This is a genomic window from Segetibacter sp., from assembly GCF_025963695.1.
In the GTDB taxonomy this organism is placed as follows: Bacteria; Bacteroidota; Bacteroidia; order Chitinophagales; family Chitinophagaceae; genus Segetibacter.
In genome coordinates this window covers 57672-115342 of record NZ_JAOQAH010000040.1, presented here as the reverse complement: position 1 = coordinate 115342, position 57671 = coordinate 57672, and the positions used below count along the sequence as shown (strand labels likewise).

Here is a 57671-nt window from a genome sequence, read left to right as displayed (position 1 = left end):
GTTCTTTTTTTTAATTAGCTCACTTCTTTTAGGTTCGCTAACTTTCTCAAAATTGTAGGGGCAGTGCTTACATCCGTTTCCGCAACAAAAGCCTCTTTTTAAGTGATACTTTTCGGTCATGACAAAAAAGCGCATTTCGTTGTAATAAAAATCTTCACCCTCAACCAGCTTCTGTTTCAATTAATAACTGTTTTAGTTGTTCGTCTAGTGCGGTAGGCAGATTTTTATCCATCAAAAATTTAAGGTAGTGTATGCGGTTGCTTTTAGCGATATCAAGCTTTTCGTAGTGTGTCTGAATTTTCAGGTCACCCCTTACTTCCGCTTCAGCATATACATCAACAATATCTTCTAACAACGTCAATCCTGATATGTTTACGACTTGCTTTGTGAAGTTGTATAAATCGGGGCTGTCTGTTTTAAGATTAATTACCCCGTTATTTGCCATGATGGATTGATACAAGCGTAAAAACCTTGGATGCGTCAACCGCTTCTTTGCTTTGCTTATACGTAACTGCGGGTCGGGAAAGGTTATCCATATTTCTGACACCTCACGTTCAGCGAAATAGTCTGTAATTTTTTCTATTTGCGTGCGTATGAAAGCTATATTATTTAATCCTTCGTTAAGTGCCGTTTTTGCACCTACCCACATCCGGTTGCCCTTAATGTCTAATCCGATAAAATTCTTTTCAGGATGCAATCTTCCAAGCCCTACAGCATATTCTCCTTTTCCGCAAGCAAGCTCTAATACAATAGGGTTAGTGTTATTAAAAAAGTTTTTCCATTGCCCTTTCATACCCGTTGGATACTCTAGAACATTTGAAAAACTTTTTATCTCTGAAAAACGCTGTAATTTTTTTTGGCCCATAGCGGGCAAAAGTAACAATTATAAGAATTGTATCGAACAAGGAAAAAGGTCTCGAAGTGTTATTTATTAGCCCATGCCTATACGACCAAGAAGCGCTCCGTAACCATTGTTAAATGCATCGATCTCTACGCCCAACGTTGTACCGAGTTCGTTAAATCTTGTGTCTTCAATGTGCCATTTACCGTCTTTCTTGCTTACAATAAGTTCTTTCGGAGCGGTAGACTTAGAATCTTCGTCATTATCAATGATCAATTCAGCTTTGTACTTTTCACGTTCCATTCGGTAAATGTTATACAGCGCGTACTCGTTGTCGTACAAAGCTTTTGCCTCAAAAAGTGGTCCCATGGTTCAATCGAAGTTGATATGAATAATTAATAAACTCAAAAAACTGTTTCAAAGATATACAACAGATGAACGTACTGCGTCGCAACAAAAGTTTAATGAAGAGATGAAGCTTGATACAAAATCTAATTGATATAAAAAGGCTGCTTTCATTTTATTGAAAACAGCCTTCCTTATTATCAATTATAATAGGTTATGCTACAGTTTCAGCTTTTTTAGTATCCCGCTTTCTTGATTCTTCGTCGAGAAATACCTTACGCATACGAATGTGCTTAGGAGTTACCTCAATACACTCATCCTGCTGTATGTACTCCATACATTCTTCCAAAGTCAACAAAGTTTTGGGAGCAATGCGCGAAGCATCGTCGCTACCGCTTGCACGGTGGTTGGTTAATTTTTTAGGCTCTGTTGCATTTACAACAAGATCTCCTGGCTTAATGTGCTCCGCAATAATTTGGCCTGTGTACACCTCTTCTCCTGGGTCAACAAAGAACTTACCACGATCCTGTAATTTGTCTATCGAGTATCCTGTAGTTTTTTCGGTATTCTTAGAAATCAAAACGCCATTGCTTCTTCCAGGAATAAACCCTTTCCACGGTTTGTATTCGCTAAAGCGGTGAGCCATAACGGCTTCACCTTGTGTGTTGGTAAGCATTTGAGAACGAAGTCCAATCAAACCTCTCGAAGGAATATCGAACTCAAGGTGTTGCATTTCGCCTTTGCTTTCCATGATAAGCATCTCGCCTTTACGTTGGGTAACAAGGTCAATTACTTTACCACTCAATTCTTGCGGTACGTCAACAACAAGTATCTCGTAAGGCTCGTGTTTTTTACCATCAATTGTTTTAACCAATACCTGTGGATTACCAACGGTGAGTTCGTAACCTTCACGACGCATCGTTTCAACCAATACGCCTAAGTGAAGAATACCACGACCAAACACATTGAAGCTATCAGCACTGTCTGTATCTTCTACTCTTAATGCAAGGTTCTTTTCGGTTTCTTTCATTAAACGGTCACGAAGGTGACGTGATGTAACGAACTTGCCATCTTTACCAAAGAAAGGAGAGTTGTTGATGCTAAACATCATACTCATGGTAGGTTCATCAACACTTACCACTGGTAAGCCTTCGGGATTTTCGATATCTGCAATGGTATCACCAATTGTAAAATCTTCGAGACCAACAACGGCACAAATATCACCGGCTAAAACTTCGGGAACTTTTCTCTTACCCAAAGATTCAAATATGTACAATTCTTTAACTTTTGATTTTTTAATGCCATTTGCTGTAACCAGGCTAAATGGCTGACCTTCTTTGATACCTCCGCGAATTACTTTTCCGATAGCAACACGGCCAAGGAAAGTTGAATAATCCAAAGAAGTAATTTGTAGCTGCAGATTTCCTTCCGGAATTTTTGGTTCAGGAACATATTTCAGTATGCCATCTAGCAACGGAGTAATGTCTTCGCACTGCTCGTTTTTGCTATTGAACCAACCGTTTTTTCCGGAACCATAAAAGGTAGGAAAATCGAGCTGTTCTTCAGTAGCATCAAGGTTAAAAAACAATTCAAAAACTGCATCATGAACTTCGTCAGGACGGCAATTAGGCTTATCAACTTTATTAATAATTACAATTGGCTTTAGGTTTAACTGAAGTGCCTTTTGTAATACAAACCGCGTTTGAGGCATTGGGCCTTCAAAAGCATCTACCAAAAGGCAAACACCGTCCGCCATTTTCAAAACCCTTTCTACTTCACCACCAAAGTCAGCGTGACCTGGAGTATCGATTACATTAATTTTTACGTCTTTGTAAACTACAGAAGCATTTTTACTGAAAATAGTAATTCCTCTTTCTCTTTCAAGATCATTACTATCCATAATTAATTCACCCGTTTCCTGGTTTGCACGGAAAACATTGGTTTGATGAAGAATTCTGTCAACCAATGTAGTTTTACCGTGGTCAACGTGCGCAATAATGGCGATGTTTCTGATATTCATAAAAACCCTAAAATCCCTAAAGGACCTTTTATATTAAAAATTAATAATTCCCCTTAAAAAAATTCCCCCTTATGGGAGGCAGGGGGTTTAAGAGCGCAAATGTATGGTTTTGCAACGGTTTTTCCTTCTGTTAAGGGTTACTATAATCTTAATAATACTTAAAAGTTATTGTAAATTTGAAATGGCATGGAAATTTCGGTAACTATAAAAAAACAGTTTATGAATCTCGACACGAAATACAATGACCTGGCTGGCGGCGAAGAAAACAAAGGCAAAAAAGCTGGAGTTGAAAGCACTTTTTCAAAAGATGCAAATGCCAATGTAGGTACAGGCCCGGCTCCGCATATTGCTGACGGGGGACAAGAGGGCGAAGCAAAACAAGCCAAAGAAAATACAGGTAATAAGACTGATATGGGAGGAGCTACCGGTGGTACCCCAGGATTACCAGATGCAAGTGAAGGAAACGATAACACAGGAGGCCACGACTAATCGCTTTGTTACCTCCTACCAATTTTTGTTTCAAAATAATTTCTGAAACATTAAGTTAAAAGCCAGGAAAAAAGATTTCCTGGCTTTTATGCGTTTATAATCACGAAACGCTTAGACTATTTTTTAAAAAACTGCGCTTTCAACATTTTCCCGTTGTTTGCTTTAAGTGTCAACCAATATTGCCCGGCCGACAACTTTTGAATATCTATTTGCTGCTCATTTAATTTTCCCCTCAAAAGCAACTGTCCTGAAAGAGAATTAATGGAAAAAGCGGTTCCCTTAAGTAACAAAGAAGTTATAACAGAAATAAACGATGTTGCAGGGTTAGGATAAACATGCATTGTAAATGCTGCGCCTGATGATAAAGTAATGATTTGAGAATAGCGTTTGTTGCCCGTTTTATCAACATCTATTATACGGTAAAAGTGCTTTCCAGCAGAAACATTCTCGTGCAAATAAGTATAGGAGCGTTCTATTGCAGACGTCCCATTCGCCTTTACCTCGGCGATTGATGAAAATTCTCGACCGTTTACACTATGTTCAATTTCAAAATGATCATTATCAATTTCTGTAACCGTTGACCATTTTAATAAAGCATTTTGCTTGCTGATAGTTGCGGAAAAATCTTTTAATGTAATAGGCAACGTGGTGGCCGTTGTGCGGGTATAAGAAAAGGCACCGGTGCCCGCACCACCCCAACTTGTAAAAGTTATCCCGATATAGGTATTGTCTGCTATTAAATGTAAAACCGCCGGTTTATTTACCATTGACGGCGGCTTTTGTCCATTGAAGCCTTCCCACGATTTATAATCCAGCGTATTGTAATTGTTAAGACTTCCGTACGCCCACTCAGTACCAGCGGGACTAACGCCGCGCTGATCATATCCGGTTTCGGCCACGATATTAAAAATCCCTTCGTTGGCACCTCTTGTTAGCCACACGTGATTAGTTATTTTATCCTGGCCGGCAGCACTCGAAGGGCTTACTCCGTTAGCCTTTGTAAAAGTTATCGTTGGCCCGTTCCAAACGCTTTGAGCATTCACTATTCCGTAAGAAGAAATCAGTAAAAAGAAAAAGTTAAGTTTGAGCATATAAAGTCTTTTTGGTTTCAACTTTACATACGAGTTTCAGGTTAGGAGGTTGCCTGCATAATTAAATTAGTAAGACCGGGAAAGTTATTTGGGAGGCCAACATTTGTTCAATCTTGTGCTGCGGTTGTGTCACTCACTTGTACTACATCTTTTTATGTCATCCTTTCCTCGTCGAGTTTTACAGTCTTTTAAAAAGATTTAATATCAAAGTAAGCAGCAAACTCAGCAAAATCATAGTAACTATAGGGAAATAGACCTTAAAATTTTGTTTTTCAATTCTAATGTCTCCGGGCAAGTGCCCAAACCACTTAAAAGCATTGGGAAATAAATAGATAATAAGACCTATAGCAATAATGGCGGCGCCAAAAAAAATAATATATTTTCCTGCCTGCTGGTTCATATGGTAAAGTTATACGTGAAGCAATATTGATGGAGGAAAGGAAAAGAAAATAATGACCTAAGACTTTAAAATATGGCGGCTTTACAAAATGGTTGTGTATTTAGAAAACGGTAGCACTTATAACGAGCCACAGAGCTAGCAAACAAAACGGCAAACAAAGTTGAATAAAGAATAAAGGTATAAGAGTGTGACACAACGATGTTGAAAAGAGTGAAATAGCAGGCTTCAAAAGTCTCCCTGCTTAAAAAGACACCACAGTTTTAACGCCTGATAATTTAAGGACTGATAATTTCTAAAAATCATTACTTTTCCTGTGAAAACGATTGAAATGCCAAGAAGTATTATTGCCGGTATAGGCATGCACGTGCCCGAGAATATTTATACTAACAATGACCTGACCAAATTGATGGATACCAGTGACGAATGGATACAGGAAAGAACCGGCATACGAGAACGGCGATACGCCGGCAGGCAGGCCGAAACTACCACCACCATGGGTATTGCGGCTGCTAAGATTGCTATCGAAAGAGCGGGCCTAACTCCACAAAATATTGACTTCATCATTTTTGCTACGTTGAGCCCCGATTATTATTTTCCGGGCTGTGGTGTATTGGTACAGCGCGAAATGAAAATGAAAGAAATTGGCGCATTAGATATTCGTAACCAATGTAGTGGATTTGTTTATGCAATTAGCGTGGGTGACCAGTTCATAAAATCAGGGATGTATAAAAACATACTGGTGATAGGTAGTGAAAAGCACTCTTTCGGGCTTGATTTTAGTACAAAAGGAAGAAATATAAGCGTGATTTTTGGCGACGGAGCAGGCGCGGTGGTTTTGCAGGCATCTGAAGATGACTTAAGGGGTATGTTAAGTACTCACCTGCACAGCGATGGTAATAGTGCAGAAGTGCTGGCCATGTATAACCCTGGTACTCACGGCAATCATTGGGAACATTTTGCTGACTTTGACAACGACGATATGGGCAAAGCTTTTATGACCCATGCAATGATAGATAAAGAACAGAACTTTCCTAAAATGGATGGCCAGGCGGTTTTTAAAAAAGCAATCGAAAAGTTTCCGGAAGTAATAATGGAGGCTTTAAATACCCACGGCTTGAGCCCCGCCGATATTGATATGCTTATCCCTCACCAGGCAAATTTAAGAATAAGCCAAATGCTACAAAAGATATTGAAATTGCCGTCGGAAAAGGTCTACAACAATATACAGCGGTACGGAAATACTACTGCAGCAAGTATACCTATTGCGCTGTGCGAAGCCTGGCAGGAGGGCAAAATAAAACAGGGAGATTTAGTATGCCTCGCTGCTTTTGGTAGCGGCTTTACCTGGGCCAGCGCGTTAATCAGATGGTAATGTTTATTGAAAAAAATTTCTTTCTCCCTAAAGACTTCAACTTCGCGTTTTTGTAAATCATAGCATGAACAAATTAATTACCCTATTCGCTTTTGTTACACTAATGACCATAAATGCGAAAGCAAATGATAGTTGTAAAATTCTTTTTAATAAGCAATTAATTTTTAATGGGGTTGCAGACCAGGAGACATCGGTTGCCTCAATTAAAGAAAGAGAGTTTCTGCAAAAGGATTGCATAACAATTTCATATAAAAGTGAGCATACTAATAAAGGATGGAACCGCACTTTTTATGTAAACAGCGCAGATGATAGAAATTTAAAAACTGTAACTGTAAATAAACAAAGCGGTTCCGTTTCTGTTAAAGCATCCATTTTAAATAAGGTGAAAGAGAAAAAGCAGCCTGTTTTTATTTATACTACCTCATTGCCAACTGATAAAGCGCTGGCCGCACGCATAAGGGTGAGAAGAATATTTATATGTAAGATTGAATGGAACTAAACAAATGAGTCCAATGCAACAAAAAATTGTTTATTTAATAAACCCTGTATCAGGCACCGGCAAGAAAGATGGTTTGGAAAAGTTGATACAGCAGAAAACCAAAGCCAGGTCTATTGACTTTGAAATACTACAAACAAATGCTGCCGGCGATTATGATTATTTGAAAGATAAGATTGCAAAAGATGCGATCACCGACGTTGTAATGGTTGGTGGCGATGGAACAGTCAACCGGGTAGTTGCTTCGCTGTATGAAACAGGAGTAAATTTTGGAATTATACCAATGGGAAGTGGCAACGGTCTTGCATTTGGCGCCGGTATTCCAAAAAATTTCGCTAAAGCGCTTGACGTTGTTTTTAAAGGTAATATCGGATATGTTGATGCCTTTACAATAAATGATCATTTTAGCTGCATGCTTAGTGGCCTTGGCTTTGATGCACAGGTAGCACATGATTTTGCAAACAAGGCATCGAGGGGTTTGTTAACATACACACAACAAAGCCTTGTTCAGTATTTTAAAGCTCACCCCTACCAGTTTCAAATAGTTAATGATAATTTTTCTTTTTTTACCGATGCCTTTTTCATAAGCATTGCTAATAGCAACCAATTTGGTAACCATTTTACCATTGCCCCAAAAGCTAACCTGGATGATGGACTACTTGACATTGTAATTGTGCAAAAAATGCACAAAGCAAGACTGCCGTTTGCAATATTGCAACAGATAAGAGGAAACAACAATCTTCAGCAGTTTGTTGAAGACATGTGTCAGAAGAACATCCTTTATTTTCAAGCATCTTCACTTACTATTCGCAACCTTAAGCTTGCCCCCTTTCATATAGATGGCGAGCCGGCTGAGACAAACGATGAATTTAAAATTGACCTGATCAGAAGATGCTTTAAGTTATATATGCCGGTGTCGAAGCAAGATTCGAAAGAGAAGAATCAAAGTTAATAAGTCAGTGGGCCTATACCTGTTGGAGCTGCTGATGCCGATACTTCTGCAATTGAAACGAAACAGGAATTTAGTTCTTTTGTGAACGACCGGCAGCAATTTTAATGAAGTAGTTGTGTTTTTTAATAAACCGTCTTCTTTTTACCTAACACGTAAACTACAGCAACCATTGCTAACAGTAGCAGCATGCCTGTAAGCTGGTGAATTTCTGCCAGCCACTCAAAAGTGCCAAACTTTCCCGCTACCATTTTAGGGCTGCTTAAAACAGTAAAAACGCCAAGGATAACCTGCACGACCACAAGAGATACGGCCGCATTTTTAGCTCTATTAAAAGCAGCAGAATTGGAAATAGACCTGGCAGTAAACCACCAAATAAGTATGAATATAGCAATCAGGTAAGCAAGTGTACGGTGTACAAAGTGTACACCTATTTTGTCATAAATAATATTTTGCGGAAAGACCTCGCTAGAAAAAATTCCTTTAGGAACCATCATTCCATTTATGTCTGGCCATGTTGGAGCCGCAGTTGCAGCTTTCAACCCGGCCATAAAAGCACCGAAAGTCAACTGAATGAAAATTAACGCTGTTATAGCAATAGCCCCATTTAGCAACTTTGCTTGCACTATTCGCTGGGCCGGATCGAGTAATAATTTCAATCCAAACACGAGGGCATAACTTATTAAAATCATTGCGGCCATAAAATGCACGGCCAATCTTATGTGACTTACATAAAGGTCGTTGTCGTTCAACCCGCTTTGTACCATTATCCAACCAATGGCTCCCTGCAATGCGCCTAGTAGAAACAAGATTACAAGCGGCAAGACCATCCATTGTTTAAAGTATTTTTTTGCTAAGAAGTAAATAAAAGGAATAAGAAAAACCACCCCTATTAATCTTGCCCATAAGCGGTGAAACCACTCCCAGAAGAAAATGAATTTAAAATTGGTAAGCGTAAAGTGTGTGTTGAGGAACTTATATTGAGCTATCTGTTGGTACTTATCGAAAACCACCTGCCATTCTGTTTCGCTCGTTGGTGGCATCGCTCCCATAATTGGCTTCCATTCGGTTATTGATAATCCCGAACCGGTTAGCCTCGTTATTCCGCCCAACAAAACCTGGATAATTAACATTGCTACTCCTAAAAAAATCCAGTTAGCTACAATTCTTGTTGACTTGTCTTGTTGCATATTTTGTCTTAGTGCTTCAACTAAAGTGGAGGCGCAAGAAGTGAAACATCACAGGAGAGTGATCCGTTCACCATTCACTTTTAAATGTTTCACTTTTGCGGGGCAAAATTAGTGGTAAAACCATGGTAATAACTTTTTGAAGAATCTTTGGCTATTTCTTTCGAATTTCAAAATTGAACACGCATTTTTGTAATAGAGATGTTACAGCCCTACTACCAGAAAAGATATGTTGAAGCCGGTTGCGATGAAGCTGGAAGAGGTTGCTACGCAGGTCCGGTTTTCGCTGCTGCCGTCATTCTCCCCAAAGATTTTCATCATCCTTTCTTAAATGACAGCAAGCAATTGTCTGAAGCGCAGCGAAATGAACTACGGCCGGTTATTGAAAAAGAAGCCCTTTGTTATAGTGTTGCTAAAGTTGATCATGACGAAATTGATCGCATCAATATTTTACGTGCGTCATTTAAAGCAATGCATCTTGCTTTAGATAATTTAAAAAAACGTCCTAAATATCTTTTAATTGACGGGAATAGGTTTACGCCCTACCAGGATGTAAAACACAAATGTATTATTAAAGGCGACGGACTTTACTCCTCTATAGCTGCTGCGAGTGTACTTGCAAAGACGTACCGTGACGAGTACATGAAAAACCTGCATCACGAATACCCTCTCTATAACTGGAACAATAACAAAGGCTACGGTACCGAAGAACATCGCTTAGCGATACAGGAATATGGCTTATGCAAATATCACCGCCTGAGTTTTAATATTAATCCAAGTCAACTTGCCATCCATTTTAAGGAAGAGAATATTATGATGTAATTCTTACTCGCATCAAATTATTATAGAAGTATAATTTTTACATCACCTCCTTTACCTGTCCCAACTTGTCCGCCTGAAACTGTACTTCCGTTTATGAAACAAGAGATTAAGAAATGATCGATTTTGGATGAAATGATTTGGAATAGCAACTTTTAAATGGCTGATTAAATAAAAAAATGTTGAAGAGTGCGACGCAACATATGCCTCTAGCAGTACTTTAGTTGGCTTAAAAAAAACGGTTCTTTAAAAAAAGGTTTTCCATGCAATAAAGTCTCATTCTTTATAAACAAGGGTAGCGCTTTCTGTAGCCGCACTCCTTCTATTTGGGGCCTGAATAGCGATGACCGGCATATGGGGGTATATTTAAAAACAGAAGGTGAAGGAAAAAAGATAGATGGAAGAAAAGAACAATGAAGCAATCAACCAATTAAGCAATCAACGCCGCGCTAACCCTCAACAGCCGACCGCCATTACCTAACTCCAAACTAAGAACTTGAAACTTTTCCCTACTTCACTTCCCTTTGGCGCACGTTCAGGCTATGTAGAAAGTAACGGAAATTAAAGAAGGAAAGAGAATAAAAAAGCGATGCATTCATTTTTTAAAATAAACACATCGCCTGGAAGAACCGAACCCCTTCAAGTTCTAACTAATAATAATCCGAAAAAACGTAGACATGCCAAATAATAAGATAAACGTGAGAAACAGTTTCGTTAGCAAGTTTTGGGTTTTTCTCGAATTACGTAAATCTTTACTTACCGTCATTTTTAAGTCTACCCTTGAAAAACGTAAAAATCTTACCGGGTCCCATCCTTTTTCTACTTTATAATACAGCACCATCTTAATAAAAAACGAGAATATCCCCAGCCCTAGCAATAGAAAGTTTAGCTGGGTAATATAACTGTTGATATTATTCATTTTTTCGGAATTTTTAATTAAACGATGGCATACGCTACTTTATTCTACTTATAGCAAAATTTTTAAATTAAGCAGTTAAAGATCATATGGAGTTAAAAACTCCACACAAGGCCACCGATTCTATAGAATTTTTGCTTACACACTTGTAACGTTTTTAACCAACGCCTTTATCATACTATTACAATTATTCAAACTACTGTCTTGCTATCTTTACACGTTATGGCGAAAATTATATCTGATCCAATAGAAGTTGCTGAGGTAGAAGAACAAATAGAAGTCTATGGTGCAAGGGTTCACAATCTGAAAAATATTGACATTTCGATTCCTAAAAATAAATTGGTTGTTATTACCGGTGTTAGTGGAAGCGGCAAATCGTCACTTGCCTTTGATACAATTTACAACGAAGGCCAACGCAGGTATATGGAAAGCTTTAGTGCTTATGCAAGGCAGTTCATAGGAGATATGGAAAGACCTGATGTTGACAAGATAACCGGTCTAAGTCCCGTTATCTCAATTGAACAAAAGACCACTAATAAAAATCCCAGATCAACAGTCGGAACTATTACAGAAGTATACGATTTCCTTAGATTATTGTTTGCCAGGATCGGTGAGGCTTATAGCTACAACACCGGTAAGAAAATGGTTAAATGGAGCGAAGAGGAAATCGTGGAGAACATTTTTTCAAAATTCAAGGATAAAAAAATAAGTCTCCTTGCGCCGCTGGTTCGCGGGCGAAAGGGACATTATCGAGAACTTTTTGAAGATGTTAGAAAGAAAGGTTTTCTGAAAGTGAGGATCGATGGAGAAGTGAAAGACTTAAAAGAAAAGATGCAGGTTGACAGGTACAAAATTCACGATATAGAATTAGTAATAGATCGATTACAGGCAACCGACGATATGAAAGTACGCCTCAGCCAAAGCGTGCAAAAAACACTTCAGGTGGGTAAAGACCTTATGTTTTTATTGATCAATGATAGTGATACGGTGGTTCAATACAGTAAGCAATTAATGTGTGAAGACACCGGGTTAAGTTACGAAGAACCGTCACCCAATGCCTTCTCATTTAACTCTCCATATGGCGCCTGTCCATCATGTAAAGGCCTTGGAAGTGTTTACCAGATCAACATGGATGCGGTAATTCCTGATAAGAATAAAAGTATTAAAGAAGGAGCAATCGCACCCCTGGGCGAAGAGCGGGAAGCTTTTATTTACAAGCAAATCGTTCAGCTAAGTAAAAAACATAAGTTCTCTGTTGACAAACCCGTTAAAGATCTTTCGCAAAATGCACTAAATATCATTCTTTATGGAAAAGAAGATGCAAACGGGGATGTAGAAATATCGGGGGATTACGAGGCACTTCCGGGCGACATGTATACCACGGAATATGAAGGAATAGTAAATATGCTTAAAAGATGGTTTTCATCAAGCAGCAGCGAGTCTCTGAGAGATTGGGTAGAGAAATTTATGGTTTTGAAAGAATGTCCAGCCTGCAACGGTGACAGGTTAAAGAAAGAAAGTTTATGGTTTAAAGTAAACGAAAAGAATATTGCTGATTTAAGCCGCCAGGACCTGGATAAATTGTTTGTGTGGTTTACTGAAATTGAAGAAAGGCTATCTAAAAAACAAAATACCATTGCAAAAGATATTTTAAAGGAAATAAGGGAAAGGCTCAGCTTCTTGTTAGATGTGGGTCTCACCTATCTTACTTTAAACAGGTCATCTAAATCATTAAGCGGTGGCGAAAGCCAACGCATCAGGCTTGCTACCCAAATAGGCTCGCAGCTACAAGGTATTACCTACATTTTAGACGAGCCAAGTATTGGTTTGCACCAGCGGGATAATCAGCAGTTGATAGTTGCTTTAAAAAATCTAAGAGACATTGGGAATAGTGTTTTGGTGGTAGAGCACGATAAAGACATTATGCTTGCATCAGACCACTTAATTGATATAGGCCCAAAAGCAGGCAAGCATGGAGGTCAGGTAGTGGCGCAAGGTCGCCCCAGCGAAGTTTTAGCGTCTGGTTCTCCCACCTCAGCTTATTTAAGCGGAGAAAAATCGATAGCCGTTCCCAAAGAAAGAAGAGCAGGCAACGGTAATGTACTTGAACTAAAAGGAGTAAAAGGCAACAACCTTAAAGGGGTTAATGTAAAGTTTCCCTTGGGCAAGTTCATTTGCGTTACAGGTGTAAGTGGTAGTGGAAAGAGTACCCTAATTACAGAAACCCTATATCCTATTCTATCAAAGCACGCCTTCAATAGCAAGATGACTCCTATGGAGTATAAAAGCATTGCTGGTTTAAACTTTATTGATAAGGTAATAGAGATTGATCAAAGTCCCATTGGCAGAACACCGAGAAGTAATCCGGCAACCTACTGTGGCTTTTTTACTGAAATCAGAACCCTGTTTGCAGCAATTCCCGAAGCTAAAATTCGTGGTTATGCGGCAGGTCGTTTTTCTTTTAATGTCAGGGGGGGAAGATGCGACGTTTGCGAAGGAGGCGGCATGCGGGTAATAGAAATGAACTTTTTACCTGATGTCTATGTGCCGTGCGAAAAATGTAATGGAAAAAGGTATAATCGTGAAACGCTCGAGATTCGTTACAAAGGCAAATCAATTAGCGACATTCTGGATATGACTGTTGATGAAGCCGTTGAGTTTTTTCAAAACGTTCATTTTCTGTATAGAAAAATCAAAGTATTGCAGGAAGTTGGTCTTGGATATATTACGCTAGGTCAATCTGCGGTTACACTAAGCGGAGGTGAAGCCCAACGCGTAAAACTAGCCACTGAGTTGGCAAAGAAAGACACCGGAAAAACCTTCTACATCTTAGACGAGCCTACCACGGGCCTGCACTTTCAGGACATCCAGCATTTGTTAGATGTCTTAAATAAGCTGGTAGACAGAGGCAACACAGTACTGGTAATAGAACATAATCTAGATGTCATAAAAGTAGCCGATCACATTATAGACCTAGGCCCCGAAGGTGGTGATGGTGGAGGCAAGATTCTGTTTGAAGGAACACCGGAAAACCTGGTGAAAGTAAAGGCAAGTCATACGGGAAAATTTCTTGCATTAGAATTAAAGAGTAAATAAAAGTTCCTTTTCAATTTTTTGGTTACAAACATTTGTTTTTTAATGATTCATCGTTGCGTCGCACACTTGTGCTTACAGTCAACACTTAACGCCAAACTAATTAGGAACATGTTAGGATGTGGTAAAAAATCTCCTTCCTTCATCAAAATATTAAAGACTGCATAATAAGCTAAAGGAACAAATTTTACTTCCCGAACTCAGATGGATCGAAACTCGCCCGCCCCTAGTTCAATCTATATTTTAACATTATTTGGTCTTTATTCTTACATCATAAATAAAATCTTGGGTATCTAGAATTAGAAATTGATAACTGTCGCGGTGCAAGGGATTAAGGAGATAGTTAAACTCATCAGGAATTACTGTCGACGGAATTTGAATGACAGCAAACTGAGATTTTTTCAAGACTTCAGTACCGAAGTCTTTAGTAGAGGCAGGTGCAGGCGAGGCCCTCCAATTTCCCGGAAGGTCAGCAATAGTCAGCTGTAAGATATCCTTGTCAGGAATGTCAAGAGTAGTCATACTTAAGGCACGTGGAATATCCTCAATATTTACATTAACGGTGTATTCTAACACAGCAAGAGATCTACTTTCAGAAGCATAAAGGCATGGAGTAAGTTTATGATTCCAGCGTCCTCCATTTAGTCTGGCACCCTCACCACTCAGATCTTTAGCATATTTTGTTCTTCCTATCCTGTATACAATCATTGCCGACCTTATGAATAAACACCATAATCAATTCGTCCAATCAGGTTTTTAACTTCTTCTCTTCCATATTGATTGTCTAACAAATCGTATGGTGCCTGACCGCCTAATGATTGATTTGAACGAAATATCCATTCATTAAATCGGTTTTCATCTTCAAAAACTTCGTAGCCGTAAGAATAGATGTCTGCAACTCCTACAATTCTTTCACTTAAAACCATATCAAATTTGGCTGCTCCTTTTTTGTTGATAAGAGTAGCTCGCGCAACAGAAAGTACCTTTGATAATTGATTATAATCCAGTTCTGTCTTTTCTTTTAAATGTTCAAGGTCTTTTTTAGATATTCCTTCTCGTATAATATCAATTTTTTCAAAAGATGTCATTCTGCTTTCAGGCTTTTTAGATGCGTTATCCAAAATAACCCAATTATTTGTTCCAGTACTAATTTGCCTCTTACTGGTAACATATGCGGTACCATCCGCCTCCTCTACCATCGAATTTATTTTTTCTTCAGACGTAGTTTTATATGCCTTACTTCCAACTTTTTTACCTTTTTTTTGAGCACCCTCAACTCTTACAGCTTTTGAGGCTTTAGGTAAATTTTCTGTTTTACCCTCTTCCATAATACAAACTTTTACCAAAGGTAGTACAAATTTATACTGAAAACAAAATAATATTTTTTTAGAATACCCTATACCTTGGTGATGCCATCTTACTAGAACTTTAGAATTTTACTTGTAATTACTCTATCGGTAAATACAGCCCTTACTATATATATTCCGGCCGAATACTTAGTTATATCAAGCCGATAGTAATTGCTTGCCTGCCCATTTGGAATAATTACTTCTGTTAATTTTTGCCCTGCAATGTCATATACTTGTAAAGCTCTTAAGTTAGTTGGCTGCGGATAAAATTGAACGTTTATAACACCATTATTAGGGTTTGGGGTAGCTAAAAAGCCAAGCCTTTTAAGATTTGGATTGATAATAACAGTTCTAAGGTGTACATCATCCAGGTAAATATTGTTTTCGTATCCTGCCGTATTTCTAATAGCCAGTAAAATGTTGCTTTCACCCAAATAAGCAGCAAGGTTAATTGAGTCTTTTCTCCATTCGGAGGGTGTTGGTGTAAAGAAAGTTGTTGTTGCTACAGTTCTTGTAACTAAATCCCTTCCATGTTTTTTATAAAGGCTGGTATATGTCTGTCCGCAATCTGTGCTTATTAAAACTTCCAGCGTATCCCAAACATTATTTAGAGCATTTACGTCAGTATAAGCCGCGGCAGCAACATGGAATGATAAAAAAGCAGAATCTACTTTTTCAAGTGTAACATTTGGAAGTCGTAGGTCGTCTTTTGCTCCAACTAAAGTATAATTGAAGTTTTCAATCATAACGCTTGCATTCCCTATTTTTGATACTCCGGTTACACGTTTCCAGGTGATAGAGTTGTCAGGATTTTGGATATCCCACCCATTGGGAGGAAAAACACTTCCTTCGAAACTTTCTAAAACAGTTGTTACAGGATTGTAAAATTGAATAACGGATGAAATTGTATCGTTGGCAATAAATTCATCTGCATTGTTATCAGGATTAGAAACATAGATAGTTAAGGTATGGATACCTACTCCTGCATTTAAATTGTCTAATGATACCGTTGTTGAAGCCAGATAGGCTAAAGAACCTTTCCAGTTGTAAATGGTAACAGGACCGTTGTCAATTTGGGTACTGATATCCAATGAAGTCAATAACTGGCTTCCTTTGTTCTGGATGCTGACAATAGGAGTAAACGAACTGTTACATAATCGCTGCGCTGGTTGATCTATTGATGACAGGCGTGCATCATAATTTTTTAAAACAGGCGGAGTACAGCCGTTAGAACTTATTAAAGAAGAGCGATATGTAATAAGCGTAGTTTCCATACGAAGGACTTGTTCCTGCGTGAACATAACCAAACAACTATCAAAACTATAATCCATATAGTTTTGATACATAACTCCATTTGCAGCGGGACTGCAGGCATCTGTTTTTATACCGTTAGTACAACCTTTTGAAGCATCAGCCTGGTTAGGTGTATCATTAACATCATCTGAACCGGTGCATTCTCCCCTATCATCCCCCCATATATGGAAGAGATTGAAGTAATGGCCTGTTTCATGCGACAAAGTCTTGCCTGCATTGTAACTGTTTAACGACCCTCCGGGTAATGAACGATAATCAACTACGGCACCTTGTTCATCAGGAGTTCCAGTGTCGTTTGGAAAGGTTGCATATCCTAAAACTCCGCTCGTTAAGGTACATAACCAAACATTATAGTACTTTTTGGGATCCCAACCATTTGCGCCCCCACTCGTACTGTGTTTAACAGCGTCATTGTCCGGGCTAAAAGAAGTTTGTGTGGTTGTAATTCTTTCTATCCCCGAAGTTCCTTCACCTGTTGGTGTTTGTTGTGCCAGACAAAACTGTATACCGGTTTTGCCAAAAAAAGGCTTGAAATAGTCAGGAATTCTGGTAGTATCTGCATTGGTCCCTGAAAAGCTTTTATTCAAAACATCTAGTTGAGCTAGTATGCTTTCGTCGGACACGGTGGCAGGGTTGGTTAAAACGACATGAAACACAATCGGGATAGTATAGGCAGTCCTGTTATTATTTTGGTTAGGTTCCTCTGTTCGCCTGGATAGCCCCGTTCTAATAGCTTTTGTAAATGCAAGTCTTTCCTGTTCAAATTTTGCTTTCAGTTGTGAGCTACGTTCCAGTTTAGACTGAAGCCTGTTCATAGTAGCGCATTGCTCTTGAACTACCCTGTTTGTTTGCTGCCCCTTTGCTAATTCTGAAAATAACAATAATGCTATCAGATAAGGTAAGATCCTGAAATACATGTTGATTACTGGGTTAAAGTTTGCCTAACTATGGTAGCAGCAGCTATTAAGAAAAAAGTTATAATGGCAAATCGGTTAGTTTGAATTCCTAAGGGTTGTATGCCTGCTATTGAAATATTAATGAAAAGGAAAATTCAGTACTATTTTTTAAGCTTATATTCTTTTCCTGTGTTCCTTTCTCCTAAGAGAACATTGACTAACAAATTTAAAAAGAAAATATTTACGAAATAAATTAAATGATGCTTAACAAGCGCCTGCAATAAGCAGTGGCAAAGCTGCATGGAGATTAAAATGCATAAGAGTGCGACGCAACAAAAGCTAAATAGATTTAATGCCGTTGGTTACAAAAAAAATACTCCGCGAAATTAAAAACGCAGCCAACTTTATTACGATCGATTTCTACTGTAAAAAGGTTGTATTAAAGGGATGAAATAGGCCAGCCGCTAAATGATCGCTTCGGGGCATTTACTTTGCAAAGTAAAAGGGACAATGAAAGCAGCGAGCATCAACGAATTAAAACACGAACTTCTTACCCTCCCACCGAAAAAAGTACTGGAATTGTGTCTGCGATTGGCAAGGTTTAAAAAAGAAAATAAAGAACTCTTATCTTATTTGTTGTTTGATGCACATGATGAACAAGGATATGTGGAAAGCATTAAAAAGGAAATTGACGAGGAATTTTCTCAACTTCCTAACGGAAACTGGTACCTGGCAAAAAAGGCACTGCGGAAAATATTAAAAGCAATTAGTAAATATAGCAAGCACACAACAACGAAGGAATCTGAAGTAGAACTGCTCATACATTTTTGTCTGAACGTAAAGAAGTCAGGTATCCGTTTTCGTTCATACAAAGTACTATCGTCGCTTTATGACCAACAATTGAAAAAGTTAAACGGCCTTGTAGAGCAAGTGCATGAAGACTTGCGTTTCGATTACAAAAAGCAGCTGGAATATTTAGAGTAAGCCGGCCAAAGTTTTGGCTAAAGGGTGACAAAATAGGATAAATTGAATTGGGAACGGTTTATGTTTATCATCGTACTAAAATGAGATGAAGATGATTAGTAACACGAGGGAACCAAAAAAGCTAGCCGATATACCTATCTCCGTTCTTGATTTAGCCACCATTCTTGATGGCAAAACGACTGCGGATACTTATAAAAACAGTATAGACTTAGCAAAGCATGTAGAACAGTGGGGATTTAAGCGATATTGGCTCGCGGAGCACCACAGCATGGAAAGTATTGCCAGTTCTGCAACATCAGTTTTAATAGGCCATATAGCGGGACATACATCTACCATTCGTGTGGGGGCGGGAGGAATAATGTTGCCTAACCATGCTCCCCTAGTGATTGCAGAACAGTTTGGAACATTAGAAACTATGTATCCCGGTCGTATTGATCTCGGGCTTGGCCGTGCCCCCGGATCAGACCAGGTTACAATGCGCGCCCTTAGACGAACTCTTGTTGAAGGCCCTAATGAGTTTCCTGAAAGCGTAATGGAGTTAAAGAGATATTTTTCTAAGGAAAACGGTACAGCAAAGGTTAGGGCAATTCCAGGTGAAGGGTTAGATATCCCAATTTGGCTGCTCGGCTCTAGTACATTTAGCGCTCAGCTTGCTGCTATATTAGGAATGCCTTTTGCCTTTGCCAGCCATTTTGCGCCAACACATCTTCAGGCTGCTCTTAAATTGTACCGCGAAAATTTTCAGCCGTCAAAAGACTTAAAAGACCCTTATGATTTGGCATGTATAAATGTTATTGCTGCTGACACTGATGAAGAAGCAGGTTACCTTGCCACATCGTTTTACCAATTCGCTATGGGCATTATACATGGCTCAACAAAACCGCTGCAACCACCTATAAGAAATATGGACGAAGTCTGGAGTGAACCCGAAAAAGCAGCAATACTTCAAATGATGAAATATACATTTATCGGTTCCGCTGAAACTATTAAAGTAAAACTGCAACAATTTTTAAATGAAACACAGGTAGATGAAATAATGGTAACATCACATATATATGACCACCAGGCCCGAATCAGCTCCTATGAAATTCTTGCAAATTTGTGGAAAGACTAAAAAAAGCAAAGGTTTTGTTTGACTTTGCATAAGTACCGAGTCGCCCGGTCACAACGTTCTTACTCCTTTGATGTTCCCTGTCTTAGTTCGAAATGAGTTAAATTATAGAGCTAAAAGCGAACAGCTGACGAAAGAAGCTTAGAGGCTATTTGATAAGAAAATAATGGAGAATTGAAATTTGCAACATCAAGGGATGAGAACTGTTACGCTGTCAAACTAATTAATTCTGAAACAACTTTTACATAATCATTTAAGGAAGTAGGTTTTTCATACACTTTAGCTACACCTGCTTTTAAAAGCCGATATTCTTCATTTTGCGGAATTACTCCACTCATTACTACAACAGTTATAGACGAATAATCTTTTTGGCTTTTTAAAAAAGTGGCAATACTAAACCCGTTTAGACTTGGTAAATTATAATCAACAACAGCCAGCTTGGGCATGTGGTTTTTGTCCAATTTCTTTAAATGATTAATAAGAGCGTAAGCATCAGGACAAAAGTCTACAAGATCATATTTAAGTTGATTAAAAGCATACTTTATAATTTCTACATCTTCAATGTTGTCTTCAACAACAATTATCTTACTATACATTAGCACCTTATTATTACTGGTAAAAATTTATAAGTTTATTTGAGCACGGGACAGCAATATTTCACCATAAAACAATTGTTCTCGTGTCCATGCAATTTTAGCAATAATAAATATTGCCCGAAATTCAGAAAGGCACAAAAGCGCTCTTTCTATTAGCGAAATTAAAAAAAGGGCCAGGATGAAAATCCAGCCCTGTTTTTAAAATCCAATATCCTATGAAAAACCATTGTAATGTAATCCTGTTTTTTTACTAATGCAAATCAAAATCAGTTGGCTAATTTTGCCTCTCATTTTTATATATGTTACTTACTGTAGATAATAAGTTGAAGAAAATTGTTGTGATTGGAGACCGGGTGCTGATAAGACTATCAAAGACGGGAGAAAGAACGCAGTCGGGGTTGTACCTCCCCCCGGGAGTTCAGGAGAGAGAAAAAGTGCAACAGGGCTATGTAATTAAGACCGGGCCCGGGTACGCTATTCCAATGCCTGTTGAAAACGAGCCTTGGAAAACCGATGAAGAGCAAGTGAAGTACATTCCCTTGCAGGTGCGCGAAGGTGACCTTGCTATCTTTCTTTTAAATGGCGCTACAGAGGTTTTATATGAAGGTGAGAAATACTATATTGTTCCTCAGGGCGCCATTTTAATGCTTGAGCGTGATGACGAATTATAAAGCTTTTTGCACCTGGCTTTACAGCAATAATTACGCATGTGTGTGCCGCACTTGTCTTTATCAAAAACAACAGCAGCCTACTTTGGAAACAAAGTGCCATCAATATTAGGAACAATTCTCAGGGCATTTTTGTAATACACTTTTTTCAAGATTTCGTCAGGTAATCCCATTCCATACATTTTCCAAAAAGCATGGTATTTTTTATGGTATGGAAAGTATTCATCTTCTGTTTCCAATACCCTGAAGTAGGTTGCATATTCTTCGGGCACCCAACTGTCTTTTCCGAATAAAATTCGGTCCTGGTATTTGGTAAAAAAAGCTTTTGCTGCTTTGGGCTGCCTGCCTAATTCGGCAATGACCGCTCCGAATTCAACCACCACATTAGGTCGTTCATCAAGCAGTTTACCCAATCTTGCTAAGTCATTTGGAAACCATCCAAAGTGAGCAGCGATAAAGGTGGTATTAGGGTGTTTCTTAAAAATGTTGTGTTGCTCTTGTATCAGTACTTCAAAGGGAGCCGGGTCGGTATCACTTCTCTTCCTGCCGGCATGAGTTTTAAGTTCTAACCATCTTTCATTCTTCTCATCCAACGGATCCCAAAAAGATTTTGGATCGGCCGTATGAATAAGAACAGGAATTTTTAAGTCGCCACATTTTTTCCAAATGGCATCCAGTCTCACATCATCAACTGTAACTCTTTTGCCGGCATTGTCTTTTACTGAAAACCCAAGTGACTTAAAAATTTTTAAGCCATTTGCTCCATTTTTCACATCCTCTTCCAATTGCCTGACTGCCTTATCTTCCCAACCGTTCTCTCCGATACCGCTGAAATTAATATTGGCAAAAACAATAAAACGCTTTGGTGCATTTGCTCTTGTGTTATCAACGGCCTGCTTTAGCACTGTTCCGTTAGACCCACTAAGATTTATCATCACTGCCATATTCAACTTGTTCATGTCAGCAATCAGCGCACTTAAATTTTTGGTCCCCAAACCTGATTGGTGGTTATGAATATCAATAAAAGGAAACTTAGCTTTTGTAACCCTGTGTTCATTAACAACTAGTGTGGAAGGCGGGTCATAATTTTCGAAATCCATTACATTCTGCGCCTTTATAGTAAAAGCCACGATAAAAAACGAGGAAGCTAAGAAGATTTTTTTCATACAGATGTTTCGACCTTTTGTTGTAAGCAATAAGGAAAGATAATAATCCTTTCTAAATAACTTTTATTAAGATTAATATTTGGCGGCCGGGTTCATTTACTAAAAGCAGGCAAGCATACTTCTAAAGATTTCAAAAATTTAATTATCTATCATCTCCGCTGCAACTCTATCTCTTTGTTTAACCAGTTGCTTCTTTTTCAGCTTTTTCTTGTAAATAAAAAAAACAATAGAAGCAAGCAAGATGACTACGGCTGCAGCACTAATAATTAAGATGATAGACTTTCGGCTTCCAAAAATGATTTGACCGCTATACATGGTAATGGTTTGCCGAAGTACAAATTTTTCAAAGACAGCTTGTTCATTTAAATTGCCTTTTGAAACAAGGCCAGCCCGCGGCGGGTTATCCCATGGAGGTAAGAAGGTTGCTTTAACAGGTGTTTCATTCAACGTTTTAAAATCTTTTCCATCAAGGCTATAAAGAAAAGAAATACGGTAGAGGTCTCTTACCCACATTTGCAAAAACACACTATCGGCTTGCGGTGGTATTTCATAAATTCCCAGTATACTCTCAAATCCGTCTTTGACTTTAGAAATTTCTATCTGATTATTTCTAACAAAAACAGACACCATATCGGCTACATCTCCTATAGCAGCAAGCCCGGCAGATGCAGTGGACTCCTTTGTTCTAACCAATGTAGTGGCAGTGTAATTATCACTCAATATTTTTTGACCTATAAAACTTCCGGACGGACCATGTAAAGCAGAAAGCCTCAGCACATCGTCTTTCATCTGGTAATTTACTTCCTGAAAAACACTCCATTGCCAAATGTCATCTAGTTTATTACCCTTAAACTCATCAGTCAAGATTTTTTCCCGCGTAAGCGTATCATTCTTTGTATTTACAAATGTTATCCAATGATCCTTTGTGAACGTGAACTCTTGCAATAATCCTTGCCGTCCTGTAAACGCACTTGTCTTGCGATCGTAAGCGTGATAAAGGAAATAGAATTTACCATCTTTTTCGATGGCTGTTCCATGCCCTTTACAGATCCAGTTTTCGGCATCAACCAGTATTGGGTTTTTTGGATACTTTTCCCACGGCCCTAAAATGTCTTTTGCCCGCGCCACTCCCGACACGTAACTACATCCGGAGCCGCAACAGCCGGCAGCCGCATAGAATGCGTAGTAATATTCGTTGTGCTGTATGATGGAAACTCCTTCTACCAACGACTTCTCCCAGGCTGCGTCGTTTCTGAATAATTCCTTTTTTTGGCCGATCAAAGCAGTTCTCTCTTCATTCATTTCACATGCCCATATCGGCGTAGGCTCTCCTGCGCTGTTAGCATCTTCTTTCCATATTAAAAATAATTTGCCGCTTTTATCTCTTATCGGAAACGCATCTATCGAACCCAACTCCTCGCACACCAATGGACCGTGGTCTTTGTAGGGACCTTCTGGCCGATCCGCACTTGCAACGCCTACACATAGATTGCCGTTTTTTTTATGCGCGGTATAATACACATAAACCCTTCCTTTATCGTAGGTCATTTCGGGCGCCCAGAAATAGTAATCGGCCCATTCAGGAACTTTATTAAAAATGTAGCCTTTCTGTTTCCATGTGATAAGATCGGTTGAATATAAAAGAGGGAAAGCCGGTACCCAGTTCGAGGAAGTAGCACTAGCCCAATAGGTATCTCCAATTTTTACAATAGAAGGGTCAGGGTTTGTTCCAGGCAAAACCAGCTGTTGTGCATGCGATCCAAATGCTACACAGACAGAAAGAAAAAATACAATCAAAAACTTCATCTATACTCAATAATTATGGTAATTGCGCTGCTCAATAATCATTCCCTGCTGTTTCGCCTAAATAGTTATCAAATAAAGTTCAGCTTTACCTGATCTGAATATTAAAGCAACTGCAAACTTCGCTCTTTTATTACCTTTTGTTATAGCTGGGACGATTTTTTAATTACTCTCTTACACAGACCTGTTTTTAACAGCAAAAGTTTATACGTATGGAAGCATTTAATGTAAAAGAACACCCACACACAAGACTAAATATTTTAACCGGAGATTGGATATTGGTATCACCACACCGCACCAAAAGGCCCTGGCAAGGTAAAGTGGAAACGCTAGCTCCTGACGATCGTCCTTCCTATGATCCCAAGTGTTACCTCTGTCCCGGTAATACGAGGGCAGACGGAAGTGTTAACCCTGATTACGTGGACTCTTTTGTTTTTACAAACGACTACTCTGCCCTGCTTACAGATACGCCTGATGGCTCTTTTAACATTAATGGACTGCTTTCTGCTAAAAGCGAAAAGGGTATTTGTAAGGTGCTTAGCTTTTCACCCGATCACAGCCTAACGCTGCCGCGATTGTCTGTAGAAGGTATCGAGAAAGTGATTGATGTATGGAGCGAAGAGTTTAAAAGTATAGCCGCTGATCCAACTATTAAATATGTACAAATCTTTGAAAATAAAGGTGAAGTAATGGGGTCTAGCAATCCTCATCCGCATGGCCAGATTTGGGCAAGCTCATCAATTCCCTTAGAAATCGCGAAGGAAACAAGCCAGCAAAAGAAATATTTCGAAGAAAACGGAAAGAGCTTATTAAGCGACTATCTGCAGCTTGAGCTGGAGCAGAAAGAAAGGATTGTATTGGAGAATGAACATTTTGTAGCGCTGGTACCCTTTTGGGCGGTGTGGCCGTATGAAACCATGATTGTAAGCAAACGACATTTTACAAACCTATTGCAGTTTACCAATGACGAAAAACAGGCTTATGCACAAATTCTTAAAAAGCTGACAGCTAAGTATGACAATCTTTTCGAAATCCCGTTTCCTTACTCCGCTGGTTTACACCAGGCGCCCGTTAATGATGGAGATCACCCCGAATGGCATTGGCACATGCATTTCTATCCACCGCTATTAAGGTCTGCAACTGTTAAGAAATTTATGGTGGGTTACGAAATGCTTGCAAATCCTCAAAGAGACGTTACTGCCGAATGGGCTGCAGAAAAATTAAGAGAGCTGAGTGAAGTTCATTATAAAGAAAGCCGGTAGGAGTTTATGTAACCAGCATTGGCACTTCGGCTAGTCATTGTTGCGACGCTCCGTTCATCCGCAAAGTTCTATGGAGCTGTTTTCAACCTTTTTCTAATAACACGCAAATAGAGTTTATGTGAAGTAAGTTTTGAACTAATCTTTACATAAACTCTATTTACTTATTAAACCTGGTAATCTCTTAAGTAAGCTTTGCTTTAAGGGCGTGGTTTAACCATGTTGGTAGTATCAACACGAACATTTGCACCCGTTTTTATTTCTGCACCCAATGCTCCCTCTCGTGCACCACCAGAGGTTGGTACTGTTGTATCAGTAGTTGCTCCCTGTGATGTCTGGTGTTCTGCACTTTCGTGTTCTGTACTTTCATGCCCCTTACTTTCTTTTACTTGTCCACCATGCCCTTCAGATCCACTTTCGCTTTTTTCTGAAGAGGATGTTTCCTCTTTTTCATAAGATCCAACAGTAGAAGAACCGCCGTTTTCACAAGCAGTAAAAAACAATAAACCGGCAAGGCACACAACAGATATTTTCTTCATTTTATCTCGTTTTTATTGGGAAGCGAAGATAAATTGTTTATCGCTAACTAAAAGCGTTAAAAAGATTCAGGGAAAAACCAAGACCGGTTAAATCAATTTTACAGTAACTGCTGCAAATAATTGGAGCATTAAATACTGAAGCGCTCGTCATATTCGTTAATTCATATTGCCTAACCAGCTTATATGAAAAATACCGCACGACCATTTCAGTTACTCATCCTACTATTAACAATTTCCTGCACTGTTTCTGCACAAAGAAATTTTTGGACCGATGAGTCTGAAGCAGCCATTGCAATAAAGCGTAATCCTCAGTTAAGTTTACCCAAACAATATCGTACACTTCGTTTGGATACAGCAAGCCTTATTTCGGCCTTACGAATAACTCCAATAGAATTTACAGAAACAGCAAAAGCTGCGCCTTTTGTAATGCTGTTTCCAATGCCAGACGGAACGTCAAAAAGATTTACAATTGTAGAAACCTCTATAATGGAACAGAGGCTTGCAACTAAATTTTCAAACATTAAAACTTATGGTGGACAAGGTATTGACGATCCGTACGCAATAATCAAAATAGATTGGACAGACCTCGGCTTTCACGCCATGATACTTTCTCAAATAAACGGTGCTGTTTTTATTGACCCCTATGCCAACGGTAGCGTAGTGGATTATGTTTCTTATTATAAAAAAGATTTGCCCGCAAAAATGTCTTTAATAGAAGACGCGTCCGGTTTAAATGCAGTTGGCTTACATAACTCATCGACTGCTCAACGTACTAATGCTGCCACCTGCATAGGTGGAACGCTAAGAAAATATCGGCTTGCAGTAGCATGTACATGGCAATACGCAGTGGCAGTTGGCGGAAGGCAGGTTACGCCATCGCAGGCTTTATCAGCCATTGTAACAACCGTAAACAGGGTTGATGCAGTGTATGAAAATGAAGTAGGTATACGAATGGTACTTGTAGGCAATAATAACAAAATTCTTTTTACAGACTCAGCCTCACAATTTTTTGTTGGAAACAACAACGCGGCAACACTTATTAATGAAAGCCAAAAGGTAATAGACTCATTAATTGGCGCTGCAAACTACGACGTTGGTCATACGTTTAGTACCGGTGCCGGTGGATCTGCGGGCGTGGGAGTAGTTTGCAACAACGGTGTAAAAGCGCGTGGCGTAACAGGAAGCCCTCAACCAACCGGGGATGCTTATAATATTGATTACGTTGCCCACGAAATTGGTCACCAGTTTGGCGCCCAACATACTTTTAATGCCGCTACCGGTAATTGTGGAGGCAATAACGGTTCAGCCACTACAAACGCCGAGCCTGGTAGCGGTTCCACTATAATGGCTTATGCCGGTATATGTAATGCAATAAATAATTTGCAGCCCCATACCTTACCTTATTTTCATGCAATCAGTTTCGATCAGATAACTGCTTATATTAATTCCGCTAGTGGAAGCGGATGTGCGGTACAAATTGCAACAGGTAATAGACCGCCTACCGTTAGTGCAGGCATAGACTATATTATTCCAAAGTCAACTCCCTTTGCGCTAACCGGCACTGCCTCTGACGCTGATGGAGATCCGCTCACTTATAGCTGGGAACAGGTAAATGTCGGAGCTGCTTTCGGCGACTGGAATAAACCAACAGGGAATGCGCCCATTTTCAGGTCTTTTACACCTGTTACTTTACCAAAAAGATATTTTCCTCAATTGAGTGACATCGTAAATAACACTACTACTATGGGAGAAGTAATGCCTTCTTATGCCAGGGCCATGAATTTCAGGTTAACAGCACGCGACAACCGGGCAGGAGGGGGTGGCGTTTGTTCTGATGAAGCAAATATTACTGTAGACGGCAATGCTGGTCCTTTCGTGGTAACGGCTCCTAATACTGCCACCACCTGGGACGTTGGTTCGTTCAGCACCATTACATGGGATGTCTCAAAAACCAATCTTGCCCCTGTTAATTGCTCACATGTAAATATTGAGCTTTCTATTGATGGAGGGTTGACTTTTCCTATTACTTTATTGTCAAATACTCCTAATGACGGGCTAGAGGAAATAGTGGTTCCTAATAACATTACCAGCAATGCGAGGGTACGAGTAACTTCAGTCGGAAATATTTTCTTTGATATTTCAAATGTCAACTTTACCATAAAAGCTACTACTGAACCTGGGTTTACGTTTAGTAATCCACTCACCGTTGCTGCTTGTAGCAACACAACAGTAGCAACCGTTATCAATACAAGCTCACTTAATAAATTTGCAACTCCTATTACGCTTTCTGCATCAGGAAATCCTGCCGGTTCTACAGTTTCTTTTGGTACTAATCCCCTTACCCCCGGCTCAAATGATTCCATTACAATAAAGGGAAATATTCCGGCAGGAATTTATAATATTACTATCACCGGAACTGCAGGGTCGGTTGTTAAATCAAGGGTAATTCAATTCGTTATTGGTACACCAACAAAAGTTGCTGTAAACACAACACCAGCAAACAGCGCAATAGGCACAGCTGTTTTGGCATCCTTTAGCTGGCAACCTACCAGTGACGCTCAGTATTACACTTTACATATTTCAACTTCATCAAATTTTGCCACAAATATTCAAACCATAGATAGTATTACAACTTCAAACTATACGCTTACTACACCTTTAATGGCTAATAGTCAATATTACTGGAAAGTCGTTCCGCACAATTTATGTGGTGCCGGACCTGCTTCCACCAGCACATTATTTAAAACATCTGCAATAGTATGTAGCGATATTGTTTATAGTAAAAACCTTCCTATAACTATTGATGTTGTTGCCAATACCATTACATCCACTTTACACATTCCTGCAGGCGGCATAATCCAGGATATAAACGTGGTAGGTTTAAAAGGAACTCACTCGTACGTTGGAGACCTGACTATTAACCTTATAAGCCCTTCGAATACTAAAGTTGAATTGTTCCGAAGAGTTTGCGACAGCGACCTCAACTTCGATTTAAGTTTCGATGATCAAGCGTCCGACGCATTAAGTTGCCCCATCATTGGGGGTAAAACAAGTAAACCAAGTTTGTCTTTATCGGCATTCAACAATGAAAACAGCACAGGAACATGGAAACTGGAAGTAATAGATTCTTATGATGCCGATGGCGGCACTTTAAATGGCTGGGGTCTTAAGATTTGCACTTACGAGGTATCGGCCCTTCCTGTTAACTGGCTTTCTTTTACTGCAACTAAAAGCTCAGGCAACACGGTACTACTAAAATGGTTTGTTTCTAATGAAATAAATAACAAATACTATGAAGTAGAGAAAAGTATTGATGGAATTTTATTCAGTTATACGGGAAGAATCGAAGCGCGTAACGCTTCAGGATTGCAGCAATATCTTTTGAATGATTTGAAGCCTTACCCGGGAGGTAATTACTACAGGTTAAAACAGGTAGATAAAGACGGGAAGTACAGTTATTCAAAAATTGTAAAAATTGACTTTCAAGTTCCGGGTTCCGATTTCATTATCTATCCAAACCCCGCAATTAGTAAAAGTACAGTGCGTGTATCGAATGAAGCAAAGCAACTAATTATAGCGCTGTCTGATGCTTCCGGCAAACTCATTTATAAAAGAAACGCCGGATTTGTAAACGCCGGGGAAGAGTTTGAAATACCTGTCAAAGGACTTGGTAAAGGTCTCTACATCCTAACCCTGACAACAGAAAAGGGAGCTTCAAATGAGAAAATAATAATCGAGTAATACTGCTTCGCCATGTACAATTAACCGGGATGCGAAACGACAAATTCGTTGTCTATTTCTATTACATAGTTTGCTATAAACATTCTTCTTAGTTACATTAGCCTCAATAATATGGTTTATGATAAAATTGATTAGACTGCTTTGTCTTACAACATTATTCGTTAATGCTTCGTGTAAAACTGCACGAAATTCTGCTGCAATAAAAGACGATGGGAAAATTGAAGTAGTGTTTGTGCAGGTAAATGATGTGTACGAGATTGCTCCAATAGCTGGTGGCAAAGAGGGAGGAATGGCTCGTGTAGCAACACTAAAAAAACAATATAAGCAACGCAATCCAAACACGTTTCTAATTATGTCTGGGGATTTCCTCAGTCCTTCTGTTTATAATAGTTTGCAATACCAGGGAAAGAGAATTAGGGGAGCGCAGATGGTAGAGACAATGAACGCTGCAGGAATGGATATCGTAGTATTTGGAAATCATGAATTTGACATAGCTGAAATGGAATTGCAGGACCGCATAAATGAATCGGGCTTTTTTTGGGTTTCAACCAATACGTTTCATAAAGTAAAGGACTCTATTGTTCCCTTCACCAGAACAGGTCGTACTAATGAAAAGCCCTTTCCGGAAACCCATATAATGTCAGTAAAAGACAACGACGGTACAACGGCCAGGATCGGTTTTATCGGTCTTACCCTACCCTCTAATCCTGCTGATTTTGTTTATTATAAAGATCCGATAAGCAGTGCAAAAGAAGCTTACAATAAAATAAAAGATTCAGTTGATGCGGTAGTAGCAATAACGCACCTGACTGTAAAAGATGACATGTCTCTTGCTAAAGAACTTCCTGGTCTTGCAGCTATTCTCGGAGGGCACGAACATTCAGGCGTATTTAGTAAAACCGGGAATATTTATATTACTAAGGCCCATTCGAATGCACGTTCTGCTTATGTCGTAAAACTAAATATCGATAAAAAAAAACACCATTTTAAGGTTCCCAGGCCCCATCTTACATACATAAATGAAGGAATTGCGCCAGACAGCAATACAAACACTATTGTTCAAAAGTGGAAAAAAATTGCGCAGGAAAATTATGCATCCCTGGGTTTTGATGCCGAGAAGGTGGTTATTCAATCAGGGGAAAAGCTAGATGGGCGCGAAACCGAAACTCGTTCTAAATCAACCAATTTAACCAGCCTGGTTACAGCAGCTATGGCTTATGCATGTCCGCAGGCTGATGTTGTGTTATTTAATTCGGGTTCCATTCGCTTAGATGACATTTTAACTCCGCCTGTCACCCAGTACGATATCATACGCACCTTACCTTTTGGCGGAGGTATCAGGGAAGTTGATATGAAAGGAGATTTACTGTTGCAGGTATTGCAGGCCGGATTAAAGAATAAGAATAACGGTGGCTTTTTACAGTTTCGATCGGTTGTGTATAATAATGCGGTAAATTCTTTTAGTGTCAATAATCAAACAATTAATCCAAACAAAACTTACAGGGTAGCAGTAACAGAATTTTTGCTGAGTGGGAAAGAAGCAAACCTTGGTTTCTTAAATGAAACAAACCCCGGTGTAGTGAAAGTTTATCCTGCTGAAACTGCAATTACAAATCCAAAGTCTGATATAAGAGCTGCAATTATTATGTTTTTAGGTAGCCGGAAATAGCCGTTAAGAAGACGGCCTTCATGGCTAATTAAATGGGCTCCTTTTTAACCCGCTCCTGGTAATTTCGTACAGCGCTAATTGCACTATAAGAAACACTTTTTCCTGCCTTTTCTTTTATAGCTGAAGCGCTCATTCGAGGCTCAGACTCCATAATTGCAAGCAGTTTTTCAAGTGTTGCATTATCTACAAGATCCAGTATGTCAACTTCTCCGGTAGCGATGAAACCGGCAAGATGACTTTCAATAGTGCCGAAAGACATACTTCGTTCAGCACTTATATCTTCAATCGATTTGCCTTGCTTGAACATCTGTAGAGTTATTCTGCCACTTTCTCCTTTTTCGGGCTTAGCGTTGGTTATCTTGATTTCTTCCGGAAGTTGTGCGGGTACAACTCTCGTGTTTTGTGCAACCATGTGAAGCAACTCATTCATTTTAGTCGAATTCTTTAAAGCTTCCGATAATTGTAAGCCTTGTTGCAACTGCTGCTTTTTGCGATTGAACAAAACAAGCAATTCCTGCAGTTCCTTCAGATACTTCTTAACATTTTTCTTATGCTTTACCTCATTAATGTGCTTTTGAATCGATTGGTATAATTGATCAACAGCCGAAATAAAATATTTGGTTGCTGCCTTGGTTCTTTCATGTAGTTTTTTGTAGCCGTCTTCCCCGGAGTTAACAAAAAGATATTCGAGTTGTTTTCTAAATTTATCTGCAACATCTTTTTGTTCGATTGAAGTGTTGGCTAATTCTGTACACCATTTAATACACTTCTCTTTGTCGGGGATTTGCCTGTCTTCATAACTTTCAAGATGGGTCTGAATACTGTCACTTATTCTTTCCCACGCAAAACTTTGCATTAGACACAGGCTGATGTATACTTTCTGCTGCTGCTCTAATGTTTGCTGCAAAACGTCTTCTTCTAATTCCTGTTTTACGAAATCAACAACACGGCTATCGGTGCTAATACAACTTGGCTGAATGCGCGATTTCAATACCAATCCCTGCAAACTTGTTAGCCGGCTAAGAGATACATATACCTGCCCGGCCGCGAATGACGCACCTGCATCGATGATGGCTTTTTCAAAAGTTAGTCCCTGGCTTTTGTGAATGGTTATTGCCCAGGCAAGTCTTATAGGGTACTGTGTAAATGTGCCCAGTTCTTCTTCCGCTAAAGCGTCTTTTTCAGTAATATAGTTGTAGCGCACGTTTTGCCATTTTTCCTGCTCTATCTCCAGTTCACCTTCCTCGTTAGGAAAGTTCACAACAATTTTCTCGTGTTCAATTTTTGTGACAGTTCCTATTTTGCCATTATAAAACCTTCGGATGTCTCCTTTGTCATTTTTGATAAACATAATTTGGGCACCTTGCTTCAGTTGCAATTGCTTCTCCGCAGGGTAAGACCTTTCATAAAACTCGCCTGTTATTTTAGCATCGTAACTGTATACTTTGCCCGGCAGTTTATCCAACTCCCGCTGATTTATTTCGTCCGCCTTATAGTTGTGGCTGCAAAGGGTTATGTAATTGTCTTCCTTGCGGGGTGCAAAGCCGGGGTCATATTGCTGATGTAGAATTTCGAGATCTTTTGAAGTACAACAATTGTTACGGATGTTATTGAGAATATTTATGAAGACATCGTCTTTTTGCCTGTAAATCTTTTTAAGCTCAATGTATAGCGGTGGAACATATTGAAGAACCTGCGCATCGAAAAAGAAAGGGCTTTTGTAATAATCCTTCAGGATCTCCCATTCCTCTTGTTTTGCTACCGGCGGCAATTGAAACATGTCGCCGATATATACCATTTGCACACCTCCAAATGGTATGAGCGGTTGCTTTCTTACATGCCGCATAACGATGTCAACAGCATCGAGCAGATCTGCTCTAACCATTGAAATTTCGTCTATTATTAATAAATCAAGTTCTTGTATGACCTGCCTTTTAGCCCGTTGTAACCTTAAATTTTTTAGCAGGCTCGCTCTGTTATTTATCTCACCTCCATAACCGCCCCAAACTTCTTTGTCAGTAGGGATGAATGGGCCAAACGGAAGCTGAAAAAAAGAATGGATGGTAACTCCGCGGGCATTAATTGCGGCTACACCTGTAGGAGCCACAACTGCCATCTTTTTAAATGTATTGTCGCTAATGTATTTAAGGAAAGTTGTTTTTCCTGTGCCGGCCTTCCCCGTAAGAAACAGGTGTTTGTTGGTTTGATTTACAAACGCTACTGCTTTTTGGAAAATAGTATTGGATGCGTCGGGGTTCATTAAGCTACATCAGTAAAATGAAAAGAATAAGTTACGAAAATACAACCCGCAGCTGACTAATTTGCCACCATTGAAAAGGCTATCGGATGTTAAGGGGAAATAGGTTGGATTGAAAAAAGCTGAATATAAAATCTGCAAGTACAAGTGAGTGACACAACAATGCCGGGTTTAGTGAGTTAGCAGGTTTAAAAAATATATGCTAAAATAAAAAACCCTGCGGTTGAAAGCAGCGTTTTTTAAACTATAAAAAGGAAAATTTTATTTGGCGACAGAGGTAGGTAAAAAGCCGTTATCTGCATTAGATGCGGCAGTATTTTCTATTTGAATGGATGGAGTAAGGTCGAAGCTTGAATTTAATATCCTGGAATTACTTACATACCACTGATCGGGTGAATTGACGAAAAAGCAACTACCACCTTTAATGGCGTCTATAATTTTAGTGTGTGATCCGAAAGGTACTGCGGGACAACCAAGGCTTTTACCTATAAGACCTCTTATAGACAATATGTCTTCGTTTACAAAACGAGAACCGTGTAACACAATTCCCCTGCTTTTTACGCGATCATTTATGCCAGCTTCCATACCGTTGAACCTCATACAATATCCGGCTCTGCCGCTATAAGTATCGCCCGTAACCATAAAGCCCAGGCTGCTCTTATTAGAATTATTGTGGTTTGAAAAACTGGTGGCGAATTCATTGCCGCTGTTCCTGCCGTGAGATACAAACGTATTGAACAGCAGGCGGCTGTCGAGAAGATCTATAACATACAACCTTTTATTGTTGCTGCTTTGGCTATAATCGCAAATGGTAAGTACATTTCTCTTTCGGATAGAACCGCGGTTTACAAGCACCTGGTAACCTTTATAAGCATTGAAAAATACTTCTCTATCAAGACCGTAGTGGCCGAGGCTAATTAAATCATATATAGAGTCAGCGGTTTTCTTTAAGAAAGGAGAATTAGCTGAATTAGAAAGTAAGGAAGGGAAACTCTTCTCGCCTGGCAATCCCTTTTTTGGATCGCCCGCAAATGATTGAACTGAAATAAACAAAAAACTTACTGAAAGTATTTTTCCTAAATGCTTTAGAATTACTGGCATAAGTTTAGAAGCGAATTTTTAAAAATTGTATAAACAGGACGGCTAAAGTAGAGGAAATATTGTTTGAAGACAAGTTAAAACTTTTGCAGGAGGAACGCGTGTTTCCGTAGCCGTTGACCTTCAATCACTTCTCTTTTTACAATCTCATTTAAAAAATTGTGTAAGCAATTTCTTTCCCCGACCGGAAAATGTTTAACAGTAGTAGCAGATTTGGTTCGAATACTTTAAATAGGGCAAATTTTCCACAATTATAACTCCACTTAAAACCAACCCCGCTTTTTAAATACTCGCAGCATAATAAGCGGAACAACCAGCATTACGGCGACCGTTATGTAAAATCCCCAAGCCTGGTGGGCGTAAGGAATTACATCAAAGTTCATCCCGAAGATGCCACCTATTACTGTAGCCGGAGCCAGCAAGCAGGTAACTATTGCCATCACTTTCATCACTTCATTCATCCTCAGGTTTACCTGGTTGATATATAAATCCTGCAGGCTTGCCAGTATTTCGCGGTAATTTTCGGCAACTTCATTCGCCTGCACAATATGGTCGTAAGCGTCTTTGTAATACTTATTTACTTTATCATCCAGTAGGTCACTTTCACTTTTAATAAAGCCGTTCACCAATTCTCTTACCGGCCCCACATTTTTTTTGAGAACGATCATTTCCTTTCGTAGCGCATTTAGCTTTGCTAAAGACCTTTTGTTGTTAATTCGTATTATTTCTTCCTCTAAAGCTTCTATTTTCTCGCCCAACTTTTCTATCACTTCAAAATAATGATCCACGATCATGTCAACCAGGCTATAGCAGAGGTAGTCTGCCCCTCTTTGTCTTAGCCGGCTTGACGGAACCTTTAGCTTTTCACGAATATTATTAAATACGTCGCGGTGCTCATCTTCCTGGAAGGTTAGCACAAAATTTTTTCCCAGTGCAATGCTAATTTGCTCCTGCTCAACCGAACAGTGTTCATTGTTAAAATACAGCATGTTTAGCTGGCAAAACATTACACCTTCGATATCATCCATCTTCGGCCGCTGGCCAATGCTTAAGATGTCTTCAATAAGCAGCGGATGAACTTCAAAATGCTGGCATACAGCCTCCACATTTGCTTTCACAATGCCGTCCATATTTATCCAACTAACCTTATCGCTGTCACGATAAATAAAAACTTCGGACATATCTTTTAATTCCTTGGCGGAAATAGAAGCCGGATCATAATTGTAAACAAAAATTTTGGTGTGTGTAGCTTCCTCCCGAACGGGCTCGGTGGCCGGATTATAATTAAAGATTTCTTTAGTTCGGCGAGTATTAAAAATGGGTTCAATGAGGTATTTCAAATATTTTTCCGGACGCATAGAATAAAGGTAAGAGAAGCCCACAAATTAATAAAATACGGCATTTCTAACCCGACGTTGTTACAAGTACGTTTTTCCGCATCCCCTTATATAAACAGGTCTTGCAAAAAGACAGTTATTTTACAATAGTAAGTTTCGGTATTTTTTGGGTACGAGCAGTTGTTTTTCATGTTTCTCATTCTTGCCACGCTCGGTTCAACTAAAAACCATTGGTCATCTTTTTTTGCGCACTGTAAAACTTTATAGCAGGTTTTTAAGCTTTGCATATTGAATCAGCATAATTGTTTTGCCATCTTTTATTTCTCCCCGCTCCATCCTTTGCAGTGCTTTGTCAAAGGGTATTTCAAGTATTTCAGTCCTCCTGCTCATGGGCTATGCCGCCACCCTCATTCACTTTCAGCCTGTTCAATTTATATAAGCGGTTACAAGAGGAGTTGTAACACTGCTTTGTAATCGTTGATACGGCGGCGAAAAAACGGCTTCAGCCCAAAAAAAGAACAAAAAAGTTGAAGTGAGTGACACAACAATGTTGCCCATAAAAAACAATAGCCGGTCCCCAAAAACATTATAGATGATTACCTAAAATAATTAAATGTATCGTGTTTCATTAAATGCGCGGTGCGCTGAGGTAACGCGCAACGACTTTCTTTTTACCATAATAAAAACATTTTGCAAGCTATTTACATGACCTCATTTCTGTTTTAAACTATCTTGTGCTGAACTTTTTTTAAGCACCTGATACATGAAATTTCTGTTAACCTGTCTTCTGTTTCTATCTTTTAATTACACTTCTTTTGGCCAGCACAAAAGCAATCTTTTGGCCAACCAATGGGTGGACAGCGTTTTTAAATCGCTTAACCGAAAACAAAAAATAGCCCAGTTAATGATCATACGGGCACATAGTAATCTTGGACCAGAACACGTTACACAGGTAACTGAGCTGGTAAAAAAATACAATGTCGGCGGTTTGTGTTTTTTTCAGGGAGGACCAGAAAGGCAAGCTAATCTTACCAACTTTTATCAAAAAATAGCCAAAACTCCTTTAATGGTAACCATTGACGGAGAATGGGGTTTAGGGATGCGGCTCGATAGCGTCATTAGCTTTCAAAGGCAGATGATGATAGGCGCAATATCAGATGCGCAATTGGTTTACCGGTTTGGGCGTGCTGTAGGTGAGCAGTGTAAAAGAATGGGCATTCACGTAAACTTTGCCCCCGTGGTTGATATTAATAACAACCCTGATAATCCTGTTATAAACGACAGAAGCTTTGGCGAGGATAAATATAAGGTGGCGTTGTTTGGTACCCAATATATGAAAGGCATGCAGGACGTAGGAATTATGGCGTCTGCTAAACACTTCCCCGGCCACGGTGATGTTAGTGTAGACTCTCACCTTGATCTTCCTGTTATTAATAAAAGCCGGCCACAGCTTGACTCCCTGGAGTTATATCCTTTCAGGCAAATGATTAAGGAAGGCGTGGGAAGTATTATGAGTGCTCATTTATACATTCCGGTTATTGACACCATTGCAAACCAGGCTACCTCTCTTTCTTATAAAAGTGTTACCGGTTTACTGCGAAATGAGTTAGGCTTTAAAGGGCTTACGTTTACCGACGCACTTGAAATGAAGGGGGTTAGTAAATTTTATCCCGCTGGCCAGGCATCTGCACAATCTTTAATCGCTGGCAATGATTTGTTGTGCCTGCCTGAAGACATAAAAGGAAGCATCAAAAAAATCAGGAAGTCAATCAGGAAAGATCAACTGGATAAAGCTGACTTTGAAGCAAGAGTGAAGAAGGTTTTACTTGCTAAATACCACCTTGGGCTACAACGGGGAGACACCATTAAAACAGGCAATATTGTAAGTGATGTAAATGCAGGTACAAATGAAATAAAAACGCTTATTTCTCAAAAAGCAATCACTCTTTTAAAACTTGCAAACAAAGATGTACTTCCGCTTAAGGCCGGGCGAAAAATAGCTTTTGTAGGAGTAGGCATTGATAAGGCAAATGCTTTTGCAACTCGTCTTCAGCAGAATTACAAGGCCGATATTTATACATTCGGGTATAAAGAAGACTCCTTAACAGCGCTTAACTTACTTTCTAAGCTAAAAGGAACCTACGACCTTGTTATAATTGGTGTACACAATTATAGTCGTCGCCCCGCTAATCGTTACGGTATCTCCGCTGCCGCTTATAGCCTGGTTAATCAATTGCAGTCGCAAAGCACTGCCATGACCTTTGTTTTTGGAAACCCTTATGCAATGAAAAACATTGCTTCTGCTGCAGGAAACCTGGTTGCATGTTATGAAGATGATGAAATAACGCAACAAGCCGCTGCAGACGTTTTACTAGGTAAAGTTTCGCCGAAAGGAAAATTGCCTGTAACCGTGAGCGAAGAGCTTCAGTATGGAATGGGGATAACAGAGAGCAGTTTTTTTCCGCAGGTATCTCCTGAAGTCGTAGGGCTCAACTCTGCTGTTCTCGATCGTATTGATTCGATTGCTAACGACGCCATTGCGCAGCATGCAACTCCAGGTTGTGTTGTATTGGTAGCCAAAGATGGTAAAGTTGCTTTTCAGCGTGCATACGGTTACACAAATTATGATAGTACAGAACCCGTTAATAATGATATGATTTATGACCTTGCTTCAGTTACAAAAATTTCGGCTACTACAGTATCTGTCATGAAATTATACGAAGAAGGAAAATTAGATCTTGATAAAACACTGGGAGATTATTTACCCTGGGTAAGAGGAAGTAATAAAGAGAAACTGGTGTTAAGAAGTTTGCTATTGCACCAGGCAGGGTTAATTTCATTTATTCCCTTTTATAAAGATACCAATGATAAAAACGGCAATCCACTGTCGCAGTATTATAGCAAGGTGCCGACAGACTCATTTTCAATAAGGGTTGCCGATAGCGTATACATGCGAACCGACTATAGAGACACTATGTATAGTCGTATTCTTTCCAGCAAGCTAAGCGGTGCAAATGAGTATATCTACAGCGACAATGATTTTATTTTTATGGGAAAAGTGGTTGAAGCCGTCTCAGGCAGGCCACTCGAAGAATATGTGAAAGAGACATTTTATGTTCCCCTGCAAATGACAACAACAACGTTTAAGCCAAGAGAATTCTTCCCCATTAATACGATTGCTCCTACTGAATTCGACAAAACATGGAGAAAACAATTGTTAAGAGGAGATGTGCATGACCCTGGGGCGGCTATGTTTGGCGGAGTAGCAGGACATGCAGGTTTATACAGTAATGCTTATGATTTGGCAAAACTATACTATATGCTTTTAAATGGTGGTGAAGCGGACGGCGTTCGTTATTTCAAAAAGGAAACAGTAGATAAATTCACTGCTTATTCAAGTAATATCAGTCGTCGTGGAATTGGTTTTGATAAACCTGAAAAAGACAACGTTACCAGGAAAACGCCTTACCCTGCTAAAAGCGTCTCACCGGCCACCTTTGGTCATACCGGCTATACCGGTACTTGTGTTTGGGCTGATCCGAAGCAAAACCTGCTATATATATTCCTATCAAATCGTGTTACTCCTGTTGACAGCAATAAATTATTACAGATGAATGTAAGGGGTAATATTCACGATATTATTTACCAGGCTTTGCAAAAGAGTATTACAAAACAATAAGATTTTTATTTACAAGCATTTCTATCCTAATGTAGCATTGTTGCGACGCTCCGTTTTAGCTGTAAATAATAATTAAACTATGCGAGCCATACCGTTTTTCATATCACAAGCCACTTTAACCTATAGTATGTAAGCCTGAATATAAAAATAGCAGCCACGTTACAAATTCTTCTATTAGCCAAAGCAAGAGGTGCGGCTTCTTCTTTGTCCGTTATAATTTTGCAAGTAAAGCAACATGGTTTTCGAATTTCAACAGGCATAAAAAAAGAATACTGAAATTAGCAAACGGGTTTTAACGCTAATTCCAGTATTCCCTAATAAATTATCTTCTCCACTAATAATAATAAAACATACTTATACCAAATCGATATCAAAATTCACCAGCTCAACAAACTCCTCTAATCTTTCATCAATCTCTTTCCTGGTAATTTCGGTAAGTCTTTGTGTTCCGAATTTTTCTACACAAAAGCTGGCCATTGCGCTACCCATTATGATAGCAGTTTTCATATTTTCAAAAGAAATGTCTCTGGTTTTTGCGAGGTGTCCAATAAATCCTCCGGCGAAAGTATCACCTGCGCCGGTTGGGTCAAATACATCTTCTAGTGGCAGTGCCGGAGCAAAGAAGACATGTTTTTCATGAAACAGTAAAGCACCATGTTCACCTTTTTTTATGATCAGGTACTTTGGTCCCATCGTCAATATTTTCTTTGCAGCTTTTACCAGGCTGTATTCACGACTCAGTTCTCTTGCTTCACTATCGTTTACCATTAGCACGTCTACCATTGTAAGCACATCTTTCAGGTCGTCTAAAGCAATCTCCATCCAGAAGTTCATCGTATCCATTACAATTAGCTTCGGACGCTTTTTCATTTGTTGAATAACGCTTTTTTGAACTGCCGGTACAAGGTTGCCCAACATTAAGAATTCGCAATCCTGGTAACTTTCTGGTACAACAGGTGTAAAGTTTTCGAGAACGTTTAGCTGTGTTTCAAGGGTATCACGGGTGTTCATGTCCATGTGGTAACGACCACTCCAAAAAAAACTCTTCTCGTCTTTTTTTATTTGAACACCTTCAAGCTGTACGCCTCGTGCAGTTAAAGCATCTAGTTCTGCCTGTGGAAAATCTCCACCTACTACTGATATTTGCTTGATAGGTTTAGTAAAATTGCTTGCGCTATAGGCGATATAAGTAGCTGCACCACCAATAATTTTATCAGACTTACCAAACGGAGTCTCAATAGCATCAAACGCCATTGAGCCAACAACAACTAAAGACATAAATAGAGGTTTAAAAGGATTTTATATTTGGAATACCGACAATAAATGCATTGGCAGGCTTTATCGCTATTGGGGTGCGAAACTAAATGATTTTTAGAAAGCAGCCTAACTTCCACAGCTACAATTACAGCCTCACTTTTCTATAAAAACTACCAGGCTGCAAGTGGTCAAACGGGCGAACCAGGGTTGATGCTATGAAAAGATGCGGTACAAGTGAGTGACACAACCGGAGTGGCAAGCAGATACGGGGGCTGAAATACTTAAAAATTAAAAAAGGTAGTAAGTTCTTCCTGTTCTTTACGCCGGAGTTGTTATATCTTTTTGTTGTGCACATTTACTGAAACTTAACAACAGATAAAAGCGGCCGCTCGTACTTTCAATATCTTTGAGGTAGTTAAAGGGGCGTTTATGGCAAAAATTAAGACAACAGAGAATAACAGTAAACGGGAATTTATAATAGAACGGGCGGCTAAACTTTTTAAAGAAAAAGGATATAAGGCTGCCAGTATGAGGGAATTGGCATCACTTGTTGGTGTTGAGGCTGCAAGTCTTTATAATCACATTGACTCGAAGAACGATTTGCTTGAAGCGATTTGCATGAACGTTGCCAACAGATACACCTGTTATATCAGCGACCTGGAAAACGAGGAATGCCCCGTAATCCAAAAGATTGAAAAGCTATTGCGTTTTCATGTACGTGAGATGATGGACAACTATGAGGAGGTATATGTAACCGATCACGACTGGCGTAGTATGGATGAGCCGCATTTATCAGAATATCGTGAAATGCGCAGAAATTACCGTCAACGATTTGCAGCAATTGTGCAGGATGGTGTGGATAATAAAGAAATTAAGGGTGTGGATGCAAACAGCGCCGTTATGATATTTATAAATGCAATAGGTGCGGTAGATCAATGGCATCGTATCGTTCATAAAGTAAACCGTAATGACCTTGAAGAAAATATTATTACAATACTTGTCGACGGTATAAGAAATTAAGCAAAAGGCGATTTAACTATCAGATTAAAAAATAACTTTTCTTCTCGTTGCCTATCGTTACATTCGCGAAATTTTGCTTTCATGTCCAACACTTTATCATCAAACGAGTCTATACCTTCTGAAAAGAAGAAAATTATTGTTTTAGGAAGCGGCCCCAACCGTATTGGCCAAGGAATCGAATTCGACTACTGCTGTGTTCATGGCTTGTTGGCCATTAAAGAATCAGGATATGAGGCGATTATGATTAATTGTAATCCTGAGACAGTCAGTACTGATTTTGATATTGCCGACAAATTGTATTTTGAACCAGTTTACTGGGAGCATCTTTGGGAGATCATCGAGCTTGAGCAACCGTACGGAGTAATTGTACAGCTTGGTGGGCAGACTGCTTTGAAACTAGCTAGAAAACTTCATCAAAAAGGAATCCATATTATCGGAACATCTTTCGATAATATGGATATTGCAGAAGACCGCGGAAGATTTAGCGATCTTTTAAAAGAGCTTGAAATTCCTTACCCTGAATACGGTACGGCCTATACTGCTGATGAGGCAATTGAGGTTGCTAACAGAGTAGGATACCCGGTGTTGGTTAGGCCTAGCTACGTACTAGGGGGCCAGAGAATGCGGATTGTAATAAACGATGAGGAAGTCGAAAACGCTGTAGTGAGCCTACTTAAACATATTCCCGATAACAAAATTTTGATTGATCATTTTCTCGACCGTTGCCAGGAAGCGGAAGTTGATGCAATTTTTGACGGGGAAGATTTTCATGTAATGGGCGTGATGGAACATATAGAGCCGGCTGGCATTCATAGCGGCGATAGCAATGCAGTACTTCCGGCCTTCAACTTAACTCCGTTGGTTATTACAACTATGGAGTATTATTCTGAGAAAATAGCCCGTGCTTTAAATATCAAAGGCCTTATTAATATTCAGTTTGCAATAAAGAACGACAAGGTCTATGTCATTGAGGCTAATCCAAGAGCTTCCCGCACAACCCCTTTTATTGCAAAAGCTTACCAGATTCCTTATTTAAACATTGCAACTAAAGTAATGTTGGATGCAGCAAAACTAAAGGACTTTACGTTTGAAAAGAAGCTTGAAGGTTTTGCTATAAAAGAGCCTGTTTTCAGTTTTGACAAATTTCCCGGTGTTAGCAGGGAACTTGGTCCTGAAATGAAAAGCACCGGTGAGGCAATTCGCTTTATTAAAGATTTGCGCGACCCATACTTTAGAACCTTATATAAGGAAAGAAGTATGCACCTGAGCAAGTAGTGATTGTTATAAAAGGTGGTCTTAACTACTATTACGTATTTAAACGCGATTGACAGCTTTAAGAAATTGAAGTTGTTTTTTTACCGGACAAATAACCAGCAGGCGACATTGTTGCGACGCATTTCGTTTATCTGAAATTTCGCTATTGAACTTTTTCCCACTTTTTGCGTGAAGGCGTAAAAAGTGGGAAACTGACTGCTGCGATTACTTCATTATTCTTTTCTGTTATCCCTGGCAAATACATTCGTTTTCTCTTCAAACAAAGAAGCAAATCTTGGGCTCTCTGTTTTTTTCCATTTATCCCAAAACGTAAAATACAATCCAAAGTTGTATTTAAATTGCTTGTGATGAAGTGAATGATGGGTTGCTCCAATAAGCCATCTTCCTATAAAATGACGATGAAAGTTAGCAGGATAGGTTTCAATTTCAAGATGGTTGATAACACTGCTAAAGGTCATTAGCGTTAGTTGAAACAGTAAAACGTACACATGCATAGGAACGAACATAATCGTCAAGGGTAAAATAATTGCCTGCAAAACGCCTTCTAAGGGATGAAATGAAAACGCTGTCCAGGCGCTTGTAGTACTACTATCATGATGAACTTTGTGTAGTAATTTGAAGACCATTGGCTGATGCATCCATCGGTGTAACCAGTAGTAATACGTCTCGTGAATAAGCAAAGAAATTAAAAGACTAAGTGGCAAATACCACAAAGGATAATCATTGAGACCCATATAAATACGGGTGTAACCCTTTTGCCATAAAATTGCAGTAAAAGCACCAGCAAAAGCAAAGATCAATGAAGTTATAGCGGACCACTTTAGCTCTCTGTAGAACTGATTTTTATCTACCTTCTTCTTACCCAAATTTCTGCTTTTCCATTTCTCACCTCTAAAACGATAAAACCAAAACTGGAACAACGCGGCTATGGCAATATATCTGCCAACCACTACTAAAAACATAACAAGCGCAGCTAACAGAAAAAAAGGTAAACTTGAAAAATCAGGCATCAAGCATTATTATATTAATAAAGTTAAACAGCGAAGTGTTAAAATTATAATACAATGGAAGGCCTGCTTTGTTCATAAAAAAACCCGGCTTTTGCCGGGCTTAATTCAAATTTTAATTTCTTCCTCATTCTGGTCGTAGAAGTGAAACTCGATGATCGTATAATTATTATTGGGTAAAACGTTTATATTAGTCTTAAACTTTTTATTCCACTTATATTTAATCGAATTAAAGAACCAGCCCTTTGTTAAATGGGAGTGAACAATTGGGTTAACAAAAAGAGTAAGATTTTTATGTTGATGTGTAACGAGATACAGAAGCTTCTTTTCTATCTCATCAATCAGCAGTAATGTCGAAGTAATTTTACCGGTACCATTGCAACTAGGGCAAACCTCAGAAGTATTTATGTTTACTTCAGGTCTCATCCTTTGCCGGGTAATTTGCATTAACCCAAATTTAGATATCGGAAGCACTGCATGTTTAGCCCGGTCGGTTCGCATGAAATTATCCATTGCATCCTGCAGTTTCTTCTTATTGTCGGGTAACTTCATATCTATAAAGTCCACCACTATAATTCCTCCAATATCTCTAAGTCTTAACTGGCGTGCAATTTCTTCCGCTGCTTCCATATTTGTCTGCAGGGCATTTTCTTCCTGGTTGTTGCTCACACTCTTATAGCCGCTATTTACATCAATAACATGTAGCGCTTCAGTGTGCTCTATTATTAAATACGCCCCACTTGGCAGGTTAACTGTTTTACCAAAAGCACTTTTAACCTGTTTAGTAATACCGTAATGATCAAAAATGGAAGCGCCATTCTGATACATACCTACTATTTCAGCTTTTTCCGGAGCTATTTTCTGAATATAGTTTTTTGTGTCATTATAAATGCCATTGTCATTTACAATAATCTTATTGAAATCTTCTGTAAGAAGATCTCTCAACATACTTGTGGCCTTAGTCTGCTCACTTAAAATCTTTGCAGGAGCCTCGGCACCTCTCAAATTTTTCTGAATACCCTTCCAGGTATTTATTAACGAAGTAAGGTCTTCATGTAACTCTGCAGTATTCTTTCCCTCTGCAGCCGTTCGTACTATTACCCCAAAATTCTTTTCCTTAATTGCTTCTACGATCTTTTGCAGCCGTTTGCGTTCTTCAGCACTATGTATTTTTTTTGAGACGGCAACTATATCGTTGAAAGGAGTGAGTACTACAAAACGGCCAGGCAAAGATATTTCACAACTAAGGCGAGGCCCCTTTGCTGCAATTGGTTCTTTTAAAATTTGAACCAAAACATTTGGCTTTCCGCTTAGAACCTCGTTTATTTTGCCTGTTTTTAAAATCTCAGGCTCTACTTCAAACTTTGTAAAATCCAACCCGCTTTCCGATTTATCCGCTACACTCAATTGGGTAAACTTTAAAATAGAGCGGGCAAACGGGCTGAGATCTGTGTAATGAAGAAAGGCATCTTTCTCAAAGCCTACATCAATAAATGCGGCGTTTAATCCGGGGATTAATTTTTTAACTCTTCCAAGATAGAGATCACCAACGCCAAAACTTGAATCTGTTTTGTCGTTATGTAGTTCAACCAACTTTTTGTCTTCCAGTAAGGCTATTTCCACTCCGTTAGGAGTAGCGTTTATAATTAATTCTTTGTTCAAAATTGCAACTTTTAAAAATTCACACAAGTTTCCCCGTAAGGAAAGTACACCATTTCGTCACCGTGTTGGACCAACACGACATTATCCTGCCACTTTTTAAATTGATAAGGTAAAGGTAAAAGTTGCAAAACAGGCGTGGCAGACCAGTTGAAAGTTGAAAATGCCGGAGAATAAGTCTACTCTCCGGCATTGCTAATGATAACAGGATGAGAAGAAAAACTACTTCTTCTTCTTATGACGATTTTTTCTCAATCTCTTTTTTCGCTTATGGGTGGCAATTTTATGACGCTTTCTTTTCTTTCCGCAAGGCATGATATAATAAATTTTAGTTTATAATTATTGTTATTGTAATGCTTTAATTCGTGTATCTAATTCTTTCTGAGCTTCAGGATTTGGAATTTTCGCTTTAACTACTTTGTACCATTTTATAGCGTCTTCTTTATCACCTTTCTGGTCATACGTTTCGGCAAGATTCAAAGTAGCCTCTAAGTTGTCCGGTTGTCTGTCAACAACAACTTTAAAGTGCTCAATAGCTTTATCAAATTGAGCGCTTCTAACACCTCCAAGACCCAATATCAAATGCCCGAAAAGGTTATTAGGATCGCGTTGCACAACCTCTCTTATCAACGATATGCCTTCCATTGGGTTGTCTGATATATTTCCAAAAATGTAGCAAGCCCCTAACCCTACTTTACTGCTATCGTTTTTAGGATTTATTTCTAAAGCTTTCTGAAAAAGAACTTTTGCATTTGTTGCTAACCAGTTCTGCATCGGAGGATCTGACTCTGTTTTAAGATTGGTTAAAAACAAATGGGCTGCAAATGTGAGGCTTTTTTCGGAATTTTCCAACTTAGCTGCTTCTGCAGTGTAATACGCATAGGGTTCAAATAGTCTTACACTGTCTTCCCAAAAGGAAGCAAGGGTCTTGTAGACCTGAAGTTGTTGGTTTTTTACGTCTCCTCTTTTTACACTGTTCTCTAAAGAGGTAACTTTTTCAAGTTGTTGTGGAGTTAATCGTTCTTTAGCGTGAGTAAGTAATTTTTCCGTTTCTATCTTTTTTTCCGCGTGAGGGGTGTTGGCGGCTACAGTGGCTGGCTTTACAGGAGGTATTGTATTACCAAAAAAAAATAAAAGGATGAATAATAAAAAGCCACCGCAGACTAATAGAATTTGTTGTTTCTTCACAATTATTGCTTATCCGGCAAATGTAGATGAAATGAAGAGGGTATTATCAGTTGTTTAGTTAAAAGAATTTGGCAAAAAAACTGCTGTTGTATTAAAATGTTTAGGAAACGTTCCCGTCCTCAAGCTTTCTTTTGCTTTTAACCTCGCTTACAAACTCTTTTGCCGGTTTAAATGCAGGAATAAAATGTTCGGGAATTTCAACGGCTATGTTTCGTTTAATATTTCTACCAATCTTAGCAGCTCTTTTTTTAGTTATGAAACTGCCAAACCCGCGTATATAAATATTTTCCCCTTTCGAAAGACTATCCTTTACTTCCTTGAACATAGTTTCTAATGTTACCAAAACATCAACCTTAGGTATGCCCGTTTTTTCTGAAATTTGATTTATTAAATCTGACTTTCTCATTGGGTAGTTATTTTTTCTTTTTTACTCAACTTCTTATAATCTGTATTGAGTAATTTATTTTTTACTAAAACCCTTTACTATTAATTTGGCTCACTTTAAGTTTAACGAACCGTTAAGCGCTCTGTGGTCCTCATATCCGACAACATGCAAAACAGTTTTAATAGGAACATAATGCGTTGGCACTTAGAGCGAAATAAAAGAATCATGCCATGGAAGGGAGAAAAAGATCCTTATAAAATTTGGATTAGCGAAATTATTCTCCAACAAACTCGTGTAATGCAAGGGTTTGCATATTATAATAATTTTATTGAGGCATTTCCGACCCTAAATGACCTCTCTTCAGCGGCAGATGAAGCAGTCTTCAAGGTGTGGGAGGGTTTAGGATATTATTCGCGCTGCAAAAACCTACTTTTTACCGCGCGCCATATACAGAACAATCTGAACGGGAAGTTTCCGGAAACGTATGAAAACCTATTAAAACTCAAGGGAGTAGGCCCTTACACGGCTGCAGCAATTTCGTCTTTTGCGTACGGACTTCCACATGCAGTGGTAGATGGGAATGTTTTTCGGGTCTTAGCAAGGTTTTTTGGGGAAGCCATTCCTATTGACTCTGTTAAGGGAAGAGAATTTTTTACTGCGCTTGCAAATGAATTACTACCTAAAAAAAGTTCTGCTGATTTTAACCAGGCGATAATGGATTTTGGTGCCACTGTTTGTAAACCTCAGTTGCCTGAATGCCGTGAGTGCATTCTTCAAAAATGCTGCCTCGCTTATAATTCTGGCTTAGTTAGTACACTTCCGGTGAAAGAAAAAAGAATGGTGAAAAGAAATCGCTTTTTTACTTATTTTGTTTTTAAAGTTGGTGAGGATCTCTTGATTCGTAAGCGTGTTGGGAAAGATATTTGGGAAAATTTATTTGAGTTTTATTTATTTGAGTCAAATAAGGAGCTGAGCTGGAAGCAAAAGGAGACTAAAAAGTGGCTAAATGAACAGTTAGGAATTACAGACTCTTCCATTATTAATATTTCTACCTGTTACAAGCAACAATTAACTCATCAGACTTTGTCTGGTAAGTTCGTAACCGTACAATTACAATCTGTTCCGGTAACTCTTCAAAGCTTTCAAAGGTTGACAAAGAAGGAGCTTTCTTTGATCCCTTTCCCAAAATTTATAAATCAATATTTACAGGAGAATGCTAATATTATCTACGAAAGAAAAGAAGCTATAATATGAAAAAAAGATCCATTTCTTGAAGGAGTTGAACGGAGCGTCGCAACTATGAAACTTTGAAAAACTTCCGCATACTTAATAAAACCCATGAAATTGACTATTAAAACAATATTTCTTTTTAATGCTTGAATTGTTTTATAAAAAAAAGTAATTTTAGAGAGCTAACCATCAGCAGGGAAGTTAATTTAAAATATGACTATCATGAGAGGTGTAAATAGAGTAATACTTATTGGCAATCTGGGCAAGGATCCGGATGTACAGTATCTGGAAGGAAATATTGGGGTAGCGAAGTTTAGTTTGGCAACTACTGAAACTTATAAAGACAGAACAGGAAAATTAGTTTCACAAACAGAATGGCATACGGTAGTTCTGTGGCGAGGTCTGGCAGATTTAGCACAAAAATATTTACATAAAGGGAGCCTTGTATATATAGAGGGAAGGCTACGAACACGAAGCTGGGAAGATAAGGAAGGCAATAAAAAATTTGCTACAGAAGTTGTTGGAGATAATCTTATTATGTTGGATAAGAGGGGTGAAGGCCCTGGTTATAATAGCGCTCACCATCATGATAATCTTGAAGGCATTAGCAATGTCGATATTCCCCCTATTGGAGAAACTGCAGAAGACCTACCTTTTTAAAATGAGATTTAATTAGTTGATATATTGCACCCGCCTTAAAGGTTAAGATGCCTTTATATTGTTAACCAAACCCTTGTTGTTTTGGATCATCATCCGGATTTGTCTTTATTTTTAAATGCTGTTAACCCTGCTGCTATAAATACGCAGGCTTCTACAATTTTAATATTTCTCCTTGTAATTTTATTACTAATATCTTTTCTTGTTTCAGGTGCTGAAGTTGCTTTCTTTTCGCTTCGGTATAAGGATATGAATATGCTTAAGACAAAGCAGCAGTCTGCTTATAAACGTATTGTTGATTTGCTGGAAGAACCTAAAACTTTGCTTGCGTCGCTGGTAATTGCAAACAGCTTCGTAAACATTTCAATTATTATTATTTCGAATTTTGTTATTGACGGACTGTTTGAATATAATACGCAATTATGGTGGGTTGAATTTTTGATAAAAGTATTGTCGGTAACTTTTTTACTTGTTTTATTTGGGGAGGTTATGCCAAAAGTAATGGCTACCCAAAATAACATCCGATTTGCAAAAGATGCAGGAGCATTGGTAGAGGCCATCTCTTACTTGTTTAAAGGTTTGAGTATACGGCTCGTGAACACTTCTGATTTCATCGAGAAGAAGCTGGCTAAAAAGTCAAATAGTTCTTACAGCCTTGAAGAACTGGACCATGCCATAGATATTACCACCGACAGTGAAGCTTCTCAGAAAGAGAAGAACATTTTAAAAGGGATTGTAAAATTCGGCAACATAACTGCCAAGCAGGTGATGAAAGCAAGGCTTGATGTAAGTGGGATAGAACATTCAACGTCTTTTGGTAATCTTGTAAAAAAAGTTGAAGAACTGCATTACAGCCGCTTGCCCGTTTACAAAGAAGATCTTGATGCAGTAGCGGGAATAATTCATACAAAAGACCTTTTGCCCCATTTAGGAAAACCAGATGATTTTGAATGGCAGCCGTTAATGAGACCACCGTTTTTTATTCATGAGCAAAAGATGATTGAAGATTTACTACAGGAATTCCAGGCAAAAAGAACACACTTTGCAATTGTGGTAGACGAGTTTGGCGGCACAAGCGGCATTGTAACACTTGAAGATATTATGGAGGAAATCATCGGGGAAATAAAGGATGAATTCGATGAAGAAGATGTGAGCTACACCAAAGTTGACGACCACAATTACATTTTTGAGGGAAAAATAATGATCTATGACGTTTGCCGGGTAATGGAGTTGCCAATGGAAACATTTGATGAGGTAAGAGGTGAAAGCGAATCGCTAGCGGGGTTAGTTTTGGAACTTGCAGGTGAAATACCTACAGCCAATGAGGTAGTATCAAACGGCGACTTTGAATTCACCGTTATAGAAATTGAAAAAAATCGCCTACAGAAAATTAAGGTTACTATCAAACCTCATTCGACCCAGTAGACGTAAATTTGAGGGTGTTAATAAAAATATCTTTGAAAAATTTATTCTCTCCTTGTTGTTTTCGATTTTCTGCTAAAGCTTTAACAAGCAGCTCCTTTGTTTTTTTTATGGCCTGCAGTTTATCTGCTGTCACTTTTCTTTCGTGCAACAGTGATTATACTCCCAAACCTAGAGGTTATTTTAGAATAGCTTTCCCCAAAAAGGAATACCGGGTTTTTAATCAGCCGGGATATCCGTACTCTTTTGAATATCCAACTTATGCAAGCGTTGTAAAAGACAGTAGCTTTTTTGGTGAGGCTACAGAAAACCCCTGGTGGATTAACATTGACTTTCCCCAATTTAATGGGCGAATTTATATAAGCTACAAGGACCCAAAGAAGGAGAAGTTCGATAAGTTAATAAGCGATTCTTATAAGTTAACTAATAAGAATACTGTAAAGGCCTATAGTATTGAGGACTCGCTTATTACAAACCCACACGACGTACATGGTATTTTTTTTAAACTTGGTGGAGATGTTGCAACTGCTAACCAATTTTTATTAACCGACACTACCAACCACTTTCTAAGAGGTGCCCTTTACTTTGATGCAACTCCTAACGAAGACTCATTAGCAATTGTGAACCGGTTTTTAATAGAGGATGTAAAACACATGATCAATACATTCAAGTGGAATTAGCCCATTTCAAAAAAGCTACTCACTCCTCTTACCTTCTGCTCGCTATTAATAAGTTGAGGTCGGTATACTTTAAATCAAATCGCTGGCTTAAGTAAAAGTTGGTAAGATGTCCTTTATATATGTAGATGCCGTTTCGCAGGTTGAAGTCGTGCCATGCCATTTCTTCCACTCCACCTTCATCACTTACATTAAGCAACAGAGGCATTAAAACGTTACTTATAGCCTGGCTGGCAGTTCGTGCAAACCCACTGGGAATGTTGGGAACGCAGTAATGAATAATTCCATGTTTAACAAAAGTTGGTTGTTCGTGGCTGGTAATTTCGCTGGTCTCAAAACATCCGCCCCTGTCGATGCTTACGTCTATAATAACACTGCCCGTTCTCATGGCAGCCACCATTTCTTCTGAAACTAAAATAGGCGTTCTTCCAAACTCACTGCTCAGTGCACCAACCGCTACTTCGCAGGTTTTTAATTGTTTTGCCAGAATTTTCGGTTCTATCACACTCGTCCACACCCTTACTCCAAGATTATTTTGCAATCGTTTTAACCGATAAACGTTGTTATCAAAAACTTTTACAGAAGCACCTAAAGCCAAGGCTGTGCGGGTAGCAAATTCACCTACAACACCAGCTCCTATGATGATAACTTTTGTAGGAGGGATACCGCTAATACCACCCAATAATACACCTTTGCCATTATTGGAACAGCCCAAATACTGGCCGGCAATCAACATGATTGCAGCACCCGCTATTTCGCTCATGCTTCTGACAATGGGGTAGGTGCCGCTATGATCCTTTAAATTCTCAAAACTTAGCGCCGTAATTTTCTTCTCCATCATTTTTTGGAGGAACTCACCCTTCATTGCCGATAAATGTATGGGAGAAATAATGGTCTGTCCCATTTGGAGTAGCGGCAAATCTTCTTCAACAACCGGTGCACTTTTTACCAGTAAAGGCGCTTTGAAAACTTCTTCCCGTTTCAATTCTATTTGAGCTCCGGCTTCACTATAGTCCCTGTCTGAATATTTGCTTCCTTCCCCGGCTAAAGATTCTATAGTTACTTTATGCCCATTACTCACCAGCACACTTACACCTTCTGGTGTCAATGCTATTCTATTCTCCTGGAATGCGGTTTCTTTCGGAATGCCGATATATAATTGCTTCCCCTGCGCCTTTATATCCAGCGTTTCTTCTAATGTTTCGTATGAAAAAGAGGTACTAATAAGGGGCTTTACAGATGCCATGTACGCACAAAGTTAATTACAGAATAATTTTGCAAGATAGGGGCTTTACAGTTTATCATTTAAAGCTAGGTTGTTTTTACCAGAATAATGGTTTGATAAACGCCCATGGTTTTGTAACAAAGATCATAACAGGTGTTCTATTTTAAAGAAAGCTGCCTTGTTTGTTTATCAACTATCCATACTGAAATATGAAGACAATCTGCGGGCAACAAAGCTGGCGCTCTTTCAGACCATTCTACCATACAAAAGCTTCCGCTAAATAAACAATCTTCTACACCTGCCTGTAATGCTTCGTCTTCGTCTTTTAACCGGTACCAATCCATATGATAGATCTGCCCTACCTTTTCGCTTTTATACTCGTTGATTATAGAATAAGTAGGGCTACCGAAAGCAGAGGAGATTTGCAGGTTTTCACAGAGAGCGTGAATAAACGTTGTCTTCCCGGCACCCATTTCGCCATGTATTGCCCAAACCTTTCGGTCTTTCCCAATCTCAAACACTTTTTCTGCTGCTTGCCTGATTTCTGATAATGTAAAAGTTAATTGCATCTATAAGGGATTGTCAAATCGCTGCAATTTCTAACTGAATTGCAACAACGTAGTAAAGATAGCACCTTCGATAAAACGGGTAGGAGATTGCTATAAAGTAACTTTGCAATCAAGACAGACTATAACCGTATTAAGATGGAAAAAGTAAATTGGAAAGTGGAGGGGATGACATGCAGTAATTGTGCGTTAAGTGTAAACAAGGTGTTACAAAAGCAGGGAATGCAGGAGATTTTAGTTAACCCAATTAGTGGAGAGGTGGTATTTGAAACGGCATCAGCAGGTGGAAATCTTGAAAAAGCGAAAAAAAATATTGAGTTATTAGGATATACAGTTAAGGCAGATGATTCGGAAACAACAATAGTACCATCAAAAAAATTCTTAAAGACTCATCTCCAGAAGTTTTGGTTCTGCCTTCCCTTTACTTTGTTATTGATGTTAGGGCATATGGGCATGTCGCTACAGTTGCATCTCTTGCACAACCCTGTAACACAGATGGCACTATGTCTGCCAGTATTTATTGTAGGCATGGGTTATTTCGGGAAAAGCGCGATTAATAGTTTGAGATCGGGGGTACCAAATATGAACGTCTTGATAGCCCTGGGAGCTACTGCTGCTTTTGTCTATAGTCTCATCGGATTAATTACCCTGGATCCTTCCAAAATTTTCTTCGAAACGGCTGCGTCTATTATAAACATCGTATTTTTTGGTAACTGGCTTGAGGACCTTTCTATAGAAAAAACCCAAAAGGCAATTAAAGAACTTACCCGAAATGAAAAGGTAATGGCGAACATGATTGCGTACGATGATCAACACAACGAAAATATTTTTCCTATAGAAAATACCTTTCTAAAAGTTGGCGACCTGCTGTTGATAAAAACAGGCGAGCAGGTACCAATGGATTGTAAAATTCTAAGTGGCGAGGCCGAAGTAAACGAAGCCATTATAACAGGCGAAAGTGTTCCTGTATTTAAAAAGCAAAATGATATACTGATTGGAGGAAGCGCCATTTCTAATGGTACTGTTAGAACTTATGTAACCGCTACCGGAAATGAAACAGTGCTTAATAGTATTGTACAAATGATGAAACAGGCCCAAAATCAAAAGCCGCCCGTGCAGAAGCTGGTGGACAGAATTGCAGCAATATTTGTTCCTGTAGTCATTTCTATTTCCCTGCTTACGCTTGCAATTAATTACTTTTTTGTTGAAACTACTTTCCAGGAAAGCCTGATGAGAGCTATTGCAGTGTTGGTTATATCGTGTCCTTGTGCTATGGGGTTAGCAACGCCAGCAGCTATTGCTGTTGGTTTGGGCAGAGCTGCTAAAGAAGGCATATTGTTTACCGATGCAAAAAGTATGGAGTTATTTCGAAACATTAAGCAAATAGTATTTGATAAAACCGGAACACTTACAAATGGAAAATTTAGCATCACCAGTTTTAAGTCTTTAATAGACGAGGAAGAATTTAGAAGAATTGTTTTTTCGCTAGAAAACATGTCAAATCATCCAATTGCAAAAAGTATTTCTGATGCATGGAAAGTTAATAAACCGATAAGATGGAAGAAAACGGAAGAGATAAAAGGTCTCGGACTGAAAGCCGAAGACAAAGCAGGAAATCTTTATTCCATCGGTTCTTCGAAAATTGATCCGGCTATTGTTGACGATGGCCATCATTTATATGTAACCAAGAACGGCAAGGCACTTGGGTGGATAGATATAGCAGATGAACTTCGACCCGAGGCCGCGGACGTAATAGGCTTTTGCAAAAAAAAGGGGATCAAAACAATTTTATTAAGCGGTGACTCTAATGCAAAAACAAAACAAATTGCAGATCAACTTAAAATTGACGAATTCTTTGCCGAAAATACACCGCAACAAAAACTTGAAAAGATTGCACAACTTGTGAAAGAACAACCGACTGTGATGGTTGGTGATGGTATTAATGATGCACCCGCCCTTGCAAAAGCAACCATCAGTATTTCTTTAAGCAAAGCATCGCAGTTAGCAATTCAAAGTGCTTCTGTGGTTTTGATGGATAGTGGACTAAAAAAGCTGCCAATGGCAATACAACTAGGAAAGCATACTTATGGCACTATAAAAGGTAATTTATTCTGGGCTTTCCTATACAATATTATTGCTATACCGATTGCTGCTGTTGGCTTACTTACTCCCACCGCCGGTGCTTTAGTTATGGGTTTAAGTGATGTGGTATTGGCCGCAAATTCTTTATGGTTGAAATGGAAGAAAGTACTTTGAGTTTTATAAACAACCACTTTTAGTAGTTGCCGCCTTCACAGCTATTAATCAGCGCGATTTTTCTAAAACAAACTTTTATGATTTAGCTTACCACCATTAGAAGGTAAATTGCATAATGGTCGAAGTGGAAACTCCGCCAAATATTAAATCAATTTACCTTTTTGCCTTTACCACAAGAAATACTGAAACAATATTGGGGACACCATTTCTTCCGCCCTTTGCAGGAAGAAATCATCAATGCTGTAATGGATGGTAAAGATGTGTTGGCACTACTACCAACAGGTGGGGGTAAATCAATTTGCTTTCAAATTCCTGCTTTAGCTAAAGAAGGGTTGTGCCTTGTCATAAGCCCTCTCATTTCCTTGATGAAAGACCAGGTGGAAAACCTGAAGAAGCGAAATATCCCCGCACTTTCCATTCACAGTGGCATGACGTATTTCGAGGTAAAGCAAACGTTACAAAATGCAGCATTTGGTCCGTATAAATTCTTGTACGTTTCGCCCGAACGACTAGAGACAAACCTTTTTAAAGAATATCTACCTGCATTTAATTTAAACCTTATTGCTATCGACGAAGCCCATTGTATCTCTCAATGGGGTTACGATTTTCGCCCACCTTATTTACGTATTGCAGGCGTCCGTAAAGAATTTCCTACTGTGCCTGTGCTTGCATTAACTGCTTCAGCAACACCAATTGTTCAAGAGGACATTTGTGATAAGCTGAATTTTAAAAAGCAACACGTTTTCAGGCAATCTTTTGAAAAACCCAATCTTTCATTCAGTGTTTTTAAGGCCGAAAGCAAGTTTAATAAGCTGCTTGAAATCTTACAAAAAGTACCGGGAAGCGCAATTGTTTATTGCCGTAACAGAAAAAGGACAAAAGAATTCGCTAACCTTCTAAAGCTAAATAATATTTCTGCTGGCTACTACCACGCGGGCTTGTTACAAGATGAACGAAATGAAAAGCAGGAAGATTGGATTGAAAACAGAACAAGGGTAATTGTTTCAACGAACGCTTTTGGAATGGGGATAGATAAGCCTGATGTAAGAGTCGTAGTGCATATCGATATTCCCGATAGCCTGGAGAACTATTACCAGGAAGCCGGACGTGCCGGAAGAGATGGCAAGAGGGCGTTTGCTGTTTTATTGTGTACGCAAAATGAAGTCGAGGATTTAAAGAAGTTGCCTGAACAGAAATATCCTTCCATAATTGAAATTAAAAAAGTTTATCAAGCGCTTGCAAACCACCTGCAAATACCGGTAGGGGGTGGCGAAGGAATGTATTACGACTTCAATCTAAACGACTTCGTTCTCAACTTTAAACTCGATATTTTCCTGGTCATCAATGCCATTAAAGCGTTAGAACAGGAAGGCATTCTTAGTTTTAACGAACAGGTTTTTATACCCGCAAAAGTTGGTTTCACTTGCACTAAAGAAAACCTCCTTCAATTCGAAAATTCTCATCCTCCACTTGAAAACCTGATCAAATATTTGCTCCGCAGCTACGAAGGTGTTTTCGATAATGAAGTATCGATTAATGAAAAATTGATATCGAGGTTAACCAAATTACCTGCTCAAGAACTTTCAGATCAATTAAAGGAGTTACAAGCTTTTGGTGTTGTTAATTATAAACCGCAAAAAGAAACGCCTCAAATATTTCTCCTGCAAAACCGTGCACCTGCCGAGCACCTTACTTTTCATCATGAAGCATATCTTAAGCGAAAGCAACAATATCAATTAAGAATTGATGCAATGGAAAAGTATGTGTTGTTAGAACGGGATTGCCGGAGCCAATATATCGGAAGATATTTTGGTGATGTAGACATGAAGAGGTGTGGCTCCTGCGATGTTTGTTTGCAGCAAAAAAAACTTCCTCTATCAATTGAAGAGTTTGGAACTATCAGCAATAAGATTTTAGCAATTTTAGAAAATCCTACTGCCATCCAACAACTTCTGGAAAAACTAAACGGTTTTAAAAAAGATAAGATCTGGAAGGTTTTAGATTACCTGCAGCAGGAAGGAAAAGTTATAGTAAATGAGAAAGGACTGGTAGCACCAGTTTTAAAAAAAATTTGAACAACTATGCGGAAGCTTTATCAAGGCCGCCAGAGGTAATAGAATTGGTAGAATTGAAAAAATATATAACTAAACGTGGCAACCTATATATCAAAACCAACTTTTACTTCTTCTGCTTCTTCCACCCAGGCCAAGGGCACCCAGCAAACTTCGTGTTATAATATTTGCTGCAGTTCTTCCCGCGCTTTTTACCAATGGGCTGTCAAAAAACCCTTCCTCTTTTTTAGCACTTCGTTTCTCTGCTTGTGCTTCTTTTTTCTTTTCCTCCTGTTCTTTGGTGTTTTCTGC

49 protein-coding genes (2 of these 49 cut by a window edge) are annotated in these 57671 nt (G+C 39.0%); 21 read left to right on the top strand and 28 right to left on the bottom strand.

Going from position 1 to position 57671, the window contains the following annotated elements; all coding sequences use genetic code 11:
- The 4 genes from JWR87_RS07220 to typA all read right to left on the bottom strand — a co-directional run.
- Positions 1–120, bottom strand: the 5' portion of a protein-coding gene (locus JWR87_RS07220; protein ID WP_297817592.1) for a DUF5522 domain-containing protein. Its footprint begins 18 nt before the window's first position; 120 of the gene's 138 nt are visible here — the first part of the coding sequence; its start codon is at positions 118–120; its stop codon lies off the left edge, out of view.
- Positions 121–160: 40 nt separating this feature from the next.
- Entirely contained in the window at positions 161–865 is a 705-nt protein-coding gene (trmB, locus tag JWR87_RS07215) for a tRNA (guanosine(46)-N7)-methyltransferase TrmB (RefSeq protein WP_297817572.1), read from the bottom strand.
- A 66-nt stretch (positions 866–931) separates the two neighbouring features.
- Positions 932–1210 carry a hypothetical protein gene (locus JWR87_RS07210; RefSeq protein WP_297817569.1) on the bottom strand — a complete coding sequence of 93 codons (279 nt, stop codon included), beginning with the start codon at positions 1208–1210 and terminating at the stop codon, positions 932–934.
- A gap of 190 nt (positions 1211–1400) precedes the next feature.
- On the bottom strand, positions 1401–3206 hold the full coding sequence (gene typA / locus JWR87_RS07205) for a translational GTPase TypA (protein WP_297817566.1): 1806 nt from the start codon (positions 3204–3206) through the stop codon (positions 1401–1403).
- A gap of 219 nt (positions 3207–3425) precedes the next feature.
- On the opposite strand from typA, the gene JWR87_RS07200 reads away from it, so the two are divergent.
- The gene (locus JWR87_RS07200) at positions 3426–3695 is read left to right on the top strand and encodes a hypothetical protein (protein ID WP_297817563.1); all 270 of its coding nucleotides are present in this window, start codon (positions 3426–3428) and stop codon (positions 3693–3695) included.
- Positions 3696–3811: 116 nt separating this feature from the next.
- Here JWR87_RS07200 and JWR87_RS07195 read toward each other — a convergent pair whose 3' ends face one another.
- A complete protein-coding gene (locus JWR87_RS07195; RefSeq protein ID WP_297817560.1) occupies positions 3812–4786 on the bottom strand; it encodes a T9SS type A sorting domain-containing protein in 975 nt (324 codons plus the stop codon).
- Between the two features lie 178 nt (positions 4787–4964).
- The gene (locus JWR87_RS07190; protein WP_297817557.1) at positions 4965–5186 is read right to left on the bottom strand and encodes a DUF2905 domain-containing protein; all 222 of its coding nucleotides are present in this window, start codon (positions 5184–5186) and stop codon (positions 4965–4967) included.
- 328 nt (positions 5187–5514) lie between these two features.
- Between JWR87_RS07190 and JWR87_RS07185 the strand changes: the two genes are divergently transcribed.
- The 3 genes from JWR87_RS07185 to JWR87_RS07175 all read left to right on the top strand — a co-directional run bounded on the left by JWR87_RS07185 (position 5515) and on the right by JWR87_RS07175 (position 8006).
- The gene (locus JWR87_RS07185; protein WP_297817552.1) at positions 5515–6558 is read left to right on the top strand and encodes a beta-ketoacyl-ACP synthase III; all 1044 of its coding nucleotides are present in this window, start codon (positions 5515–5517) and stop codon (positions 6556–6558) included.
- Between the two features lie 64 nt (positions 6559–6622).
- Positions 6623–7057 carry a hypothetical protein gene (locus JWR87_RS07180; protein WP_297817549.1) on the top strand — a complete coding sequence of 145 codons (435 nt, stop codon included), beginning with the start codon at positions 6623–6625 and terminating at the stop codon, positions 7055–7057.
- Positions 7058–7070: 13 nt separating this feature from the next.
- Positions 7071–8006 (top strand): YegS/Rv2252/BmrU family lipid kinase, encoded by a 936-nt coding sequence (locus JWR87_RS07175; protein WP_297817546.1) that lies wholly within the window; start codon positions 7071–7073, stop codon positions 8004–8006.
- Between the two features lie 122 nt (positions 8007–8128).
- Here JWR87_RS07175 and JWR87_RS07170 read toward each other — a convergent pair whose 3' ends face one another.
- Complete coding sequence (locus JWR87_RS07170; RefSeq protein ID WP_297817544.1) at positions 8129–9193, bottom strand: COX15/CtaA family protein; 1065 nt, start codon at positions 9191–9193, stop codon at positions 8129–8131.
- 198 nt (positions 9194–9391) lie between these two features.
- Here JWR87_RS07170 and JWR87_RS07165 point away from each other — a divergent pair, with 198 nt between their 5' ends.
- The gene (locus JWR87_RS07165) at positions 9392–10012 is read left to right on the top strand and encodes a ribonuclease HII (protein WP_297817539.1); all 621 of its coding nucleotides are present in this window, start codon (positions 9392–9394) and stop codon (positions 10010–10012) included.
- 643 nt (positions 10013–10655) lie between these two features.
- Here the strand turns inward: JWR87_RS07165 and JWR87_RS07160 are convergent.
- The gene (locus tag JWR87_RS07160; protein WP_297817536.1) at positions 10656–10928 is read right to left on the bottom strand and encodes a hypothetical protein; all 273 of its coding nucleotides are present in this window, start codon (positions 10926–10928) and stop codon (positions 10656–10658) included.
- A 219-nt stretch (positions 10929–11147) separates the two neighbouring features.
- Here JWR87_RS07160 and uvrA point away from each other — a divergent pair, with 219 nt between their 5' ends.
- Positions 11148–14021 (top strand): excinuclease ABC subunit UvrA, encoded by a 2874-nt coding sequence (gene uvrA / locus JWR87_RS07155; protein WP_297817533.1) that lies wholly within the window; start codon positions 11148–11150, stop codon positions 14019–14021.
- A 246-nt stretch (positions 14022–14267) separates the two neighbouring features.
- On the opposite strand, the gene JWR87_RS07150 is transcribed toward uvrA, so the two are convergent.
- From JWR87_RS07150 to JWR87_RS07140, 3 genes are all read right to left on the bottom strand, one after another.
- A complete protein-coding gene (locus JWR87_RS07150) occupies positions 14268–14726 on the bottom strand; it encodes an RES family NAD+ phosphorylase (protein WP_297817530.1) in 459 nt (152 codons plus the stop codon).
- Between the two features lie 8 nt (positions 14727–14734).
- Positions 14735–15346, bottom strand: a complete 612-nt coding sequence (locus JWR87_RS07145) for an antitoxin Xre/MbcA/ParS toxin-binding domain-containing protein (protein ID WP_297817527.1) — start codon at positions 15344–15346, stop codon at positions 14735–14737.
- A 92-nt stretch (positions 15347–15438) separates the two neighbouring features.
- Positions 15439–17496 carry a M43 family zinc metalloprotease gene (locus tag JWR87_RS07140; protein WP_297817524.1) on the bottom strand — a complete coding sequence of 686 codons (2058 nt, stop codon included), beginning with the start codon at positions 17494–17496 and terminating at the stop codon, positions 15439–15441.
- A 591-nt stretch (positions 17497–18087) separates the two neighbouring features.
- Between JWR87_RS07140 and JWR87_RS07135 the strand changes: the two genes are divergently transcribed.
- The gene (locus JWR87_RS07135; RefSeq protein WP_297817521.1) at positions 18088–18561 is read left to right on the top strand and encodes a hypothetical protein; all 474 of its coding nucleotides are present in this window, start codon (positions 18088–18090) and stop codon (positions 18559–18561) included.
- A gap of 91 nt (positions 18562–18652) precedes the next feature.
- Positions 18653–19675 (top strand): LLM class flavin-dependent oxidoreductase, encoded by a 1023-nt coding sequence (locus JWR87_RS07130; protein ID WP_297817518.1) that lies wholly within the window; start codon positions 18653–18655, stop codon positions 19673–19675.
- Between the two features lie 203 nt (positions 19676–19878).
- Here JWR87_RS07130 and JWR87_RS07125 read toward each other — a convergent pair whose 3' ends face one another.
- Positions 19879–20268 carry a response regulator gene (locus JWR87_RS07125; protein ID WP_297817516.1) on the bottom strand — a complete coding sequence of 130 codons (390 nt, stop codon included), beginning with the start codon at positions 20266–20268 and terminating at the stop codon, positions 19879–19881.
- 299 nt (positions 20269–20567) lie between these two features.
- Between JWR87_RS07125 and JWR87_RS07120 the strand changes: the two genes are divergently transcribed.
- Entirely contained in the window at positions 20568–20939 is a 372-nt protein-coding gene (locus tag JWR87_RS07120) for a co-chaperone GroES family protein (protein WP_297817513.1), read from the top strand.
- A gap of 77 nt (positions 20940–21016) precedes the next feature.
- On the opposite strand, the gene JWR87_RS07115 is transcribed toward JWR87_RS07120, so the two are convergent.
- Both JWR87_RS07115 and JWR87_RS07110 read right to left on the bottom strand, forming a co-directional pair.
- Positions 21017–22102 (bottom strand): amidohydrolase family protein, encoded by a 1086-nt coding sequence (locus tag JWR87_RS07115; protein ID WP_297817509.1) that lies wholly within the window; start codon positions 22100–22102, stop codon positions 21017–21019.
- 138 nt (positions 22103–22240) lie between these two features.
- Entirely contained in the window at positions 22241–23908 is a 1668-nt protein-coding gene (locus JWR87_RS07110) for a family 43 glycosylhydrolase (protein WP_297817506.1), read from the bottom strand.
- Positions 23909–24117: 209 nt separating this feature from the next.
- Here JWR87_RS07110 and JWR87_RS07105 point away from each other — a divergent pair, with 209 nt between their 5' ends.
- Positions 24118–25167 carry a UDP-glucose--hexose-1-phosphate uridylyltransferase gene (locus JWR87_RS07105; RefSeq protein WP_297817503.1) on the top strand — a complete coding sequence of 350 codons (1050 nt, stop codon included), beginning with the start codon at positions 24118–24120 and terminating at the stop codon, positions 25165–25167.
- A 197-nt stretch (positions 25168–25364) separates the two neighbouring features.
- Here the strand turns inward: JWR87_RS07105 and JWR87_RS07100 are convergent, their stop codons facing one another.
- Entirely contained in the window at positions 25365–25703 is a 339-nt protein-coding gene (locus tag JWR87_RS07100) for a hypothetical protein (RefSeq protein WP_297817500.1), read from the bottom strand.
- A gap of 183 nt (positions 25704–25886) precedes the next feature.
- Here JWR87_RS07100 and JWR87_RS07095 point away from each other — a divergent pair, with 183 nt between their 5' ends.
- Entirely contained in the window at positions 25887–29444 is a 3558-nt protein-coding gene (locus JWR87_RS07095; protein ID WP_297817497.1) for a reprolysin-like metallopeptidase, read from the top strand.
- Between the two features lie 118 nt (positions 29445–29562).
- Positions 29563–31113 (top strand): bifunctional metallophosphatase/5'-nucleotidase, encoded by a 1551-nt coding sequence (locus JWR87_RS07090; protein ID WP_297817494.1) that lies wholly within the window; start codon positions 29563–29565, stop codon positions 31111–31113.
- Positions 31114–31141: 28 nt separating this feature from the next.
- Here JWR87_RS07090 and JWR87_RS07085 read toward each other — a convergent pair whose 3' ends face one another.
- From JWR87_RS07085 to JWR87_RS07070, 4 genes are all read right to left on the bottom strand, one after another.
- Positions 31142–33373, bottom strand: a complete 2232-nt coding sequence (locus tag JWR87_RS07085; RefSeq protein ID WP_297817489.1) for a helix-turn-helix domain-containing protein — start codon at positions 33371–33373, stop codon at positions 31142–31144.
- A gap of 258 nt (positions 33374–33631) precedes the next feature.
- Positions 33632–34471 (bottom strand): murein L,D-transpeptidase catalytic domain family protein, encoded by an 840-nt coding sequence (locus JWR87_RS07080; RefSeq protein ID WP_297817486.1) that lies wholly within the window; start codon positions 34469–34471, stop codon positions 33632–33634.
- 260 nt (positions 34472–34731) lie between these two features.
- Positions 34732–35826: a magnesium/cobalt transporter CorA gene (gene corA, locus JWR87_RS07075; protein ID WP_297817483.1), complete on the bottom strand. Its 1095-nt coding sequence runs from the start codon at positions 35824–35826 to the stop codon at positions 34732–34734.
- A gap of 240 nt (positions 35827–36066) precedes the next feature.
- Positions 36067–36195 (bottom strand): hypothetical protein, encoded by a 129-nt coding sequence (locus JWR87_RS07070; RefSeq protein WP_297817480.1) that lies wholly within the window; start codon positions 36193–36195, stop codon positions 36067–36069.
- A gap of 373 nt (positions 36196–36568) precedes the next feature.
- Between JWR87_RS07070 and JWR87_RS07065 the strand changes: the two genes are divergently transcribed.
- Complete coding sequence (locus JWR87_RS07065; RefSeq protein ID WP_297817477.1) at positions 36569–39484, top strand: glycoside hydrolase family 3 N-terminal domain-containing protein; 2916 nt, start codon at positions 36569–36571, stop codon at positions 39482–39484.
- A 354-nt stretch (positions 39485–39838) separates the two neighbouring features.
- Here the strand turns inward: JWR87_RS07065 and JWR87_RS07060 are convergent, their stop codons facing one another.
- Complete coding sequence (locus tag JWR87_RS07060) at positions 39839–40762, bottom strand: PfkB family carbohydrate kinase (RefSeq protein ID WP_297817474.1); 924 nt, start codon at positions 40760–40762, stop codon at positions 39839–39841.
- Between the two features lie 408 nt (positions 40763–41170).
- Here JWR87_RS07060 and JWR87_RS07055 point away from each other — a divergent pair, with 408 nt between their 5' ends.
- Both JWR87_RS07055 and JWR87_RS07050 read left to right on the top strand, forming a co-directional pair.
- On the top strand, positions 41171–41761 hold the full coding sequence (locus tag JWR87_RS07055; protein ID WP_297817471.1) for a TetR/AcrR family transcriptional regulator: 591 nt from the start codon (positions 41171–41173) through the stop codon (positions 41759–41761).
- 81 nt (positions 41762–41842) lie between these two features.
- Positions 41843–43036: an ATP-grasp domain-containing protein gene (locus tag JWR87_RS07050; protein ID WP_297817468.1), complete on the top strand. Its 1194-nt coding sequence runs from the start codon at positions 41843–41845 to the stop codon at positions 43034–43036.
- Between the two features lie 212 nt (positions 43037–43248).
- On the opposite strand, the gene JWR87_RS07045 is transcribed toward JWR87_RS07050, so the two are convergent.
- The 5 genes from JWR87_RS07045 to JWR87_RS07030 form a co-directional block, all read right to left on the bottom strand.
- Positions 43249–44046: a sterol desaturase family protein gene (locus JWR87_RS07045; protein ID WP_297817465.1), complete on the bottom strand. Its 798-nt coding sequence runs from the start codon at positions 44044–44046 to the stop codon at positions 43249–43251.
- A 105-nt stretch (positions 44047–44151) separates the two neighbouring features.
- Positions 44152–45705, bottom strand: a complete 1554-nt coding sequence (locus JWR87_RS07040) for an Rne/Rng family ribonuclease (protein WP_297817462.1) — start codon at positions 45703–45705, stop codon at positions 44152–44154.
- A 219-nt stretch (positions 45706–45924) separates the two neighbouring features.
- Positions 45925–46017, bottom strand: coding sequence for an AURKAIP1/COX24 domain-containing protein (locus JWR87_RS20255; protein WP_229687964.1), 93 nt, complete (start codon positions 46015–46017; stop codon positions 45925–45927).
- 30 nt (positions 46018–46047) lie between these two features.
- Positions 46048–46890: a tetratricopeptide repeat protein gene (locus JWR87_RS07035; protein ID WP_297817459.1), complete on the bottom strand. Its 843-nt coding sequence runs from the start codon at positions 46888–46890 to the stop codon at positions 46048–46050.
- Between the two features lie 100 nt (positions 46891–46990).
- The gene (locus JWR87_RS07030; RefSeq protein ID WP_297817456.1) at positions 46991–47296 is read right to left on the bottom strand and encodes an HU family DNA-binding protein; all 306 of its coding nucleotides are present in this window, start codon (positions 47294–47296) and stop codon (positions 46991–46993) included.
- A gap of 144 nt (positions 47297–47440) precedes the next feature.
- Between JWR87_RS07030 and mutY the strand changes: the two genes are divergently transcribed.
- The 4 genes from mutY to JWR87_RS07010 all read left to right on the top strand — a co-directional run bounded on the left by mutY (position 47441) and on the right by JWR87_RS07010 (position 51264).
- Positions 47441–48529: an A/G-specific adenine glycosylase gene (gene mutY, locus JWR87_RS07025; RefSeq protein ID WP_297817453.1), complete on the top strand. Its 1089-nt coding sequence runs from the start codon at positions 47441–47443 to the stop codon at positions 48527–48529.
- 189 nt (positions 48530–48718) lie between these two features.
- Entirely contained in the window at positions 48719–49165 is a 447-nt protein-coding gene (locus JWR87_RS07020; protein ID WP_297817450.1) for a single-stranded DNA-binding protein, read from the top strand.
- A gap of 81 nt (positions 49166–49246) precedes the next feature.
- Positions 49247–50587, top strand: coding sequence for a gliding motility-associated protein GldE (gldE, locus tag JWR87_RS07015; RefSeq protein WP_297817447.1), 1341 nt, complete (start codon positions 49247–49249; stop codon positions 50585–50587).
- A 107-nt stretch (positions 50588–50694) separates the two neighbouring features.
- A complete protein-coding gene (locus JWR87_RS07010; protein WP_297817444.1) occupies positions 50695–51264 on the top strand; it encodes a hypothetical protein in 570 nt (189 codons plus the stop codon).
- A 28-nt stretch (positions 51265–51292) separates the two neighbouring features.
- On the opposite strand, the gene JWR87_RS07005 is transcribed toward JWR87_RS07010, so the two are convergent.
- Both JWR87_RS07005 and tsaE read right to left on the bottom strand, forming a co-directional pair.
- A complete protein-coding gene (locus tag JWR87_RS07005) occupies positions 51293–52507 on the bottom strand; it encodes an alanine dehydrogenase (protein ID WP_297817441.1) in 1215 nt (404 codons plus the stop codon).
- Between the two features lie 137 nt (positions 52508–52644).
- Entirely contained in the window at positions 52645–53055 is a 411-nt protein-coding gene (gene tsaE / locus JWR87_RS07000; RefSeq protein ID WP_297817438.1) for a tRNA (adenosine(37)-N6)-threonylcarbamoyltransferase complex ATPase subunit type 1 TsaE, read from the bottom strand.
- Positions 53056–53190: 135 nt separating this feature from the next.
- Between tsaE and JWR87_RS06995 the strand changes: the two genes are divergently transcribed.
- Entirely contained in the window at positions 53191–55308 is a 2118-nt protein-coding gene (locus tag JWR87_RS06995; RefSeq protein ID WP_297817435.1) for a cation-translocating P-type ATPase, read from the top strand.
- A gap of 161 nt (positions 55309–55469) precedes the next feature.
- Complete coding sequence (locus JWR87_RS06990) at positions 55470–57383, top strand: ATP-dependent DNA helicase RecQ (RefSeq protein WP_297817432.1); 1914 nt, start codon at positions 55470–55472, stop codon at positions 57381–57383.
- A 90-nt stretch (positions 57384–57473) separates the two neighbouring features.
- Here JWR87_RS06990 and JWR87_RS06985 read toward each other — a convergent pair whose 3' ends face one another.
- Positions 57474–57671: the final stretch of a helicase HerA-like domain-containing protein gene (locus JWR87_RS06985; protein WP_297817428.1), read on the bottom strand. 1356 nt of this gene lie beyond the right edge of the window; 198 of the gene's 1554 nt are visible here — the last part of the coding sequence; its start codon lies beyond the right edge, outside the window; the stop codon is at positions 57474–57476.

What these genes read in the sequence shown, in the direction of transcription:
- trmB (WP_297817572.1), bottom strand. Translation starts at nt 865, where the DNA reads ATGGGCCAAAAAAAATTACAGCGTTTTTCAGAGATAAAAAGTTTTTCA.
- JWR87_RS07210 (WP_297817569.1), bottom strand. Translation starts at nt 1,210, where the DNA reads ATGGGACCACTTTTTGAGGCAAAAGCTTTGTACGACAACGAGTACGCG.
- typA (WP_297817566.1), bottom strand. Translation starts at nt 3,206, where the DNA reads ATGAATATCAGAAACATCGCCATTATTGCGCACGTTGACCACGGTAAA.
- JWR87_RS07200 (WP_297817563.1), top strand. Translation starts at nt 3,426, where the DNA reads ATGAATCTCGACACGAAATACAATGACCTGGCTGGCGGCGAAGAAAAC.
- JWR87_RS07195 (WP_297817560.1), bottom strand. Translation starts at nt 4,786, where the DNA reads ATGCTCAAACTTAACTTTTTCTTTTTACTGATTTCTTCTTACGGAATA.
- JWR87_RS07190 (WP_297817557.1), bottom strand. Translation starts at nt 5,186, where the DNA reads ATGAACCAGCAGGCAGGAAAATATATTATTTTTTTTGGCGCCGCCATT.
- JWR87_RS07185 (WP_297817552.1), top strand. Translation starts at nt 5,515, where the DNA reads ATGCCAAGAAGTATTATTGCCGGTATAGGCATGCACGTGCCCGAGAAT.
- JWR87_RS07180 (WP_297817549.1), top strand. Translation starts at nt 6,623, where the DNA reads ATGAACAAATTAATTACCCTATTCGCTTTTGTTACACTAATGACCATA.
- JWR87_RS07175 (WP_297817546.1), top strand. Translation starts at nt 7,071, where the DNA reads ATGCAACAAAAAATTGTTTATTTAATAAACCCTGTATCAGGCACCGGC.
- JWR87_RS07170 (WP_297817544.1), bottom strand. Translation starts at nt 9,193, where the DNA reads ATGCAACAAGACAAGTCAACAAGAATTGTAGCTAACTGGATTTTTTTA.
- JWR87_RS07165 (WP_297817539.1), top strand. Translation starts at nt 9,392, where the DNA reads ATGTTACAGCCCTACTACCAGAAAAGATATGTTGAAGCCGGTTGCGAT.
- JWR87_RS07160 (WP_297817536.1), bottom strand. Translation starts at nt 10,928, where the DNA reads ATGAATAATATCAACAGTTATATTACCCAGCTAAACTTTCTATTGCTA.
- uvrA (WP_297817533.1), top strand. Translation starts at nt 11,148, where the DNA reads ATGGCGAAAATTATATCTGATCCAATAGAAGTTGCTGAGGTAGAAGAA.
- JWR87_RS07150 (WP_297817530.1), bottom strand. Translation starts at nt 14,726, where the DNA reads ATGATTGTATACAGGATAGGAAGAACAAAATATGCTAAAGATCTGAGT.
- JWR87_RS07145 (WP_297817527.1), bottom strand. Translation starts at nt 15,346, where the DNA reads ATGGAAGAGGGTAAAACAGAAAATTTACCTAAAGCCTCAAAAGCTGTA.
- JWR87_RS07140 (WP_297817524.1), bottom strand. Translation starts at nt 17,496, where the DNA reads ATGAACAGGCTTCAGTCTAAACTGGAACGTAGCTCACAACTGAAAGCA.
- JWR87_RS07135 (WP_297817521.1), top strand. Translation starts at nt 18,088, where the DNA reads ATGAAAGCAGCGAGCATCAACGAATTAAAACACGAACTTCTTACCCTC.
- JWR87_RS07130 (WP_297817518.1), top strand. Translation starts at nt 18,653, where the DNA reads ATGATTAGTAACACGAGGGAACCAAAAAAGCTAGCCGATATACCTATC.
- JWR87_RS07125 (WP_297817516.1), bottom strand. Translation starts at nt 20,268, where the DNA reads ATGTATAGTAAGATAATTGTTGTTGAAGACAACATTGAAGATGTAGAA.
- JWR87_RS07120 (WP_297817513.1), top strand. Translation starts at nt 20,568, where the DNA reads ATGTTACTTACTGTAGATAATAAGTTGAAGAAAATTGTTGTGATTGGA.
- JWR87_RS07115 (WP_297817509.1), bottom strand. Translation starts at nt 22,102, where the DNA reads ATGAAAAAAATCTTCTTAGCTTCCTCGTTTTTTATCGTGGCTTTTACT.
- JWR87_RS07110 (WP_297817506.1), bottom strand. Translation starts at nt 23,908, where the DNA reads ATGAAGTTTTTGATTGTATTTTTTCTTTCTGTCTGTGTAGCATTTGGA.
- JWR87_RS07105 (WP_297817503.1), top strand. Translation starts at nt 24,118, where the DNA reads ATGGAAGCATTTAATGTAAAAGAACACCCACACACAAGACTAAATATT.
- JWR87_RS07100 (WP_297817500.1), bottom strand. Translation starts at nt 25,703, where the DNA reads ATGAAGAAAATATCTGTTGTGTGCCTTGCCGGTTTATTGTTTTTTACT.
- JWR87_RS07095 (WP_297817497.1), top strand. Translation starts at nt 25,887, where the DNA reads ATGAAAAATACCGCACGACCATTTCAGTTACTCATCCTACTATTAACA.
- JWR87_RS07090 (WP_297817494.1), top strand. Translation starts at nt 29,563, where the DNA reads ATGATAAAATTGATTAGACTGCTTTGTCTTACAACATTATTCGTTAAT.
- JWR87_RS07085 (WP_297817489.1), bottom strand. Translation starts at nt 33,373, where the DNA reads ATGAACCCCGACGCATCCAATACTATTTTCCAAAAAGCAGTAGCGTTT.
- JWR87_RS07080 (WP_297817486.1), bottom strand. Translation starts at nt 34,471, where the DNA reads ATGCCAGTAATTCTAAAGCATTTAGGAAAAATACTTTCAGTAAGTTTT.
- corA (WP_297817483.1), bottom strand. Translation starts at nt 35,826, where the DNA reads ATGCGTCCGGAAAAATATTTGAAATACCTCATTGAACCCATTTTTAAT.
- JWR87_RS07070 (WP_297817480.1), bottom strand. Translation starts at nt 36,195, where the DNA reads ATGAGCAGGAGGACTGAAATACTTGAAATACCCTTTGACAAAGCACTG.
- JWR87_RS07065 (WP_297817477.1), top strand. Translation starts at nt 36,569, where the DNA reads ATGAAATTTCTGTTAACCTGTCTTCTGTTTCTATCTTTTAATTACACT.
- JWR87_RS07060 (WP_297817474.1), bottom strand. Translation starts at nt 40,762, where the DNA reads ATGTCTTTAGTTGTTGTTGGCTCAATGGCGTTTGATGCTATTGAGACT.
- JWR87_RS07055 (WP_297817471.1), top strand. Translation starts at nt 41,171, where the DNA reads ATGGCAAAAATTAAGACAACAGAGAATAACAGTAAACGGGAATTTATA.
- JWR87_RS07050 (WP_297817468.1), top strand. Translation starts at nt 41,843, where the DNA reads ATGTCCAACACTTTATCATCAAACGAGTCTATACCTTCTGAAAAGAAG.
- JWR87_RS07045 (WP_297817465.1), bottom strand. Translation starts at nt 44,046, where the DNA reads ATGCCTGATTTTTCAAGTTTACCTTTTTTTCTGTTAGCTGCGCTTGTT.
- JWR87_RS20255 (WP_229687964.1), bottom strand. Translation starts at nt 46,017, where the DNA reads ATGCCTTGCGGAAAGAAAAGAAAGCGTCATAAAATTGCCACCCATAAG.
- JWR87_RS07030 (WP_297817456.1), bottom strand. Translation starts at nt 47,296, where the DNA reads ATGAGAAAGTCAGATTTAATAAATCAAATTTCAGAAAAAACGGGCATA.
- mutY (WP_297817453.1), top strand. Translation starts at nt 47,441, where the DNA reads ATGCAAAACAGTTTTAATAGGAACATAATGCGTTGGCACTTAGAGCGA.
- JWR87_RS07020 (WP_297817450.1), top strand. Translation starts at nt 48,719, where the DNA reads ATGACTATCATGAGAGGTGTAAATAGAGTAATACTTATTGGCAATCTG.
- JWR87_RS07010 (WP_297817444.1), top strand. Translation starts at nt 50,695, where the DNA reads ATGGCCTGCAGTTTATCTGCTGTCACTTTTCTTTCGTGCAACAGTGAT.
- JWR87_RS07005 (WP_297817441.1), bottom strand. Translation starts at nt 52,507, where the DNA reads ATGGCATCTGTAAAGCCCCTTATTAGTACCTCTTTTTCATACGAAACA.
- tsaE (WP_297817438.1), bottom strand. Translation starts at nt 53,055, where the DNA reads ATGCAATTAACTTTTACATTATCAGAAATCAGGCAAGCAGCAGAAAAA.
- JWR87_RS06995 (WP_297817435.1), top strand. Translation starts at nt 53,191, where the DNA reads ATGGAAAAAGTAAATTGGAAAGTGGAGGGGATGACATGCAGTAATTGT.